Below are 57,671 nucleotides of genomic sequence, written 5' to 3' on the forward strand. Positions count from 1 at the left end.
TACACCACAGATGGTCGTTATCTTGCCAGCAAAACCAATCAATTCGGGCAAGTAGAACGCTACGATTATGATCTGGCCCGTGGTTTATTGAAGACGAAGACCTTTATAGATGGTACGACCGAAAGTTATGTGTACGATGATGTGGGTCGTCTAACCCGAACCAACAGCTTTGATGGAACGTCGATCTGGACTGAGTATAAAAACTGCGGTGCTACAGGACCCGAGCAATGCACTAATCTTGAAAAGTACCTAATCAAGACCACCAAACATGTGCCCGAAAGTTCTGGCGCTAATCAGATACTCTCGCCTGACATTAAGTATTATGATCAGTTGGGTCGTAATACGCATTCAATGCGTTATATCTACACGGACCCTAATGCCCAGACCTCACGTGTCCAAGTGACGAGTCTTGTAGAGTATGATCCCTATGGGCGTGTGAGATACACACATACTCCTTACTTCGGTGATGAATCCCTTGCTGACTACGATAAGAGCTGGACGAAGACCTCTTACGACGCCTTTGACCGTCCATTTAAGACCATAGACAACAACACCAAGAAAGTCACCGCGGTTAAATACATCAACCCATTCACCACCTTCTCATCCCTTGCTGCCTGTGACGCCTGTGCCCCCGACAGCAGTAAGGCCGAAGTGGTCAATGCCTTGAATCAACAAGTCATGGTGATCGACAGCAAAGGCTCACGTCTGCGTAAAACCTATGACGCAGCAGGTCACCTGCGCCGAACCATCGACTCGCTGAACTACAACATCACCATGGACTACGATCTTGCGGGCAACAAAATTGGCATGCATGATCCCGACATGGGCTACTGGAGCTACACCTACGACGGCTTTGGACGTTTAAGAACCCAGACCAATGCCAAAGGCAACCTCACCAGCTATGAATACGACGTCCTGAATCGTCTGATCCATCGAGTCGAACCAGATAAAGACAGCTACTGGGAGTATGACAACAGCAACGGTAGTGGTCGTAGCGGTAAACTAGTCAGCACCTATACACTGGCAAATGGCGCTAAAGACTATAGCGAAAGTTACGACTATGATGGTTTGGGACGTAAAACCGTCACCCACACCAGCAAACTGATCGACCCGAAAGGAACAGCGACTCAAACCTTCGACAGCAGCGTCAGTTACGACTGGCTCAGTCGTCCAGAAACGATCACCTATCCGAACGGACAAAGCTACGTCAATGTCTATGACTTCTATGGCAACCTCGTTCGTCTACGGACACTCGACAACAAAACCCTCTGGCAAGCCCTGTCGCGTGATCGCTGGAACCGAGTTGTCAAAGAACGGCTAGGTAACGGTCTCGTCACCACCCGTAGCTACAACTTCTCGCGTAGCACACTGAACAGCATCAACACCACATTACAAGTGGGTGCCAACACCAGCCTGATCCAGAACGACACCTATCAATTTGACGACTACGGCAACCTGTTCAACCGTACCGACCAAATGACTGGTTATAGCGAAGATGCCGAATACGACTCCTTAAACCGGATTCGCTATCTGACCCAGAAAAACGTCAATCTCAACCAGATCATCCAGAGCAACCAATACACCTACAACAGTGCGGGTAACCTCCTGCACAAAACAGGCGTCGGTGACTACACCTATGGAAGCCCAGGCAAAGCCGGCTGTACCGGGATCCACCAAGTCTGTCAAACCACAGGTGGCAACGGCATAGCCGACAACACCTTCACCTACGACGCCAATGGCAACATGCTAAATGGCAATGGCAAAAGCAGCGTCGTGTGGAACAGCTTTGACAAAGTCAGCAAAATCAAAACCACCGATGGCGTAGAAGAAAACTTCCTCTACGACACCGACCACGACCGCGTGCGCAAGACCCAATACAAATATGGCGTGAAGACTTCCGAAATCGTCTACATCAACCCGCGTCTAGACCTGGGTGGCACCTTCGAGCGCAGCTACGACTACAAGACCGATGGCGTCACCGTCAACAAGATCGAAGAACGTGCGCACCTGTATGCCGATGGACGACCCATAGGTCAGTTCGTCACAGTGAGAAATGCTCAAGATAGCGTCACCGACAACCATCTGGACTACTTCCTGACCGACCATCTGGGCTCGATCAAAATCGTCACTGATGAATCAGGAGCCGTGAAAGAACGAACCACGTTCGACGTGTGGGGTCAACGTGTCTCCATGGATGGCACAGCGGCAACACGCCATGGCTTCACGGGTCATGAAATGTTGGATGACGTGAATTTAGTGAACATGAATGGCCGGATTTATGATCCTGAGATAGGTCGATTCATGAGCGCGGATCCGACAGTAGATGGGGTTGATGATCTACAGGGTTATAACCGCTATAGTTATACGAGTAACAATCCTCTGAGCTATGTTGATTTAGATGGTTATCGCTGGAAGTTCCTAGGTAAGAAGTTGGGCGGGTTTATTGAGAAAATTGCACGACCTGCGGCAGCTGTTGTAGTTAGTATTGTCGTCTGTGGACCCGGTGCGCCGGCGTGCGTGGGTGCGGTCTCTGCGGCAACGAATTCCGCACTTTCCGGAGGTAGTCTTAGCGATGTACTCAATGCTGGAGTTCGTGGCGGGATCATCGGTGCAATCTCAGGTGGAATCTCAGGTGGCATTGGCGACAATATCGATCAAGCTACATCGCCGTTTTTAAATGCGGTTGCACATGGTGTAGCGAATGCGGTAATCAGCAAGGTTACAGGTGGTGATGCGGGTGCGGGCTTTATCAGTGGATTTGCAGGAGCCTATGCATCTAATATCGGCATTACCAGTAATGTTTATGGTGCAGCTTTTATTGGTGGGGCGACAAGCGCAGCAACAGGTGGTGACTTCTTTGAAGGAGCGACATTAGCAGCGATTAGTTTCCAAACTAATTGGGAAATGCATAGTGGACGAACCACAGGTGCAGCTATTGGAGCTGGAGTTGGTGCCGTTGCAGGAGCTGGTGTCGCTGTTGCCTGTGATGGCATGACAAGTATGTTATGTACACCGGGTAATCCAGCAATCGTCGCAGGTGGTACAGTTGTCGGTGGTTCTATAGGGTCGATACTTGGGGGCTGGTATGACGCTGTCCATGCAATATTAAGTACAAGCGGTGGACAGAGCAATAGTTTGAATATGTCAGGTCAGGGCTCAAGTACGGGTTCTCCAATACCAGACCCTGATGATGATTTTGATAATAGGCCAAATAAGGTTCGCATTGCGGGTCAGTCAGGAAAAGAAGCAGCCAAAGATGTGCCCTCTTGGGCGCGGGGAGAAGTTCCTAAAGTTGGAGAAAATGGGAATAAATTTGCTACTCGATTAATGAATGACAAGTATGGTAAAGGCGAGTGGGAGAAAGGGGTCGGGGAGTTTAATAAGATTAGAAAATACGGTGATCGTGGTTTTAAAGACCCTAATTAATTTTAAATTGGATATATAGCATGTCACAAAAGAAAGTTTATCTATTACAGCATTGGTATGATGAAGATGATCTTGAAACTTATAAGATCCTTGCTGTTTTTAGTTCAAAAGAGAAGGCAGATGAAGCCAGAGAGTATTTTGCCAAATTGTCTGGTTTTAGGGATTATCCAGAAGATTTTATAATAAATAGCTACGTTCTCGATGAACTAAAAGAGTGGACTGAAGGTTTTGTTTCTGAAAATGATTTAGATGATTTCTGGAAAGAATAGGCCGACAGCGACAGTGGCATGTTATATCAAGAAAGCACTATTCGGTATTTTCTGTGGGGGCATCGGCTATGCCCAATTTACTTAAGAGTCGAATGTTTTTAATTGATATTTATGACAAAGTTTGATTTTAATGATTAACAATTATAGAGGTACTTCTACGATGAAAAAATTAATCCTCATCTGTGCCCTCGCCATGAGCTCATGGGCAGTCGCAGCACCCGCCTCGATTCTGACCGTCCCGAGTGGCTGGCGTTTGCAGAACTATACAGGTGGTGCTCTCGTGGTCTGGTATACCACAGCAAGCACCTGTACCACCGGAAAGCTGACACTACCTGCAGGCAACGAATCACAGCGTAACCGATTCTGGGCACTGGTACTGGCTGCCAAAACAGCCTCACGTAAAGTCCTCGTTGAATACGACGACAGCACCTGCGTGATCAGCAGCTTTGGCCTACTTGAAGGCTGATCTACCCGTTACTGAACACTATAGGTACTTTGAATAGATGGTTAATCTCAAGCAAGTTCAACGTGGTTTTACGCTATTGGAGCTGATGATCGTACTGGTCATCATCGGCTTGCTTGCCGGGATTATTGGTCCCAATCTATTCAAGAATCTTGAGAAATCAGAAAAAACCACCGCACGCGCCCAGATAGACGCCTTCACCAAAGCCATAGACCAATATCGACTCGACACCGGCAGCTACCCAGACAAAAGCACAGGCTTAAAAGCCCTGTCTACTGCACCCGCAGGCGCCCAAAACTGGAATGGCCCTTATCTTAAAAAAGTCCCGTTAGACCCCTGGGGCAGTCCTTACCAATACCAGTATCCGGGAACGCACAACACAACGGAATACGATGTCTACTCATGGGGTAAAGATAAAGCGGCGGGTGGAAGCGATGATGGGGCAGATATTGGTAATTGGTAGATTGATTAGGCGCTCAAATGATGTGTCTAAGAGTTCCGGTAGATTTTAAAGATCATTTCTTAACTATCTTTAGATGAAAAATAAGAAAACTCTCCCCTCTATTTAGTGAAAATTCTGCATTTTGATTATTTCAAAATCCCTTTCGGTTAAGAAAATACAACCAAACGGTAATAAATATTAAATAAAGTTTATTTATTTCTCATAGAATATGTAGAATATATGTGTTTTTTGTTATATTCATGTGTGAAACGCGCCCTTGTTCTTCGCTTTAACGTCATACCCTTTCTGGCAGATGAAATTGAAAAATAAACTACTCTTAACTCTAAGTATTTTGGCTGTCATGCATGCAAGCCATGCCGCAGAAGTGGAAGCTGGTGGATTAACTGGTAAATTTTCGGTAAGTCCTTCAGGAGGCGCAGTTTATGATATTCCGCTTGCACTCCCCGCAGGTATTAACGGGGTGCAACCCAGTCTAAGCGTGACATATAACAGCCAAGGTGGCTATGGGCTATTAGGTCAGGGAGCCTCGCTTTCAGGTCTTTCCGTACTTCAGCGCTGTGGTCAAGTCAAAATCATTGATGGAACCAACCGCCCAATCGCCGGGGATGCCAATGATCGACTTTGTCTGGATGGCCAGCAACTGCTGCTGGTGAGCGGGGACTCATACTGGGCAGACAACGCGATCTACAGCACCGAAATCAAGAATTTTGCCCGTGTTCAAGCGGTCGTTGACCAAGGTAATAAATACTATCAAGTGATCGCCAAAGATGGACAGGTTTCCCGCTACGGAAGTCGAGACGACTCACGTGAACGTGCTGGCGACTCCTCCTTTGATCCCAATCTGATCATCGCCTGGTATATCGATACGGCCTATAAGCGTGAATATCCGGGTGTTGGCATTACATATGCCTACAGAATCGTCAATCCCAGTGACTTTGGGATTAACGATGGCAACATGATTTCAAAGAAGATGTTGGATGCCATTCGTTATGTTTATGGCAGTAACGATGCCACGGTTAAGGCTGTCATGAATTACATGCCAGTTAATTTATACAGTAAGCAATATGCTCCAGGTGGTCTCCATCTGCAAAACAATTACCTGCTTAAAGGGATCTCGGTTTGTGAATCCAGTGGCAATGCCCCTTGTGGAGAAACGAGTAGTGGAGCCGAACAAGGTAAATTGATATCCAAATACAAATTTGGATATCAGGATACGAATCAAGACAACGCGATGGCACGCTTGCCAAAATTAACCTCAGTGACCGCTTGTGGGATTAATGATCAGTGTTTAAAGCCTGTAACCTTTAACTATAACGCTGTGAATCTGCAGGTGGATAAGCGTGTGGTTCAGTTGTCTGGAGTTGCGGATGCTGATCGGGTTATTCATGGGGATTTTAATGGCGATGGACTGGCTGATTTAGTTATTACACCGGTGCTACCGGATCGACAAATATCCGCTCTTACAGATTTTCCTCAGACTGCCCCTCTAAATCTTTTTTTCTCTGACGGATATAATTTTAATAAAACTATTAAGCAGAGATCTACATACCCAAACGTATATAATTGTCGTTCTGAATTGGTAAATGGTACTTATTACATTCATTATGGAGTGAACGATCCAAAAGCATTTCCTTGTAATGCATATGAGAATTTAAGTAACTTTATTCCTATTCCTAACGCAAAAACCTCATTAGGTTATGCTGCGCTTTCCACAGCGCCTTATTCATCTCAAAACTCTATTATTACATTAATGTTTTCCGCAGCTTCATTTGTTCTGAACAGCGATGTTAATGGCAGTTTTAATCCTGATGAGGTAAGAACCCCTACTACGGGTTATGGTATATTTTTTGATACCTTATCTAATTTTCAAGCCGCACAAATTAATGATGATGGGATTCCTGACTTAGTTCAATTTTTAGGCAATAGTTTTGTTTATGTATTAGGGGGAAGTACGGCTTCAGACTACATTACAAATATGGGCTATGCTCCTAGTAGTATTCAGCTAGGAAGTAATTTTTCTTTACCTCAAGAAGAACATTTTTTTGCTGATGTAAATGGCGATGGTATAAGTGATGTTATTGTTTTAAATAGTTTCTTATCAAATATAAAAACGGCTTTCCTCAAAAACATAGGATATGATCATGAAGTCGTCTATGATTACAGCTCTGTAGCTCCTCCTCCAAATATTAATAACGGCGATTTCACGTTAACAGGTGACTTTAATGGAGACGGTCTTTTAGACATCGCCTCATACTATGCAAGTTCACGTCAACTGTTAGTCCATTTTTCGAAAGGCAACGGCTATTTCGAGTCCATTAAATTTAATATTACGAATCCAAACACAAAACTCAGTAGCCTATATACATGGGTTGCTGATTGGAATGGTGATGGTCGCGCTGATATCGTTAACTGGGATAAAGACGCTCAAGTCTTTCATGTCTTCTTAGGCTCAAGAGGCGCAGAGGGCAAAATCTTTGTGCCTTATGACCAAGGCGGTATTGACTACGTTGCATCAAGTTATGACCGCGTATTCCCAGATGACTACAATGGCGATGGTCGTACCGATGTCCTCGGACTCAATGGCTCCCAAGCCACCATCTGGAGCAACAACGGCACCAATGGTGAACTCAACCAGATCGATACCTTCTCCGGAACGATTAAAGTCCAGTTTAGCCGACTGACTGATAAATCCATCTATATCAAAGACACCAATGCTGCCGTACCCCAGCAGAATGACATCCAAGACGCGCGTCAAGTAGTCAAATCCGTACAAACCTCCAATGGAATCGGTGGCTACTCCGAACCAATGCTGTATTTCTACGGCGGTTTAAAAGTTGATCGTGACCGAGGCTCATTAGGATTCCGCTGGATCACCAGTACCGTCGTCAATGATGCCGCTCGAGATGAAACCGGTGGTGGACAGCGCTGGAGTAAAGAACTCTATACCGAATATTCCCAGCAGTTCCCCTTTGTCGGTTTGGTTGCCAACTCCAAAACATTTACCTGTAACCACACCACCGCAACAGCCACATGTTATGACCTGACTACGACGCAGAACAACTGGCAATACAAACCGTTCACCTTGAATAGTGCCGTTGGTGCCCGCACCAGCTACTTCCCCTATGTCAACGACAGCCACACCCAAACGTATCGTCTCGATCAAATGTATCAGGGTGGTGCGGTAGCCATGGTTGGTAAAACAGAAAGTGCCCCTTCTGCTCATCCAGAAATCGTCCCGATCAGCAACGCCGTCTTAAGCCTGCCTGCGATCTTAAGTGTATTGCTAGATGAGTAAGTCGCGCGATGAATAATATTTTAAAGACAGATCGACCAAGGAGTATCGCGATGAAGACATTGACGACAATCGGCATGCTCCTGTGCTATGCCCTCATCACGAATCAGTCAGCACAAGCGGGCGACAACCAGCCAGGCTACTTCGTAAGCACCCTGCGTGTGACGGTTCAACCCGACAGCCATAAGCAAGTCATGATCTTTAGTGCCGGTCCGCATAAAAGCAAACCCGCGTGTTCCAACGCGGATGGAGGCTGGGCTCTTGATCTCAGCACCCCTGAAGGTCAAGCCCTGATGAAACAACTGCTCAGTGCCTACACCGGACATAAAGCGGTTGTCATACAAGGCAGCAATGACTGCAGCGTAATGAATGATCGAGAAACCGCACAAACGATTACGACGTTATAAAGAGCAAGAACAGCATCATTTAGAAAACGTCCTTTATTGATTAAACAGAATTAAAGATTTGGGGTAAGAAATGCGATTGACCACTGGCGTGATAGGCGGCTTAAAACAGCTGACGATACTATGTCTCGTAACGGCTGGGCTTAATGTCAGCGCAGTCCATGCAGGCATTGTGCAGAGTAGTGATACCAGCTATCAGTACGATGATGAAGGCAATGTTCTGCGTCAGGACGTCATCATCACCGCCAATGAAGAAAACGCAGATGGCGCAACCACACAGCGTAAATATCGCAATCTCACTGTAAACAGTTACGACTACAAAGACCCCAAAAGCTGGATGCTCGGCCAACTGAAGTGTACGCAAACCCTCAAACAAATCGTCAACCCCACCTCAGAGCTCAGCAATGTCGGTGGTGGTTTAACTGATGTCGTCGACAATCACTCTACCACCTTCGTATATGTCGGCACCTATGCCGAGATATTACAATCAAATAAAAGTGGTGAACTTGCACCAACAGATCCAAACAACGTTCAGAGCTGTACCGCGCCAACCGATAATCTCATTACCACCAATTACTCTTACGATAGCTGGGGAAATTTGTCTAGCGTAGATAAAGCGGCCCCTGCTACAGCAACTGCAGCGGCAGTGAGTAGCCATGACGAGATGACTTACACCACAGATGGTCGTTATCTTGCCAGCAAAACCAATCAATTCGGGCAAGTAGAACGCTACGATTATGATCTGGCCCGTGGTTTATTGAAGACGAAGACCTTTATAGATGGTACGACCGAAAGTTATGTGTACGATGATGTGGGTCGTCTAACCCGAACCAACAGCTTTGATGGAACGTCGATCTGGACTGAGTATAAAAACTGTGTTTATGGTCCATATGATTGTACGAATGCGGAAAAGTACTATACAAAAACCACCAAGCATGTCCCTGAGAGCTCAAATAGTAATGAGATTCTCTCGCCTCAAATGAGCTACTACGATCTGCTGGGTCGCAATACGCATACTTTACGCTATATCTATACCGATCCCAATGCACAGACAGCACGCGCTCAAGTCACCAGCTATGTTGAATACGACGCCTATGGACGTGTAAAAATAAATCATACACCGTTCTTTGCTGCAGAGCCTGATGCGGATTACAACAAGAGCATGAGCATCGTATATTACGACGCCTTTGACCGTCCATTTAAGACCATAGACAACAACACCAGGAAAGTCACCGCGGTTAAATACATCAACCCATTCACCACCTTCTCATCCCTTGCTGCCTGTGACGCCTGTGCTCCCGACAGCAGTAAGGCCGAAGTGGTCAATGCCTTGAATCAACAAGTCATGGTGATCGACAGCAAAGGCTCACGTCTGCGTAAAACCTATGACGCAGCGGGTCGCCTGCGCCGAACCATCGACTCGCTGAACTACAACATCACCATGGACTACGATCTTGCAGGCAACAAAATTGGCATGCATGATCCCGACATGGGCTACTGGAGCTACACCTACGACGGCTTTGGACGTTTAAGAACCCAGACCAATGCCAAAGGCAACCTCACCAGCTATGAATACGACGTCCTGAATCGTCTGATCCATCGAGTCGAACCAGATAAAGACAGCTACTGGGACTATGACAACAGCAACGGCAGTGCCCGTAGCGGTAAACTAACCAGTACCTATACGAAGGTGGGTACCAGCAAAGACTACAGCGAAAGCTATGACTACGATAGCCTTGGACGTAAAACCGTCACCCACACCAGCAAACTGATCGACCCGAAAGGAACAGCGACTCAAACCTTCGACAGCAGCGTCAGTTACGACTGGCTCAGTCGTCCAGAAACGATCACCTATCCGAACGGACAAAGCTACGTCAATGTCTATGACTTCTATGGCAACCTCGTTCGTCTACGGACACTCGACAACAAAACCCTCTGGCAAGCCCTGTCGCGTGATCGTTGGAACCGGGTTGTCAAAGAGCGGCTAGGTAACGGTCTTGTCACCACCCGTAGCTACGACTTCTCGCGTAGCACACTGAACAGCATCAACACCACATTACAAGTAGGTGCCAACACCAGCCTGATCCAGAACGACACCTATCAATTTGACGACTACGGCAACCTGTTCAACCGTACCGACCAAATGACTGGTTATAGCGAAGATGCCGAATACGACTCCTTAAACCGGATTCGCTATCTGACCCAGAAAAACGTCAATCTCAACCAGATCATCCAGAGCAACCAATACACCTACAACAGTGCGGGTAACCTCCTGCACAAAACAGGCGTCGGTGACTACACCTATGGAAGCCCAGGCAAAGCCGGCTGTACCGGGATCCACCAAGTCTGTCAAACCACAGGTGGCAACGGCATAGCCGACAACACCTTCACCTACGACGCCAATGGCAACATGCTAAATGGCAATGGCAAAAGCAGCGTCGTGTGGAACAGCTTTGACAAAGTCAGCAAAATCAAAACCACCGATGGCGTAGAAGAAAACTTCCTCTACGACACCGACCACGACCGCGTGCGCAAGACCCAATACAAATATGGCGTGAAGACTTCCGAAATCGTCTACATCAACCCGCGTCTAGACCTGGGTGGCACCTTCGAGCGCAGCTACGACTACAAGACCGATGGCGTCACCGTCAACAAGATCGAAGAACGTGCGCACCTGTATGCCGATGGACGACCCATAGGTCAGTTCGTCACAGTGAGAAATGCTCAAGATAGCGTCACCGACAACCATCTGGACTACTTCCTGACCGACCATCTGGGCTCGATCAAAATCGTCACTGATGAATCAGGAGCCGTGAAAGAACGAACCACGTTCGACGTGTGGGGTCAACGTGTCTCCATGGATGGCACAGCGGCAACACGCCATGGCTTCACGGGTCATGAAATGTTGGATGACGTGAATTTAGTGAACATGAATGGCCGGATTTATGATCCTGAGATAGGTCGATTCATGAGCGCGGATCCGACAGTGGATGGGGTTGATGATCTACAGGGTTATAACCGCTATAGCTATGTGCATAATAATCCTCTGAGCTATTGGGATCCAGATGGGTTCATGCTTGAAGAAGGTCACATTCATCGCATGTGCGACATCGGATGTACTACGATGACTATTGATTTCAATGTCGATAATGGTCTTCCTGAACGGGTGACGGTAACAGCGGGCCGACCACCACATGATTCATCAAATTTACCTATTGCGAATTTGGGTGGGGCTCCTGGAGGTAATTCAGGTGGGTGGACTGGTCGCCCAAATGATAGGCCGCGTGGTGTTAATGATGGCGGTGGTGGCACCGGTAAAGGAACCAATACTGGAGGTAATCTCAGTAATAACACGACGCAGACGGTACCTGGTGTAACACCTACACCGACAATACCGACACCAACGACAGGTGGTGGCTCGCTTGCTGATACGATTAAAAGCTCGGCAACGAATGCTATCACGAATAACCCGATTTCCAGTATTTTAGTCAATACAGGTGAGGTAATTGGAGCGGGGACAGCTGCCGTAGTGACTGGAAATTTTGATATCGATTTCTTTGATAAGAGACGGGATATCTTAATTCAAGATCTGGGGGCTTTAACGGTGCAGAGGTTTGTGCCTAACTTAAGTGGTCTGGTGCATATTGTTTCCCAGAATGGGTCTCAGAATCAGCCATTAGCTGTAAGGCGTGAGCAAAAGGAAGGGGATGTTACCTTTCCGACCGAAAGGGCTGCTCGACGTGAAGCAATTCGTCAGAATGGTGGACAAGTTTCGGCTCCAAATAGTTATCAAAGGGTTGAAAATACTACTGATAGAGGTAAAAATAAAAATATTAGAGGACCGAATAACGAGCGTGCAGAGTTTCTAGAGTTTAAAGATTTGAATGGTAAGCCTGTTCAAGTTGATCATCATAAATGGGGACATCAATTTAGCGATAATGGTACTTACGAACAACCTCATTATCATGGACCAAAAGGAGAACATATTTCTTATGATTAATAATAGTAATGTCTGGCAGACTCTGTCGCAGATCATGCATCTATACTCAATACAGGTACGTATTATACTGATTGATGACACCGTTACTAACTGGAGTAGTTGGTTGACACTGCCTAGTAATAGTTATGCTGAAATTGCAAAATTTGGACCCTTCCGCTTAGTCGATGTTCTTTCCATAGAGATTAATCCTAATGAGACCAAGGAAATGGGTAGACTTTTACCAAATAAGAATATAGATCATTCTTTGGCAATTATTGATAAATTAGAGTTAGAAGGCATTGCATTTCGAATTGATGATGGCGTTTTAGTAATAGAATTTGGATAGATATTGAATAATATTATTTTTTAGGAAAACTTTATCAATGAAAACCCTAATCCTCATCTGTGCCCTCGCCATGAGCTCATGGGCAGTCGCCGCACCCGCCTCAATCCTGACCATCCCGAGTGGCTGGCGTTTGCAGAACTATACAGGTGGCGCTCTCGTGGTCTGGTATACCACAGCAAGCACCTGTGCCACCGGAAAACTGACACTACCCGCAGGCAACGAATCACAGCGTAACCGATTCTGGGCACTGGTACTGGCTGCCAAAACAGCCTCACGTAAAGTCCTCGTTGAATACGACGACAGCACCTGCGTGATCAGCAGCTTTGGCCTACTTGAAGGCTGATCTACCCGTTACTGAACACTATAGGTACTTTGAATAGATGGTTAATCTCAAGCAAGTTCAACGTGGTTTTACGCTATTGGAGCTGATGATCGTACTGGTCATCATCGGCTTGCTTGCCGGGATTATTGGTCCCAATCTATTCAAGAATCTTGAGAAATCAGAAAAAACCACCGCACGCGCCCAGATAGACGCCTTCACCAAAGCCATAGACCAATATCGACTCGACACAGGCAGTTACCCAGACAAAAGCACAGGCTTAAAAGCCCTGTCTACTGCACCCGCAGGCGCCCAAAACTGGAATGGCCCTTATCTTAAAAAAGTCCCGTTAGACCCCTGGGGCAGTCCTTACCAATACCAGTATCCGGGAACGCACAATACAACGGAATACGATGTCTACTCATGGGGCAAAGATAAAGCGGCGGGTGGAAGCGATGATGGGGCAGATATTGGCAATTGGTAGGTTTCGGACCTTATTCAAGACGATATTGAGCTGATCATCATGCCTAAATTTCATGCTCAAATCGTCACGCCAACCGGATTACGTGAAACCCGTACATTAGAAGCGGATAGTAGAGACACGATTCAGCAGCAATTGGTCGCTGAGGGCGTATTGGTGATCTCGATTAAGAATGCCGAGCCCTTAAATCAGTTTCAGCCCCGCCAACGTTTTGACACCGTCGTTTTTGTACATGAGCTGAAAACACTGCTGGAGTCGGGATTATCTTTAACTGAAAGTTTTGATGTTCTGCTGGATCACCGTCGTCAATCCATTGAGTTTGACACTCTAACCCGCATCCGACAGCATTTGAATGAAGGTCTGTCACTGTCACAAACCATGATGTTATATCCGCAGCATTTCCCTGCACTTCTGGTCGCGAGTATTGCTGCCAGTGAGCGCAATGGTACCTTGGTTGCTGCGCTCGTGAGTTATATTGCGTATGACGAGCGAATTTCTGCGCTGCGCAGTAAGATTTATAACGCATCTTTATATCCCATCTTGCTGGTTGGGATTGCGATGTTGGTCATGTTATTTTTGCTCATGTATCTCGTCCCCAGATTTGGTGCGATTTATGATGGGGTTGACATGAAGTTGCCATGGGCATCGCGCATCATGCTGGATCTCGGGTCTTGGCTTGGCCACTATCGTTGGCTGGTCTTGGCTGCGATTGCTGTTGGCATGGTATGGATTGTGCGCTTCATCATGCGCCATGGACCAGAAGAGAGTCTGATGTTGGTGCTTTCACGATTTGGACCATTACGACGTCGATTACATATTGTTTTTCTGTCTCGTTTTTATCGGGCATTAGGTTTACTACTGGAAGCTGGTGCTTCGGTGATGCAAGCCTTGGATATGGCAGGCAGTATGCTGGATAGCAATGGACGTCTACAATTACAAGAAGCTAAAAGCCGGATATTACAAGGACAAGGTTTAAGTGAGGCATTGCATCGCGCAGGGCTTACCACCGCGGTCTCCGCACGATTATTGGCCGCAGGGGATCAAAATGGTGAGGCGGTCAATATGTTGAGGCAATCAGCTGACTTCCATGACTTAGACCTGACACGGTTTATTGAACAGTTCTCGCGTCTGTTGGAACCCGTCCTCATGATGGCGATCGGTTTATTTATTGGGTTGATTGTCGTTTTACTGTATTTACCGATTTTTCAACTCGCGAGTGGATTGCAATGAGCTACTCAACACGTTGGTTTAGCACAGCCGATTTATTGGCAGTCGTGAGCAATTTCACGTTCATTGACCGTCAAACCGCTATCCATCAATTATGCGTCGCTGTACGTTTTGATGAGCAGGATTGGGTTATTTTTGGTCGGATACCCACAGAGCATGATTTGAGCTGGATCAGCTATCTGACGGATCAGCCTTTTCAAGTTGGTCAGGTCCAGCCTGAGGCAATGCTGAGTTTTATGGCTCTGCTGAATGGTCAACAAAATAATCTCCCCAATCAAAAGACCGGGCATTCGCAGAACCATATTTCCGAACAGTCCTTGGTTGAAGAAGATAGCCAGATTATTCGGGTGGTCAATACCGCCATTTTTGATGCCTACCATAAAGGTGCCAGCGATATTCATTTTGAAAACAATCCTGAAGGATTGGTGATCAAATGTCGTATTGACGGTGTCCTTGTGGAGACTGGGAAACTGTACGAACGTACTTCTGCAGAGCACGTGATTTCAAGACTGAAGGTATTGGCAGAGCTAGATATTGCCGAGCGCAGAATCCCTCAGGATGGTCGATTGAGTATTCAGATCCAAGGCCGTGACATAGATTTGCGTATTTCGATCATGCCTGGGCTACATGGTGAGGATGCTGTCCTGCGGATATTGGATAAACAATCCTTAACGCAAGGGGATGAGCCGCTATCTCTTGAGCTCCTTGGTTTTGATGTGGCGACAATGGTTGCGATTCGTAAACTTGCCAGACAGCCTTACGGTATGTTGCTGGTGACAGGGCCGACGGGTTCAGGAAAGACGACCACGCTGTATGCACTACTCAATGAACATCACACGGGGCAGCAAAAGATCATTACGATTGAGGATCCTGTTGAATATCAACTAAAAGGCACATTACAAATCCCTGTGAATGAGCGTAAGGGGTTAACGTTTGCACGAGGTTTACGCTCTATTTTACGTCATGACCCCGATACAATTTTGGTCGGTGAGATTCGAGATCGAGAAACTGCCGATATCGCGGTACAAGCAGCATTAACTGGCCATTTGGTCTATACCTCGGTCCATGCTAACCATTCTTTGGATGTGATCGGTCGTTTCAGGCATATGGAAATTGATCTTTTTGGTTTTGTCAGTAGTTTAAATGGCATCGTGGCTCAACGTTTGATCCGCTTGAATTGCACGCATTGTAGCGAACCTACCCAGCCTGATCGTGATCTCATACATTTTTCAGGGATAACCTTGGAGCAGGCTGAAGGATTCCATTTTCAAGAAGGGAAGGGCTGTGATGAGTGTCAGGGCACAGGGTATCGGGGGCGTCAGGCGATCGCTGAGGTATTGGTGATTAATGATGCGGTGCGTGAAATGCTGATTTTACAGGAGCCTATTAGTCGTATTCGAGAATACTTACTTCAAAGCGGTATGTTTTTCCTACGCCAGCAGGCTTTGGCTGTTGTAGCAGAGGGACGTTCTACACTACAAGAAATTAATAGAGTCACATTTGTTCAGCAGTAATTTTTTAATTTATATTAGGAGATTGAAAGTGTTAAAAAAATCTTTTTTATGAACGCAATGATGATTGATCTACTGCTTCAGCGGCGATGAAAGGGTATCGGTTTGAAGCGGATTTTGGGTATCGATGAGAGCCATAAATTTCCAATCACTGTAATGGGCGGCTTGTTCAAAGTCTTTCATTTCTGCAGCGAAATGTTTTTGTTTGACGGGTTTCTGATTGGAAGCGCTGAATACGCCTACAATTCTCCCATCTGCATCACGAAGGACTTGAAAAGGTTCTCCTGTCACAGGGTCTAAATCCAGTTTGCGGATATAGCGATGAAAGCGTAATGATCGTGGGTCATTTAATAAGTCTTTTAATTCATTAGGATAAATTTTTAGATTACCTTGGGAGTTTTGATAATACTGACCGAGAGCAATTTGGTAGGTATGTCCAATACGTAGTAGCTCCGCTTCTTTTGTCCTCTTTGCAACCATTGCATAATCTTCAGCCCAACGCCCCAAGCCTAGTGCCAATAATGTGATCGCTAACAGGAGCCATATATAGGCAAATCCCTGCTGCTTCCCAAGCTTGGTTACTACAAATTGAGGTCGCTTGAAATCACCATTGTGCATAAGGTATGCCATTGCGACCAACCCCTTGAGATGTAGATTTGACATCATAAATCCCGGGCTTACCTTCTTCATCTTGCATGATGATTTGCCAATTTGCATGATTAAGCGGTACTGCTGGTTTGATGGGTTTGACCGCTGCATTTGTTTGGGTTGCTGACGGTGACGGTATCATTGGATCTAGGGGGATGGATCTTAAGTAATGTGCCTCGATCAAGAGATCCAGTGTGGCTGGATATGTCCCTTTGTCGGCATGGTATTGATCGATCACACGACGAATAGTTGCCAAATTTTGGCGCAATACCGTTTCCTTGCCTACTTCAACTTGCTCAAGGTAGCGAGGGGTCACAATGGATAATAACAAAGCAATCACTGATAGAACAACGAGAAGCTCTACGATTGTAAAACCTGATTTAGTTCTCAATATTACCATTCCTTATATGCGATACCATTCGTACCGATCTGATTTGATAATGAGTAAATGTCGTAAATATCACCTGCTGGTTGGGAGGGATCAATTATTAAGTTCGCATTATATGATCGTTTTCCCCAAGTATCTTCAGGCTTAACAGTGTTATCAGGAAAAAAAGGATCTCGAGGAATGCGTCTTAAAAAGTGTATAGGTGGAGCTTTACTATTTGGCTCTGTGACAGCCAATAAGGTGGTTAATTGTAGTGGATAGCCATCAACAGATTGAAGAGAAGGGGGGATTTTTCCTTTTGCGCTTTCTTCTTTAAATTGATCGAGAGCTTGTCTGATCTCAAGGAGTGCATGGCGCAACTCTTGCTCTTTTTGCTGACGGGATAGCAAATCAGAAATGGGTAAAACGACTGATGCCAATAAAGCCAGTAATGATAGCGTGACGAGCAGTTCTACAAAAGTAAACCCGCGTTTAGCGGACCACGGTGATGGGCTTATGTTCATCTAAGCTAAATCCTTGAGGTTGCTGACCATCGCGTAATTGAATGCTACCTCGACTTAATATGAGTTCGGAGGAAGGGGCATCTTTAGCTACTTTAAAGGTGATCAATGCCGCAGTTCCCTGATGTACTGCTGTTTTCCCAAAAGTGAAACGAATCCCTTTTTCTATAGCCTGCTGGTCAAATTTATTGGACGGTGCAATCAAGACAGCGCGGACTAATTCTAATGATTTATCGTGTAGAAGGTCGAAGCTCATAGATTCATATGCTGGTCCTGTTTGTAGTAACGCTACCGTAAAATCCTGACCCGGCGTAACATGTGTTGGACCATTAAGCTGAATCTGCATCTGAGGGCTGCCAGAACCCCCTTGATTAAGACTAATATCGGCCATACCCATGGCTGGAGATGTTGTTTCGGCAGGGATAGCAGTCGGTGTTACATCTGTATCATGATCGGATGGTGTGGTATCGGCACTCTGTGGGGCTGCTTCCGTGGCCGTAGCAATGTTGGTTGTGTTATCTGGCTTAGCTCGATAATCCGATGATTCACTCAGTCGCAATGGATGTGTGGATACTTGTACACCAGTTCCTGATGAGAACTCTTGGACATGTGCCGCTGGTAGGGCAAAGGGTCTCACGATATGTGGTGTGATCAACAGAACAATTTCACTTTTGGTACTACTATCCGTTGTGTTTGAAAATAATCGTCCTAAAAACGGAATTTTTCCAAGTCCAGGCAAATGAGTTGCATTTGTTTGACTATCATCCCTGATTAATCCGGCCAACATTTGTGTTTCACCATCTTGCAGTTGCAGAGTCGTCGCGGCATTTCGTGTTCCGATCTGATAGGCCACGAGTCCAGTACTGGATCTGATTTCTTTGGCGATATTACTGACCTCAAGTTTAATACCAATAGTCACTTGCCGATCTTTGTTTACCTCGGGTTCGACATCCAGTTTTAAACCTACGTCTAGGTAATTAATCGATTCAGAAACTGAGCCGGAGGTTAGGTTAGATGTTGTCGTGATAACAGGTACTTTATCACCAATCAGAATATTGGCTTTTTCTTTACTTTTAACACGGATGCGGGGGTTAGCCAGTAAATTAGTTTCGGCACTGGTCTGCTTAAAGTTCAATGTTGCCAAGGGATCTGCAACAACTAAGCTTAAATTATCCCGAGTCATACTCTTAATTTGATTAATCGTGTATTGTCCTACCTGTCCAGCCCCAGTGAGTGCTCGGACACCAATTTGATTAGGGAAATCAATACCTAACCCTAGCAGCTTATCTCGATTAACTTCTAGAATTTCAACATCTAGAATGACTTCCGGCACTGGCAGGTCATAAGCCTGTAAAAGCAAATCGATGCTATCTAATACATCTTGCGTATCCCGAACAATCAACATTCTTAAACGTTCATCAAAAAACATAGCCTTAGGCGCATATAGAATTTTGATCATGTCTTGAGTTTTTTGTACATCAGCAGAAGCAAGATAGAAGGATCGGGTTAGGAGTTCATCATAGTTTTTATGTTTTTCAGAAGAGTCGCTATAAATTAAAAATGTATTTGCATTTAATATCTTATAACTAAGACCGGAAGTTTTCATGATGAATCGCAAAGCTTCTTGTACTGTCGTATCTTTAGCATGAATGGTTGTTTTAATGTCATCTGTACGGACATCTTTGTCCATTATAAAATTGATGCCCGAAGATTGCGCTAGTAACTCCAGAACTGCTTGTACGCTTGCTGATCTAAACTCAAGAGATACTCTTTTATTCAGTTTTGGAGTCACGGAAGGGTCATATGTCGATTGCCTATTTTGATCTCGCTCAATATCAAAACGCAATTTTCTAGCGACAGAATCATTGGGCGCTGTTCTCAATACTTCTTTAAGAATATGTAGCGCTTGATCTTTATGGCCTTGTTTCAGCTCTGATTTAGCAAGTTCTGTCAGTGAAGAAATTTGATCCATTTCTTCAATTTTTTTTAGTCCTTCTGCCGCAGCAGAATTCATATGATCCGTTCGTAATGCTTGTTGAAAAGCATCTTTAGCGCTGACGATGTCACCTTGTTGTTTTGCCTGATTTGCAGCCGTAATTCGCTCATTAGTGAAACGTTCTTTTTGATAGATATAAGACGTACGATCTTCCAAACTCTTTGCGTTTTGCAGTTTTTCTAATTGCTGCATTTTTTGTTCGGTGGTGATAGGTGCTGTGTTACACGCACTTAGGCTCAACATACTGAGTAAGATTAGACCGCGGGAGTTTAATATAAAAAAACGCATTAATAGCTTACTCATGATCTTTAGGTATCGAGATAATTTGGTGAGTTGGAACATACTGTATGCGGACTTGCTGGGCATCCATGCTTATTAATTGCCAAGACCCGTCATAGATACGCCCTGGTAGCATGGCGATGGGATCGTCGTCGATCTTTAAGAAGACTTGGGTTTGCCCCTTTTCCGTAATTTGCCCCAAATATGTAATTCGTGCTGGCGGTGAAGTGCGAGGTGGTGGACTCGGTGGCGGAGTATAGGGGGGGAGCGGTGTAGTAATGAGCTTGATCGGATGCCTTTTTATGACGGGTGGCTTTTTTAAGGGCGCCACATCATTTTTTGGAGAGATGGCTGGTAAATTCCAACTATTTAGATCGAAGTTACTGATAGGTGATTGTAGGTCATTCTTATTATCTTGCTGTGACATCGATAATTGTGGGATATCCATCGGTTCAAAGATTTGGGGTGTTGATTGCATAAGTGACCAAGTTCCAAAAACGATGACGATGCCCACCAATAAGAGAAGTCGGTTTTGCTCTAATTTCGACTTTTTTTTGAACCATGTAAAATCAATCATGTGCCAGTCTCCATGACAAATGTGACATCGATCATATTGGTCTGGCTATTTCTTTGAATCGCAATTTCATAGATGCGAACTGGTCGGAAATCATGTGGAATAGTCGGTTGTAGGTCATCCAGAAACTCTCGAGTAGCAAGCCACTCGCCACGAAAAACGCATCGATGACGAATCGCACCTTGATCATGGTTAGTTTGTTGATATTCGACAAGATGGAGATTACGCTGTGCGGCGAGTGCTAATAATGCTTCATAAGACAATGGGGGAAGATTATTTAGCTGACTCGATGGAAGAAATGTCTTTGGCTTTACGAGATCATAATGCACTTTAAAGTGCTCTAATCGGTTGATCTCATGTTCGATATCCATTTGCTCAAGATGATATTGAGGAATAACCCATAGCCAGATTCCAAGTATCCAGATAAGTGATGTAGTCAGAATAATATGCCATAGCGTCATTCTAGATAGAACACTATTCGTTTGCCATGAAATATACTGAAGCATTTTGCGATCGAGTTTGATTCGATTAAGCCGTATTGTCAGCCAGTTCATGCCGCACCCTGCTGAATGGTAAAGCGGACCTGCCCTTGCTCATCGACAGAAACTTGTTGTATGTGCAACATTAAGCCTTGTTGCTGGGCATTATTAATGAAAATACCAATAGCCAATGCGGATGGCGCTATCCCTTCAACTTGTAAAAGGTTTTTTTGATCAAGCTGGATGTGGTTGAATAAAACTTCTGGAGTGCGAGCTCTCAGTAGATTATCAAGTAAGTTCAATTGCACCACACTGTCTTTCTGTTGAGTACTGGGCGAGGGAATTACTTTGAGTTTATCTAGAGTAATTTGGATATTGCTTTGTTCCGCAATCAGTTGTGCTCTCAATTGTTGAGTTTTATATTGCGTCCAAATGTAGAATAATAAAGTTGAAATACAACAGCCTATTACTAGTAGAAACAAGATCTTAAAGGTGGTCGTTTTCGGAGGGCTTTGGAGCGCGACGAGTCGAATTTTTCTCATAATCGTTCTGACTCTTTACGCATAAAGTTCAATGAGTGCCTTGGATCATATTGATGCCATTCTGATGATTGATTTAAGCCAAAACTTCGATACATGGTTAAAGATGGTTGTCCGACATCAAAACTTAAAAAATTTTGTGCTGTGCTATCAAAGCCCTTGGGTAATGCAAAGATACCCGTTGGATAGCCTTGATCATGATTAATTCGGAAACATCGCTCATCTTCATAAAATAAAATAGGCTCGGTAGGCAACAATACTTTTAAATATTCCCAGACACACAATACTGAAGGCAACACATCGACAACATGTAGAGTTGATTTACACTTTTCAAGTGATTGATGAAGTGCTTTAGGCAAGGCAATAATGATGCATGGTTGATCAAAGATTATTTGATCAGAGATAAAATCAAATTGCTGTATGTCAAAACCAGGGTACTTTTGCTTGAATAATTGTGCAAATAGGAATTGTTGAATATTTTCATCCGGCCATTGTTGCTGGGGTGCTAAAAGTGCGAATCGTGTACTACTGCTGGCAAAAGTGAGCGAGATGGGTAATGTCGATAAATGATTGACGCGGAGATAGTCAATCAGTTGTTCTTCCCAATTTTGTTGGTTTAATCCAATTTCAAGTTCAAGCGCATTGATGACCTGCATATTTGCAATCATGAGTATGGCAATATCATCCGAACCACAATAAATATAGAGTTTTTTTTGCGCTGCGTAGCCTGTCTTGAGACAGGAAAGTGCTGTCCAAAATTTACGCAACATGATTATGTGTCCAAAAGCGTGGATGGGTAGTCATGAAACCGTTTAGTATTTTACTAGAATATAAGATGGCGTTTCTCGATCTCCCCAAGCGGTGCAATCGTTTCGACCGGAGACGGTCACTTGTTTTCCTTGCGCAGCAGCACTGAGCAATAAAGCATATTGGGCCCGACCTGCGGTTGTTGCTAATGATAAAGCCCACTCATTACCCGATTGACTGCACGCCGGCATATTGGTGTGTGTCTCTGTGGCGAATATGGCTATATTTGATTCATGGGCATAAACGACAGTCACTCGACCGCCGCCTTCACCTGCAAATACCCATGAGGAAAAGCCGAATGATAGGAAGACAAATGGTGTTGTTATCCATTTCCATCGATGGATATTCACGATGTGTCTTGAATTCATGCGCTTACCCTTCTTTCATCGCAAAGCTGATGATTTTACAGGTTGTATCATCATATTCGACATAGACTGATCGATTAGCGACCTTAGCGGCAAGAATGAGTGCCCAGAACCGATTCCGTTCGGACTCACTGTTGGCAGGCATCATCAATTGTCCATTAACACATGGAGTTGCTGCTGCTGTGTACCAGACAACGACATTACCTGCAGTATAGTTTTGCAGGCGCCAGCCAGTGGGAACTGCACTGAGACTGACTACTGCCGCATTTGCAAAAGAACAAAATGTGAATAAAGTAATAAATAATAATTTTTTCATGAAATAAGAAATTCCTGTATCGGTGGTAATTTAAAATAACTTGCACTCCCCATAGAGGGTACAAGTAAGCAACTGCTAAATTGCAATCACACGGCAAATATCAGCGAGTTAATGTTAAAAATCTTTAAAATAAAGATCATAAAATGCGAGTCAAAACACAGCTAGTCAGAACATTAATATAACAAAAATATCAAATAATCTGCACATTTTTTACATGCTAAATAAAATTTGTTTAAGAATTATTACCATTTAGTCATAATTTGTTTTTTAACCAAATTTTTAACGTTAATTTTATTCTAAAAGTTGAACTGGGGAGGTGAGACGTTATATTCAGCGATTCAGCATGTACCTACTATTATCGATCAAATGAAGCAGTTCAACCTTTTTCAGTATTCACCTGCTTATATTATTTTGCGTGCTGACTGGTCGTATGGCAGATTTGAGCAATTGCTGTTTGAACATGTGCAGGATGCTTGACTATGTGCAAAACTTTTTCCAGACTACGTGATTGGCTATAAACGGATTCTACTTTCCTACGGGTACTTGCCACGATGGGAAAATCTAATATCGATCTGATCGGCAAGCATTCATCAGAAAAAAAGGGCCTCTATCTAACGGATAGCCTCCTTTCCTAAAGCAACGATCGCTCACTAAATGTCGCGAATGAATGATTGATTAATGATCAGATATGCGCTATGTTGATTGAAAATCAATATCGTCTTACCAGAATAAATACTTCACCGTGATGCGATCCATGCAGATATTGATGCTTACCCACCCAGCAGTCCAGCACGGATGTTGCCCTGCCTATACCGATCAGCCATTCAGTCTCGATTTAGGTCGGTCATTGTTTTTGAAAGCGCACAATTAATGAAAAGAGCAGGTGACATTTAGGGGCTTTGAATCATGAAATATTTCACACCACCCAGCAGTTATTCCGAAACTGAAGCACAAGGTCCAGAAGTCTGCCGTAATGGCATAGCGATTCAACAGACATTTCACCATATTAAAAAACGACATAGTTTTCTGCGTAAGCGCTTGGTTTCGATACTGGAGTGGAGTCGTGTTGATAAAGGCATTTTTATTCTGGTGATGCTGACGCCTTATTTCCTGCAGTATTTCTTGTGGTCTGGCTATGTTGTGAATCATTCAGAGTTGCATGGCATTGTTAATATTTCCGTGCTTAACAGCTATTTATGGATACAGACTATTTTGGTCGTTATTGGATGCGGTATTTTAGGGTTCGGACTGGTGATGCGCCGCCGAAAGCCAGACGCGGTCTTTTTCCAATATCTTGTTTTGCAATTCTTTTCACTCTCCATGATTGCCATGTTCTACTACGTTGGTCCGTTATCGTTTAGTGCGGGGTTGTTTTTGCTCGGAGCGCCCGTCTGGGGACTGATTTTGCTGGATCGCAAGCCCGTCTGGTGGGCTACAGGGATTGCGGTCACTGCTCTGCTGGGTTTGGGATATGCTGCCGCCTACAATGTGTTTCCACATGCATCGTTGATGATTCCACCGACGGATCAGGCGGGGCGTGTGTTCTGGATGAATTCAACGGTGTACTTTAACGCGCTGTTCTTTATTTTGATCCTCGTGATGGCGGATCAAATGCTGGCGTGGTGGCATGCACGTGAAGACAATATCCGTGAGTTAAGCCGTACCGATGCACTTACAGGCGTTCACAATCGTCTTAGTATCTTAGATTTTCTGAATCATGAAGTGGCTCGAACTGTGCGCATGAACACTCCCTTGTCCGTGGTGATTTTAGATTTGGACCATTTTAAAAGGGTGAATGATGATTGGGGTCACCCTGTCGGTGATCTAGTTTTGCAAAGAACCGCTGAGGTTCTCCAACAGAATATTCGGGATATTGATGCACTAGGTCGCTATGGGGGGGAAGAGTTTATCATCGTCTTGCCCGGCGCAGATCATGGGGAGGCGCTGAACATTATTGAACGTTGCCGTATTGAGCTTGCACGGGCCGAAATACTGACAGAATCCAATCATTCCATTCGCGTCACCGCAAGTTTTGGCTTTGTGTGTGTGAGTGGACTACAGATCGAGCCGCATGTCCTGATCAAAACGGCGGATCAAGCACTCTACGCGGCGAAGAGTAATGGCCGAAATCGTGTTGAATCTATGGAGGTTTCTAGCCGTCGTGAAGAAGTGTTGGCCTAGTGGAGTCGCTCACTTTTTTTAACCATAATGCGTGAGGATGGCTGATGGATGACTTCATACACCATCCATCAGTCATCTGATCAATGAAACAATGCTTGAGGAACTGCATTATTGGTCAGTTGTTTGAGCAATGCCAATCCTTGATTGCGTAGTGCGCTGCTATCGACTTGTGCAGGATGGTAATCACGGCGATAGTACGCCAAATAATGTGGCAGCATCCCTCTAAAGAACCCATTCTTACCGAGGAGGGTAGTGAATGCTTTGCGCATGGCTGTCGTATTTTTAAGCTCATGGGTCGCAAGGAGTAATTCAACCGTATGTAGTCCCGTGAAGAAGGTAAATAAGACTGAGACGGTCGCCATTTCGCTCACCCGTAGCCAGTAGTTATTCACTTGCTCCTGATAGACATCGAACGCGACTGATTTGTGCTCACTTTCTTCAATGGCATGCCATAACCACAATGGACGCAGACCCTCATCCATCTTTTCCAGCAGCTCTGGCGAACTTAAAATCTTTTCTGCGAAGAGTGCGGTGAAATGCTCCAGCGCGCAGGTCTTTGCCAGCATACGCTCGGGAGACAGTCTTTTCTCTTGAAACGCGATGCCTTTCTTCACGAAGGCCATGACATCATCGATCGGCAATCCTTTGCGCGCCATAAATGCATTAAAAGCTTCATGTTCCTTGCCATGATTGGCTTCCTGACCGATAAAAGCACGCACGTCTTGCTGTAATTGCGGGTCACGAATGCCGTCTTGAAAACGCCGTACTGCACGGATAAACATCCGTTCACCTTCTGGGAAGGTGCAAGACAGGGCAGTCATCAGCATGGAAAGATAAGAATTTTGTTCGAACCAGAATTTTGGAATCGCATCGTCAAATTCAAAACCCATCCGCCGTACGGGGATGTCGGGTGTGCCGAGCGTTGTTTGAAGAGCTGTAGACATGATAAACCTCAGGTGATGTTGAGTTTAATGCAGTATTTTTCTATTAAATTTGTGATGAGTCCTGAATGCGCTTATCCAACAGTATACGCTTGGCAATATCAGGATTAATCACCTGTTCTGAACCGATATCAATCCCACTGGATGCGCCCGTGAGTAGGATACGTTTATCTTTCAAATCATGGGTTTTAGTCCGCTGCATGACGCCTCCCGATTCAAATTATGCTATATTGATTTTGAATCAACTTTACTGTAATACGCTATTGATTAAAAATCAACATTGATTTTTATTTCAGCAAAATGCTTTTTTTGACTCTGGACTTTTTATGCCTGCGATTGCGCCTGACCGCCGTGAATTACTCTTAGATGCTGCTCAAGCTTTATTTGCAGAGCGCCCGTTTGATGCGGTTTCCATCGCCGATATCACGCAACGTGCTGGTGTTGCATTTGGTCTGGTTGCTCATTATTTCGGATCAAAACGGGGGATTTATGTCGCCTCGATGCAAGCGATGGCGGATCAACTCCGTGCTGTGCGAGATAGGCCTCCTGAGCAAGATGATATGGCGATTGCCTTACAGGTTGGTATCCGTCGCCATATTGCCTATCTTGAAGAACATGCAGTTGGCTTTCGGGTCTTGATGCGGGGCGGGATTGGGGCGGATGAGGAAGTTAGGCAGATTGTCATGAAATTGCGCTGGGAAGGCGCAGAGCGGGTGATGATGGCTTTAAATGTTAATCATCCCATTGGCCCTGAGCTCTATAGCGCGATGTATGGTTGGGTTGGATTTCTCAATGAATCGATGCTGGCCTGGCTTGAACAAAAAGCTTTTCCACGTGAGCAGTTCGCAACCATGATTATTGTGATGCTGGCTGCGACCCTGCGGACGGTGATTACGATGAATCCGCACACAGGAATTGATCCGCGCTTGCTTGATCGATTGGAACTCGGATCTTAGGCCATATCATGCTATTTGGGGAGTAGTGAGCGGTTGCTTAACAAAATCATCCCAAGCAATGACAAAACAATAATTCTTTGTACATCGTATAAACAGTTATATTAATTGGGTTATAAATTTTTCTTTTTTTGATATAAATGATGGATACTCAAATGAAATCTAAACAAATTTTTGCGATCAGTTTGGCGTTTTCTGCAGCGGCGCTTTTAACAGCCTGTGCAGCAGATCCCTCACAACAACGTATGGGTGCAGCAGCGTTAGGCGGCGCGGCTGGTGCGACTATTGGTAATAATATGGGTGGTACGACAGGTTCTGCATTTGGAAGTGCTATTGGTGCAGGTCTCGGCAGCAAGGCAGCTGGTGCCAATAACCGTACTGCGGTTGGTGGTGCTGTCGGCAGTGGCTTAGGTGCGATAGTCGGTGAAAACATTCTGGGTGGCAGCTCAGGTGCGGCGATTGGCGCAGCAATTGGTGGTGGTGCCGGGACAGCGATTGCAGATAAGAAATAATGACAACAGCCCCTTTTGAATACGTACTTTCAAAAGGGGTATAGGCTCAGATACCATCTTATCCCCATCTGGGATACCTGCTGGTTAGGATACGGAATGAATAACAGCCGCAGCTGTTGGTGCATGATGAGCCAGATGTTCCATCACAAAGACCTGTAATTCCCCGACCAGAAAACCGAGTGTTGCACCGACGGTGATCAGTATCCATTCGTCTTGCTGAAACGCAGGATGCAGTAAGTTTTCAAACTCTTCTAGACTCAGTTCAGTCATTTTGCTGGCGAGTGTTCGTTCCAGATCCATGGCATCTTCAGCATATTGCTCAATATTTTTCAGTGTTTCAGGCAAGCGCTGAATAATTTCTTGCGCAACCAGTAGCTTCATTTCCTGATAGCGACCACTGCCAACGGCAAAAACGACAAACGGTTTGGCTATACCAGATTGCTCATCGACAACAAGCTGGACGTGTTTTTGCACCATGCTAAAGAGTCGATCAGAGAGGGGGCCGCGCAGAATTGAATCAATAATATTATGCGGTGTAACCACCTCTTTGGCGATGAGGCGTCCATATTCGGTCGAGACCTCATGACGACGTTTGAGAAATAAGCCTTGCCATTGAATAAGTCCACCTAGATATTTGGTTGGGTTCTTGGGATTAAAGACCATTTTCAGCGCCAACCAGTCTGTAAACCAACCTGTGAACAGACCGAAGATCGGCATCACCCAAGGGGAGTGCGTCAGTGCCCAAGTCACGGCTTGTACAATCCCGATGCCAAAACCAAAAAATGCCCCAGAATTGCGAATAAAACGAAATTCTCCACTGCCTGCTTCGAGAAAGATTCGGTTCAAGAGCTGTTTATCGCGTAGCAGGCTGGTGACGACCATGTCCTTCAAATCAAATACGGTGCCGAGATTAGATTTGATATCATTCATGATGTTACTGACGATGGAGGGTGCCTCATCTTGAATGCGATGAATGATTTTATTTTTAACCGACTCTGGGGCAATTTCCCATAGACCGGGCGAGTAGTGTGCTGCCACTTCACGCGTAATGTCTTCAATCGCCGCCAGTAAAGGCTTTTCAATCTCTTTGGCGATACGGTCAGGGTCGAGTTTATTAAAAATATCTTCAGGGCGAAGCAGCTTGGTCGTCATGGTATCGCAGGCGATACCCGCCATGATCGCAGCCTTGCGAGGCACTATGCCTTGCCATCCGAGATAGGGTTTGATGCCTAAGAACTCAATGGGCTTAAACATCATGTTAATCGCCACAATCTTGGTGCCATAACCAATGATGGCAGCAACAAAGGGCATTGAGGCGTAGAGCCACCAATTTTGTTGAACATCAACAACGATTTCTGACCATGTTTGCATTGTTATGATTTCCTTATATTTCTAAATTGTTTTGTGATGGTTATCTAAGATGACGTCGTTCTTTTTTCTTACCGATCATGTTGCCCGGTGCGCTGTATTCTTAGACTGCTTAAAGGGAGCTTGAGGTCAGCATACTTCACCAGTACAGGGAGAGGCGTTTGCGGTGGATAAAAACGCATGCCGAAACTGGCGAGAATGGGGGTGCTGACATCACGGTCGACCATCAAATAGGTGCGCAGCACCGTGTCAATTGGACTAGTCAAGGTCTGGTTGAGCTTAAGTGTGAGCGGGCCGTTATAAACAAAGCGAATTTGGGTGTCGACAGGAACTACAAGTGAAATCGGGAGTTTAAAATCTAAAGGGACTCTAGCCTTTAAAGGAAAAGTGGGTAGATACCAATGTCGCTGGGTGACCAATTCCGTTGTTCCGACAATATCCGCATAAGCATGAACATCGACATCCCCTTTATAATTAATGGTAAAGCGTAAAGGCACATGAGTATCTAAGGCGATATTGGCCTGATATATCCCATGCAATGGCAATTGTAGGTCTTGTTTAACAGGAACCTCGGCGTCAATTCTGCCTCTGAGTTTGATCGCAATGTCATTGGTCGCAGAGGCTGTTCCGGTGATACTTTTCGGTAGTTGTAAAAAACCGGGTTGGTCCGATAACGTCAGACCCGCAAGGATATGCGTATACAGCTGAAAGCCCAAGAATAATCCTATGACGATAATGGCTAAAGCAGCCCAACCGATGAGTACGATACGACCCATCATTGTGCTTGTCCTTGAGGCTGAGCCGATGCGTCTATATTTTGAGCGCTGTGATGGGGGGCGTTACCAAAATTGAGCTTCAGTGTGTTCAATGGCAGACGCAGATCAGCATGCGTCACGATGGCATCCAGAGGATCCGTGATCGACACATTGGCAAGCAGGGAGGATCTCACTGGAATCTTCATCGCACTATGCAGTGGGATCGTTGTTTTAATATCAGTCTTGAGCGGTACTGACAGGGCTTGCAAGAGTTTGACATCGGCTGGTGCGGTGAATTTTAAATGCACCATTTGATCGACCGGAACATCCAGATTAATCGGCACTTGCGCTTTGATCGGCACATCCCCGCGGATGGGCAGCTTTAGCGTACGTCCAAGTACCATCACATCCACTTTAGAGTCGACATGGACAATCTGATCTACAGGGACGACATCGTGAATCGGCACATTCATTTTGATGGGGACATCATTGTCTAGCGTTGCAATCACATGCAACGTATCGCGTATCGGAACCTGTACGGTCTGATCAATGGGAACTGTGGTTGTGATGCTACCATTTAGCATCACGTCCAAGTCTGTAAGAATATCGGCCTTCACAGGCACAGCGTTCGGGATCATCACTTGGGCGGCTTGATCGGTTAGGGTGAGCCTTGCGTCTGCATTATGAAGTACCCACCAGCCTGCATAGACTCCACTGAATATGGCGACTATCAGTAGTAGTCCTGCACTCACAATCATTATTCTTTTGACGTTCAATTTGCTTCCTCAAGCAGCAGGAAAATGATCTGATCTTTTGATATTCACAAAGATCAGATGTTCAAACAAAACATGTTCGTAGAGTGACGGGCTTCAACAGAAAATCTATAGCGTACCTGCAATCAGATAAGATTAATCACAGTCAGCTTGGGGAAGTGTTAGTTCTGGTCTATGGATAGCGCAGCGTCAATATGTGCGAACATCTGTTGATTGAGTATCCTTTTGCTTTTTCAAATTTTTGTTTATTACAGTTTTATTGAGTCATCACGACGCATCTTGGAAGAACATCGATTGACCATCTTTGGTCAATCGATGAGCATATATATACGATTTCTAATTTGAGTTCTAGCAAGGGGCTCTGTATACAGAGTGAATTGGCGACATATGTCATGCATTGGCGACTAAAGATCAGGTCAATGCGTGCGATGACTGCGTTCTTCGCTAATAAAGAACGCTATGATGAAAATCATCGTTATGATGTTGTTGCATATGAAAGGTAAATAATAAAAATGAAGTGGTATGGATGCGAGGAGAATGGTGATGTCGAGTTCTATGTCTCGTGATTATACTTTTCCCATTCAATGGTTAGAGTTAACGGAATCACTGGTGCGTGCTAAGCAAGGGGATATTGCGCAGATCTACAGCCGTTGTCATGTCAGTCCAGAGATATTACAGCACGCAGACGCATTGCTGAATCTGAATCAATTTTCTGAACTCATCCAAATCATTCAGGAGCATCTGAGTGTAGGCGAGCCGCGTGTTATCCAGATTTTACGTCATGTACCAGTGACGGTTCATGTCATGGGCATGGCAGCGATGACTGCGGATACGCTTGGCGAGGCAGTGGATGTGGGCTTACGCTATTTTCCGTTGATTTTGTCTGGTTTTGAATTACACCGTGAAAACATCGGGGATAAAACCCATATCCAAATCCGTCGCTATCATGACTTTGGTAGCCCTCATAATGAAATACTGACGGAATTAATCGCGGGCAGTTATAGCAAGATTGCATTCTTTACCCGAGGCTCTTGGTTATCAGAATCCGGTATAGGCAGGACTGGCATGGAGGTGCATTTTGCACATAGCAGTACTGAAGATATCGAAACTTTTCGTTCGGTACTGGGCATTTCTGCTCAGTTCGGCTGTGCCGAAAATCAACTGATTATCACCCGTGGAATCCTTGATCAGCCGTTATTAACGCGGAATCGTACGAGTCATCTGACGCTTGATGCGATGCTGGCCCAGCGACTGAAATATGCCTTACAGCAGCAATCCGTGACACTACAGGTCCGTCGTCTGATCAGCGAATTGCTATCGCAAGGCAAGCTGCCGGATGCCGTAGAAATTGCAAGGCTCGTCACCATGTCCACACGAACTTTAAGTCGCCGTTTGAATGCTGAAGGCAGTAATTTAAATGCACTGATTAAAGAGGCTCGGATAGAGCTGGCAGAGTTGCTCTTGATCAGTAGCAATTTACCCCTCAGCAAGATTGCCCAGAAGTTAGGGTATAGCGAAACGTCGGTTTTTTCTCGTGCCTTTAAGCGAGTGAAGGGCAAGGCACCCAGTGAGTTGCGTGGGCATCATGTCGAGTCGTCTGAGCATTAAGGCAGAAAAGAAAGACGTATTGATAGCATTGATGAAGAGAAGAAGTATTCCGAGAGCGGCATTGAATTGCATTGAGAAAGAAACAAAAGAACTTCCCCGACATGGATATGTAGGGGAGTAATAAAGGGTCATACTGAAATTAGTACACCAATTTATTGCATCTTTACTTCGTTTAAACTTAAGTGAGCTTGATGTGACCGCAGCATTAAATCACTCTCATCCTTAAGGTTAACCCCTGTAAGCTGCCGACTAAGCGCCTGCTCAATCAACCAGTTCAACTTAAATGCAGCTGCAGGATAATCTAACCCCTCAGGTCGCACATTCGAAATACAATTACGCTCCGCATCATGTTTGCCAACTTTGGGACCATAGGTCAAATACACCCCCAAACTGTCTGGAGAACTTAAGCCAGGACGCTCACCAATCAACATCACCACGAGACGAAGTCCTAACTGCTCCCCCACCTCATCCGCAAGTGCCACACGCGCTTGTGTCGCGACAACCACCGGCGCCAACGTCAGATGAGGTGCCAGCATCGGCTTTAACGCCTGTAAAAAGGGAACCACTTGACGCTGCACAGCCAGTGACGACAACCCATCACCTACCACAAAACCCACATCATAACCTGTCGATGTTGGCAGTAATGCCGAATCCACCGCTAATCGTCGCCCCAAATCAGGACGCACTAAGTATTGAGTCCGATCCGTCGCCTGACTACGCACAATCCGCGTATCCCAGCCCTCCTGCTTTAATTCCGTCGTTAATCGCTCGGTATCCAGCGGCGTATGAATCGCATCCCGTGCTTGCGCATGCGCTAATCCAAACTTAAGCACCTCCTCACTCGGCAAAGACTCCCCTGAGCGACCCAAAGCGATACGCGCTTGCGTATACTGCCGCCAGTCGCCCCAACTATCGTGCTGCGTGGGATCAACAGGGGAATCAACAGCATTGAGGATACGCTTAGCTGACATGACTGAGCCCCTCCATACGATCAAAGCCGCGTAATAAACGACTACTCTGTGTCGGTGGGATCAGATGACCTGTGCGATCCGTCATCCCCATCTTTTGCAGCCACGTTTCAAACTCTGGAGCCCGTTTCTTGCCTAAAGTCTCACGCACAAAGAGCTGATCATGGAAAGAGGTACTTTGGTAATTCAGCATGATGTCATCCGCGCCAGGCACCCCGATCATAAAGGTTAGACCTGCCGTAGCAAGGAGCACAATCAAGTTATCCATATCATCCTGATCGGCTTCAGCATGATTGGTATAACAAATATCACAACCCATCGGCAGCCCGAGTAACTTGCCGCAGAAATGATCTTCCAATCCTGCTCGAACAATCTGTTTGCCGTCATACAGATACTCCGGCCCGATAAAACCCACCACCGTATTCACCAGCAGCGGTTTATAGCGCCTTGCAACGGCGTAGGCACGTGCTTCACAGGTTTGTTGATCTACACCATGATGGCCATTGGCTGACAACGCACTGCCCTGACCCGTCTCAAAATACATCACATTCTGACCATGGCTTAATCCATGCGCATCACTCAACAACGCACCGCGCTTCAAGGACTGTGCCGCATCGTGTGCTTCATCCAAAATCGACAGCGACACCCCAAAAGAACGATTCACCGTCTCAGAACCACCGACCGATTGAAAGACCAAATCCACAGGAACGCCCTGTTCAATCAACTGAATGGTATTGGTCACATGAGTCAAAATACACGACTGGGTCGGGATCTCATGCTCAGTGATCAAAGCATCCAATAAATACGAGAGCTGTCCCAAAATCGGCATGCTATCTGAAGCGGGATTAATCCCAATCACCGCATCACCAGCGCCATACAACAAACCATCCAAGGTAGATGCCGCAATCCCCCGTAAATCATCGGTCGGATGATTGGGTTGCAAACGCACCGCGAGGGTATTGGGTAAACCTAAGGTATTACGAAACCGAGTAATGACTTGACACTTCGCCGCAACAGCAATCAGATCTTGATTGCGCATGATCTTACTGACCGCCGCAACCATTTCTGGCGTTAACCCATCCGCTAAGGCAGTCAAGGCTTGGGTATTGGCTTGATGGCTTAGTAACCAATCGCGAAAGCCCCCCACCGTCAAATGCGCAACAGGTGCAAAAGCCAGCGCGTCATGACTATCCATAATCAGACGCGTCACCTCATCAGACTCATAAGGAATCAAAGCAACATTGAGAAAGGTTTTAAGCGGTAAATCAGCCAGTACAAACTTCGCCGCCATCCGCTCCATCGAGGATCGCGCAGCAAGACCTGCCAATACATCGCCTGAACGGGGTGGACTGGCTTTAGCCATCACATCGCGTAAATCGGCAAAATGATAAACCTGACCGGCCAGTGTAGTTTGATAGCTTGTCATCGTGGATTCCTTACTCAACCACCCGACTATCCCAAGCCACGTTTATCCGCTTCGCTTTGGTCGCCCAAAAATAGGCATAAGCAATGGCCATCAAGATCATGAATAACACAAACAGCTTGAAGTTAAAATAGACCATCGCAATCAAACACACCGCGCCAAGCACCAATGCAATGATCGGAAAAACCGGATAAAACGGCGCACGATATGGACGGATCAGATCGGGTTCTGATTGACGTAGCTTTAAGAGAGACGCCATTGACACCATATACATCACAATGGCACCAAACACCGATAAAGTCACGATATTCGCCGTCAGGGTTTGTCCCGCGAACTGAATCGCACTATCACTAAAGATCGCCAAAATCCCAATCACACCGCCTGCAAGCAATGCCCATGATGGCGTCTTGAACTTAGGATGCAATGAAGCAAAAACTGAAGGGAGATAACCTGCGCGTGACAATGCGAAGATCTGCCGAGAATAACCCATAATGATCCCGTGGAAAGACGCCACTAACCCAAACAAGCCAATCCAGACCAATAAATGCAGCCAGCCACTGTTATCACCCACGACCAGCTTCATCGCCCGTGGCAATGGATCATTCACACTAGCAAACTGACGCCAATCGCCTACGCCACCCGCCATAACCATGACACCAAAGGCCAGAAAGAGTAAGGTTAGAATCCCAGCGATATACGCTTTAGGGATGGTTTTAGAAGGCTCCTTCGCCTCTTCAGCCGCCATAGCTGCACCTTCAATCGCGAGGAAAAACCAAATCGCAAAAGGGATAGAAGCAAAGATACCCGCCAAAGCCAGACTTGAAAAATGGTCTTCACCGGCCCAGCCATGAGCCACGAAATTAGTCATGGACCAACCTGGAGACACCACGCCCATAAACATCAGCAACTCACCGATCGCCAGTAACGTCACCACCAACTCAAACATCGCCGCGATACGCATACCAATCCAGTTCAAAAACGTGAACAAGAGATAAGCGCCTACTGCGACCGCTTTAAAATTGACTTCAGGAAATTGCACATTGATATACGAACCAATCGCCAGAGCAATAGCAGGGGGTGCAAAGACAAACTCAACCAAGGTTGCAAAACCTGCAAGAAAGCCCCCTTTCTCGCCAAAAGCACGGTGTGCATAGGCAAAGGGCCCCCCTGCATTGGGAATCGCGGTGGTCAGCTCGGTAAAACTAAAAATAAAGGTGGTATACATCGCAGCCACCAACAAGGTTGCGAGTAGAAAGCCCAGCGTTCCCGCTGAAGCCCAACCATAGCTCCAGCCGAAGTACTCTCCGGAAATAACCAAACCGACGGCGATGCCCCAGAGCTGTACAGGGCCTAAGACTTGTTTAAGATGTAGTGTGGACATGCAGTATCCCCTTGAATAAAAAACATTTGACGTCAAGTAATAACTCAACGGTTTCTTTCCTACTTGTTACGGTTATTTATCAGTGCGGAATTTGTTAATCAGTAGTACGAGTTTGATTCAACGATTGCTTTACTCATGTGAGAGCGATCTACATCTTCAAGATGTGTAGAAAGATGGCACTCATTTTTCGACAGCAATGATGTACTTAAATTCGGCTATTCTGGTTCGAACCAGAAAACCAATATAAGCATTTATTGTGCCAATGTGCGAAAATATAAAATATTTATATAAATAAATGATATACATAGTTTTTTTTGGGAGTTTGTGATCTGATAATTTGTTGATTCAAATAGAAGCGCCCTCAAAGTATCGCACCGGTCATGTTTATTTGAGCGTTTTGCACCAATTTAGAGCGCAATTGGTAAGCATTATGATCCTGACAAAAGCTTTGTCAGCTTGTAAAGGCTAAAGCTATTATTAATTATCGATAATTAAAATTTTTTTGAATGCCTTGTTGATCATCAAGAAGGCATTCATTCAATATGAAGGAAACAAATTAGCCTTGAAGTTTTGCAATTGATTTATCTAAAGCGCCAACTAGCCAATCAATATCATACTCTTGAAATGCAAAAGGTGGACGTAACTTCAATACGTTGCCGTAGGGACCTGCCACGGATGTTAATACATGATGCGTATTACGTAGCTCTTCAATTAAATCCAAAGCGAATGCCTTGTTAGGCTCTTTAGAGATGCGATCTTTGACGATCTCGAAACCGATGAATAAACCTGCACCACGTACATCCCCCACACACTCATATTTGTTCATGAGCTTTGTCAGTTCCGCTTGTAGCAAGGTACCGACTTTCTTGCTGTGTGCTTGTAGTTGCTCTTCTTGGATTACTTTAAATACTGCTTGAGCTGCTGCCATTGCTACGGGGTTACCGCCAAAAGTATTAAAATAAGGTGTTTGGTCACTAAATGCTGAAAGGACATCACTTTTTGCAAATAAGCCTGACACAGGAATTCCGTTACCCATGGGTTTGCCGGTCGTCACCACATCGGGAACTACGCCATGGCGTGCAAATCCCCAAAAGGCATCTCCAGTACGTCCAAAACCTGGTTGTACTTCATCAGCAATAAAAATACCGCCATTGGCATGGACGACATCCACGGCTTTTTTTAAGAAACCAATGGGGTTTGGCATAACGCCATCTGAGGAAAAAATAGAATCAGCTAAGAAACCAGCAAATTTAATGCCATGAACTTTCATATCATCAATTTGAGTCTGAATTTGTTGGGCAAACCATTCACCAAGATCAGGAGTATTCACGCGATAAGCATCTGGTGCAGGAACTAAACGCGTTGTATTCGCTAATGTTTGGCCAGTGCCCAACGCAGGCGAGCATCCTGAAGTTAAGTCGCTGGTGCCGTGGTACGCTTCTTGAGACACAATAATCCCTGTACCTCCGCTATATTGGCGTGCGATACGAATCGCCAAATCATTGGCTTCAGAGCCTGTACACATATACATTGCACGATTAATTTCTTGAGGAAACGTTGTAAGTAGTTGTTCCGTGTAGTCCAAAATTCCTTCGTGCAAATAACGCGTATGCGTATTAAGCATTTTCATTTGTGCATTGACAGCGTCGATTACCGCAGGATGGCAGTGCCCAATGCTAGCCACATTATTATAAACATCTAGGTACTTAGTGCCAAAAGCATCCCATAAATACTGCCCTTCACCCCGTACCAAGTGCACAGGGTTGCGATAAAACAAACGGTAAGATTCACCTAAGATTTTATTGCGTTTATCAGTAAGTTTTCGTGTATCCGTATCAAGTGCTTCAGCATGTTCTGAACGAAAACTGTTTGTATCCATAATTGTGGAACGAGTAACCATGGGGAGCCCCTAATGAATTTGAATCAGGATGAAGGCGTAATGCTGTATGGGACGCATAATAAATAGTTCTTTTATAAAATGCAATAAAATACACAAATACATTTTTATACACATTTTGATTCACTTTTCGGGATTTCAGGATTACTATCGAATCTTTATGGTATGAAGAGCACTCACATGCTTCAGCAAGAGCGTTTGCATCGGATTCAAGCCTTACTTAAACAGTTTCAGAGTGTTACAACTGATCGTATTGTCAACGAACTGGATATTTCACGTGAAACAGCTCGGCGGGATATTATTGAGTTAGAAATATTAGGCGCTGCACGGCGCGTACATGGCGGGATCGTTGCCGTAGATAGTAATGTGATTGAAGCGCCTTTACATATTCGCAATACACTGATGGCAAAAGAAAAGCGGCTTATTGCTCGTGCTGCAATTCAGTATCTACATGCTGGGCAAACAATATTCATAGATGCAGGCAGCACGACATCTATTTTGGCAGAAGAGTTACGCTCATTATCAGGTTTGACCATTATTACTAATAGTTTACAGGCTGTACTCAATCTAACGGTCGCTAGGGAGTCTGAGCCTCTCAATCATGAGGTCATTTTATTGGGCGGACGTGTGCAACAGCGACCTCATACACAAGGTGATTTGGTCATTCAGGAGATATCGCGATATCGTGCTGATGCCGCATTACTCTCCCCAGTTGGGATTGACCCTCTACAGGGCGCTACCAGTTTTTATAGTGAAGAAGCATATATCGCGCAGATGATGGTTCAGCAGAGTAAGCAACTCATGATTTTAGCGGATCATAGTAAGTTGAACGTGGTGAGTCGAGTTCAATATGCTAAAAGCCACGAAATAACAAGTCTGATTACAAATAGCAAAGCAGAGCAAGAAATTAATTTTGCAGACTATAAAAAGCATATGAAACAAATCGTTTTTGCATAGTGTCATTCAATTGTTAGATACAGAATGGTATATTTTTTGCTTTGAGCTTTTGCCAAACTTATTTTTTAGCTTTAAAGAAAACACAGCAAAAGTATCAGGATTTTGTATCAATATTGACCACCCTCTAAGCCGTTATTTTTTTCTAAAAAGCTAAAGTGTATCGTTACGTTTGGTCGAGATGATCATGAACTCAAGAATACAATCTATTATGATGGGTGACTTTCGACAGCAGTGCATGATCAAATGGGGAGTCCTGATATATGTCATCATGCAGTGATTCAAATCCTGATCTGTGATTTGCAGTTTGAGTTTTCCTCTTATCTTCTCGGATTTAAATAAGACTGAAAGCGGTATCGTCTGCTTTAGTGATTAAAGAATAATCATTTCTCTAAATAATGAATATAGCATAGTGCGGTTTTAGTGAGCGATAAGCATGTCTGAAGTAGCGGCAAACCACACACCAAAGTATTTGGTCGTGCGTGATTATTTAGCAACACGAATCGAAAAAGGAGAGTTCAAGTCCGGTGATAAGTTGCCGTCGGAGCGCGAACTGCAAGAATCATTTGACGTCGCGCGGGTGACGATTCGTGATGCTTTGCTGGCGCTTCAAACGGAGGGACTGATCTATCGCCTTGACCGTCGCGGCTGGTTTGTGACGCCAAAGCGTATCATCTACAACCCTCGGAGTACGGAAAGTTTTATGCAGTATGTGACTGCACAAGGACGCGTACCCAAAAGCGAGTTGATTTCTGCAGAATTAATTGAGGCTTCAGAGTGGGCGGCTGAGCGATTGAATATTGCAGTTGGCGGTCCTGTCTATTCGATTTGGCGGAAACGCTTTGTGGATGGGCGAATGGTGTTTATCGAGCATGTACGGGTTAATGCAGCGCTATTTCCTGACTTCTTAGATAAGCCACTCACAGACTCATTGACTGAAATTATGTACAAGCACTATGGTGTGGAATTAGTCCGAGTCAATATTAATCTGTATCCCGCTTCATTAGGGGCATTTCAAGCACGTCATTTGTTGGTCACGCCAGGAACACTCGGTTTATATATTGGTCGCAACAGCTATGATCAATTCGGGCGCGTGACTAACGTTGATCAAGAGTATTGGGTTCATGATGCATTAGAGATTTCATTGGAAGCCCACAAAGATGAGAGTGCTTTGATGAGTTCAATTTTTAAGACTAACGAATGATCAACCGCTTAATTTTTTATAAAAAAACCAGCTATCAAAAATAGCTGGTTTTTTTATTGAGTACAACACATAAGAAAGGCTCCATTTTTCCTTTTATGTCCAAAATTGGTGCGGAATGCACCAAAACAGCATTGCAATAATTGTGCAATGAAAAACTGTATGTTTCATAAAATAAAAGAGCATCACTAAATGCTGACTAATTAAAAAAGATAACCATTTAAATAATATGAATAAATAATTAATTCCAAAAATAAGAAATTTGGCACGGGGATTGCTTAATCAAGATAACTGGTTCGAACCAGATTCAAATTGAGTCGAACTTGAACAAAAGATAAATGACTGGGTCAAAATTGAGGGGTTGAGTATGAAATTCAAACATCTTTGTATCATGGCAAGCATGAGTGCCATTTTCTCTACACATCTTGCTCGAGCGGGGGAAATAACGGTTTATAGCTCACTTGAAGCTGATCAACTACCACCTTATGAGGCAAGTTTTAAAAAAGCTCACCCCGAGGTCAATATTAAGTGGGTACGTGATTCAACAGGGGTAATCACTGCAAGATTACTCGCAGAAAAAAGTAATCCTAAGGCGGATGTCATTGCTGGTGTGGCTCTTACTAGTTTAATGCTGATGGATCAACAGGATATGTTACAGCCCTATGCGCCTTTGGGCGTCGATAAGTTGACCAAAAAATATGTAAGTCCAAAGAAAGTACCCACTTGGGTTGGAATGGATGCATGGGAGTCAGCAGTATGTGTAAATACGATTGAGTTGAAGAAGCGTAGTTTACCGATACCTACATCATGGGCAGATCTGACTAAACCGATTTATAAAGGAACTATCGTGATGCCAGATCCATCGTCAAGTGGTACAGGTTACCTCGACGTTTCTGCATGGTTGCAAATGATGGGTGAGCAAAAAGGCTGGGCATATATGGATGCCTTGGATAAGAACATGGCTCAGTATATTCATTCAGGATCAAAGCCCTGCAAGATGGTTGCACAAGGTGAAGCTGTTATCGGTATTTCATTTGGATATCGTGCTGCACTGTTGAAACAGCAAGGTGCACCGATCGACATCGTTTTTCCTAAAGAAGGCTTGGGGTGGGATCTAGAGTCCTCAGCAATCGTGAAAGGGACAAAGAACTTAACGGATGCTCAGAAGTTTATGGACTGGGTCGCAAGTAAAGAAGCAAATGAGCAATATTCTCAACAATTTGCCGTGGTCGCTTATCCTGGCGTTGCCAAGCCCGTGAAGTTCCGACCCGCAAATATCAATACGCTCATGATTCCTAATAATTTTGATTGGGCATCTAAGAATCGTGAACGAATCCTTAGTGAATGGAACAAACGTTATTCCGGTAAGAGTGCGCCCAATTAATCAAACTCTACGTCATGTGTATTCGCTTGGGCATAGACAGATGCGCTATGCCCAATCATGAATCAGATTAAATTTATTAAATAGAGATAATGATTGTTTGGTTTATTTAGCCAAAGCAATCCTCTTCTCAGAGGAATGATTATGAATTCATCAGTCTCAAAAAACTTTGTTGAAAGTGATCGTCAAATCGCCGCAGACATCAGTCGTATTTCTTCAAAAAAGACTGCTTTAGAAATCAGAGGAGTACAGAAAAGGTTCAAGGACTTTGTTGCACTTCAGCATATTGATTTACATCTCTATGAGGGGGAGCTTTTGTGCTTTCTCGGCCCTTCGGGTTGTGGCAAAACAACACTATTAAGGTTGGTCGCTGGTCTGGATGAGGTGGATGAAGGTCAGATCATTAAAAACGGTCAAGATATTAGTAGGTTGAAAACTGAAAAACGACGTTGTGGGATTGTTTTTCAAAACTATGCATTATTTCCAAATTTATCTATTTCCGACAATATTGCTTATGGTCTGCAAGGGAAAAAGTGGACCAAACCTTTGCGTCAAGAACGGGTAAGTGAGTTACTGTCACTCATTGGACTTCAAGGTTCAGAACTCAAATATCCACTGCAGTTATCCGGTGGACAGCAGCAACGTGTTGCTTTGGCACGGGCCATTGCCCCTGAGCCGGATATTCTGTTGTTGGATGAACCACTCTCGGCTTTGGATGCACGGGTTCGTTTGCATCTTCGTCAAGAAATCCGAGCGCTGCAAAAACGTTTGAATATGCCAACGATTTTGGTCACCCATGATCAAGAGGAAGCGCTGACATTGGCTGATCGCATCGTTGTAATGAACCACGGTGTCATTGAGCAAGTGGATACGCCTGAAGTGATCTATAACAAACCTGCAAGCCAGTTCGTTGCAACTTTTGTTGGTCAAATGAATTTATTACCAGCCAAGATTCAAGCAGAAGATTGGCTGTACGTAGCAGATAAAGTCGATGTCCGTCTTAAGTTAAAGCATCAGTTTATTCCCAATACGGGCGTACTTGTGGGTTTTCGGCCAGAGTCTGCAAGAATCGTGAGTGATGATTCACTTGTTACTCAAGGGATTCGCCTATCGACCTATCTGATTGCGCGTGAGTTTTTAGGTGCAAAGACTCGTCTGCATCTTTCACTGGATCCATCGCATGCTGCAATTACAGATTTGGCTGAACGAACTATCCAAATTGATGTGGACCATGCTGCGACAGATTTTTTGAGTATTGATAGCCAAGTCATTATTGATATTGATGAAAAACAACTGCACGTGTTCGATCAAGATGGGAGAGCAATATGCTAAATAACAGTGTTGCTCATCCAGCCTCTCCTTTGCAATTAAAACGTCACTTCGGCTTATCATCTGGTGGGCTGGTTTTAATTTTCCAAGGCATTGTCTTACTGTTTTTGATCATTTGCCCTGTTTTCTTGATGGTTTATAAATCATTTTTTGATTCAAATGATCAATTTGTTGGCCTTGCAAATTACGTGTCCTTTTTTTCGAATCCTGTATTGACGGGTTCGATTTTTAACTCGTTGGCCATTGCATTGACTGCAACATCCATGACTTTGATTCTTGCGAGTGTGTATGCATATGCCATCACATGTAGTCATATGCCTTTTAAGCGGTTGTTTAAAGTCATCGCTTTATTGCCAATTTTAGCCCCATCTTTATTGCCAGCCATTGCCCTTGTTTATTTGTTTGGTCATCAAGGGATTTTCAAAGCAGTTTTAGGCAGTCATGAGATTTATGGTCCGATAGGCATCTTAATGGGCTATTGTTTTTGGCTGTTTCCTGCCGCGCTCATGATTATGACTTCTGCATTTCGTGGCTTGGACGCACGATTATTTGAGGCAAGTCGTAGTCTCGGTGCGGGGACTTTCAGAACCTATTTTCATGTGATGATCCCAGCCTTACGGGTTGGTTTGATCAGTACCGTGCTGGTTGCGTTTACCAGCGTGATGACAGATTTTGGTATTCCGAAGGTTATTGGTGGTTCCTTTAATATGATGGCACTCGATGTGTACAAGCAGATCATCGGGCAGCAGAATTTTAGTATGGGTGCAGTCGTTTCTTTGGTATTGCTGATTCCTGCTTTATTATCCTTTACGGTTGATCGTCTTCAGCGTAAATCACAAGCACGACTACAAAACCAAGAAATACGCCCCTATCAGGGCAAGAAGAAAACGTTACCGACGGCTTTGCTATTTATATTCTGCTTTGCTATAGCGGCATTTCTGATCGCTGTTACCGCAACAGCAGTACTGGCTTCTTTCGTTCAATACTGGCCATATAATCTGACTTTAGGATTATCTCACTATAGTTTTGAGATGGTGGATGGCGGTTGGCACTCTTACTTAAATTCACTGATCATGGCGGGTTCAGTTGCGATTATTGGAACTGTCTTTATTTTTATTGCAGCCTTTACGAGTCAGAGATTAAAAGGATTTGAGTTCATCAAAGGATTGATACAGGGATTTGCCTTATTACCTATGGCGATTCCTGGGCTAGTTTTAGGTTTGTCTTATATTTTCTTCTTCAACAACCCACATAACCCATTACATTTCTTGTATGGCACCATGTATATCTTGGTGATCTCTACGATCGTGCATTATTACACGGTACCGCATTTAACTGCCGTAGCTGCCATCAAACAGATTCCCGCCCAACTGGATAATGCGGCGAGAAGTTTAGGAATCTCCGTACCAAAGACATTATGGCGTGTCTATATTCCAGTGTGTTTACCCGCAATTTTGGATATTTCCGTTTATTTGTTTGTCACTGCGATGACGACCGTATCTGCAGCGATTTTCCTCTATACCCCTGACACTTCTCTTGCTTCAGTAGCCATTTTGAACATGGATGATGCGGGTGATACGGCCGCGGCCGCGGCAATGGGCGTATTGATCTTGGCAACTTCGACGACTGTAAAAGTGGTGCACTGGCTACTGACAAGAACGCTGTTACGGAAAACACAAAGCTGGCGACAAATGGATGGATAGTGGCCTAGCACGTCTCCTGTTGTAACAAAGTTCCACCCTGTAATTGATTTAGTTTTTTCGATTTATCGGAAGAAGTCGTTTTTTACGCCTTAAAGAAAGTGTTTGGTCTCAAACACTGACGTAAATCGTTGGTGTGCGATTGTAAGTTTGTAGTGTGTTGCTTCGTTTGTTTTTGGACTGAAATGAGTTGATTCATCTATTTATATTGTTTTTAAAAGGGGAAAAGTGATGAGAAATATTTTTAATTTAAACGGGGTAGCTGCAGTGGTGCTTTTGAGCATGGCTGCATCTAGTGCTCAAGCCGGGATTGTTTCCACTGAAGGACCTGATCTCATCGTAAGAACAGATGGGGGATTCGGGGTAAAAACTGCGGATAATCAATTTAGCTTTAATGTCGAGGGGCGTATGAATTTAGATACGTCTTACTCGAGTGGTGTACTCAATAATGCAACCAATGATAAATCGCGGACGGATACATACGTACGTCGTGGTTATTTTGGTGTGACAGGAACGGCTTATAAAGATTGGTACTTTGAAGCGATCATGAATGGTACTGCTGATCAAGGCGGTACTTCTAACTTTGAATGGAATACTTTATTTGTGAAGTATACCGGCTGGGATGCTGCCAACATCACCCTAGGGCGAGATGTTCGTCCATTCGGTTTAGAGCAATCCACCAGTTCCGGTGCCATCTCTACGATTGAACGTGCAGCACTTTATGAGCTAACCCGAGCTGGTGATACCGAAACAAGCCAACAGTTCGCATTGGGGAAAGGGTATAAAAACATGAGCTGGGGTGTTTCCCTGTATGATAATGGTGACACGACCACATCAAAAAATACCCGTTATGGCTATGATGGACGTTTTACCTATGCCCCGATTGCTGAAAAAAATGAAGCACTACATTTGGGTATTTCTTTAGATGATGCCAATATCGATCAAGGTAAGTACTCTGCAAAAAGTACACTTGGTGCGAAAAAATCTGATGGAATTGTTTTTGCCACGGGCAACTTTGACTCGGATCGCACAGGTCTACTAGAAGCAGCCTATATGAAGGGTCCATTCTCTGTACAAGCTGAATATCTTTATCGTGATTTGAAAAGTGCAGATGCTAAAACCGTCGATGCAAAAGTGTCATCTTATTACATCATGGGGACCTATACGCTCACTGGAGAGTCGCGTGTTTATAAAGCCAGTGCAGGTAAGTTTGCCAATATTAATCCGACCAGTAAAACTGGTGCGTGGGAACTTGTGGGGCGGTATCAGCATGTAAAAGCAGATCAAGGTAGTACTAAAGATGCGGATGTGTATCTTCTCGGTTTAAACTGGTATGCCAATAAAAACGTGAAGCTCATGTTTAACTTACAGAATATTACCACATCGAATGTCGCTGCAGAAAATCGTGACGACAGTGGTAAATCTGCAGCGATGCGCCTGCAATATAATTTTTAAAAATAGACTGGTGTTGTCATGGCATGCCTCTTTGTGTGAAGGGGCGTGCAATTTTCATTATTTTACCCTGATGCCATTTATATATCCTATTTATCACTGTCTTAAAAAATGCAATGATCTGATCAGGGAACAGGTTTTGTGTGTCCAATACTTAAAACGACTTTTGTACAGCAGATCCCTATTGCGATATCAGCAGGGTTAGTCATGACGGGTACATATGCTCTCATCTTATATAACCATATTTTGTCCATCATGTCGCTATGCGGTCGCATTTCATCAGTTAAGCATTCCAAACGGCGTGATTAAGGGTATTGTTCTTTTGAAAGAAAAATAAGTATTGGAGTATGGATTGCTGATTTTTATTTTACTTTTAGGCTTTCAATCGTTGTAACACGCTCATTATAAATAAATTCTATTTTAAATAATTGACTCAATTCTTTGTTTTTCATTTCCATGTGAATATTTTTCATAAAATTAATTTTCTTGACCGCAATTGGCATTTAATTTGCATTTTTAACAAAGCTGGTTCGAACCAGTTATTGTTTCATGGATGTTTTTTTGCGTTCTAACTACGATGGATTTTAAACCTTTGATAATGCGTAATTTAATGCAATTAAAGAGCAATAAGATTCATTAGATTTGTATGGTATTTAAGGAATCAATTTTGACGGCGGCCTTGCTCAATTATAGAGCCTGTCCAGAACTGCAATTTGCACTCATTTAGGTAGGTCAGAACTATGGATTTTAATCGTCGTAAATTTCTATCAGGGGCTGCTTCTGTTGCTGCAGTCGCTTCATTGCCGTTGTCTATTAAAAATGCATTGGCGATCAGCCCTTCAGGTTCTTCGTTGTCTGCTGTAAAACATGTCGTGATTTTCATGCAAGAGAATAGATCTTTTGATCATTATTTTGGAAATATGAAAGGCGTTCGGGGTTATGGCGACAAGGCCCCATTTGTACAAGTTAACGGACAACCCGTATTTAACCAAGCAGGAACACTCCCTTTTCGCTTGGATACGGGTGCAACCAAAGCGCAGTGCAGCTATGGCTTAGACCATTCTTGGGCTGGGGGACATTCGGCATGGAATGGTGGCAAATACAATAATTGGGTTGCCGCAAAGGGGAAAAATACGATGGGCTATTTTACTCGTAGCGAAATCCCTTTCCATTATGCTCTTGCAGATGCATTTACGGTTTGTGATCAATATTTTTGTTCAGTGATGGGTGCGACCAATCCTAACCGATTATATGCAATAACAGGGACCATTGATCCTCAAGGGCTTGGTGGTGGACCGATCATCGATAATACAGAGCCAGCGGCAGGGTTTAAGTGGACAACATATCCAGAGCGTTTACAAGCAGCGGGGGTTAGTTGGAAAATTTATCAAAAGACCAGTGATAACTATGATGATAATGCACTTGCATGGTTTACCTCGTTTAAAAATGCAACTCCAGGAACACCCCTATATGATCGTGCAATGAAATCAGTGCCAACGATCACGAACAATACGGTTGACGATGTTATTGCTGCAGTAAAAACGGATGTTTTGAATGGATCTCTCCCGCAAGTCTCTTGGGTTTTAGCACCGGAAATTGCCTCTGAACATCCAGATCATGCACCTGCTGCAGGTGCGGATATGATGAGTAAATTACTCAGCGCTTTGACTGCAGATCCCAATGTTTGGGCTTCTACAGTATTTATAATTAATTACGATGAAAATGATGGCTATTTTGATCATGCATTACCACCTTCACCTCCCGCTGGAACACCTGATGAGTTTGTGAATGGTACGCCCATTGGACTTGGTGCTCGCGTCCCGATGATTGTTGCATCACCATGGAGTACGGGAGGGAATGTCTGTTCGCAGGTTTTTGATCATACGTCGGTGTTACGCTTCTTAGAGGTCTGGACTGGTGTACAAGAACCCAATATCTCTGCATGGCGTAGAAAAATATGTGGAGACTTAACATCGACGTTAGATTTTACGTCCACATCTTTAACCGTCCCTGCGATGCCTAATACGGCAGCGGCTCTAGTTGCAGCAAATAGTCAGTGCTCAAGTAGCTTACCCTATCCCTCAGCCCCGACTGTCCAAGCCATGCCTATACCTGAAAGTGGGAGTAAACCGGCAAGAGCATTACCTTATCAGCCCAATGCAACATCTTATATTGAAAAAAGTACGGGCCGGTTTTGGATAGAAATGAGTAATACGGGGTCACAAGCCGTACATTATGCAATCGCCCCAAATAACTACCGAACAGATGCGCCTTATCACTATGATGTATCACCAAATGTTCCGGTCAAAGATTATTTCAGTGTGCAATCATATGGGGCAGGTAAATATGACTTGTCTACTTATGCCCCAAATGGTTTTTTACGTCGTTTTGTTGGGGATATTAATGCTGCGGGTGCGATTTTCGAAATAACGTCCTCTTATAACTTCTCGCTCTTGGGTCAGGCGCAATTGATTTTGACGATGGTCAACAACGGCACAGTCCCCATTGTCGTAACGGTTAAATCGAATGCCTATCGATTTGATGGCCCCTGGACTTATACCGTTGCGCCTGGTGGCACAGTATCAGACTTTTGGAATACGGAATGGTATACCCATAATTGGTATGATTTTACCGCGACCATAGATATTGATAGCTTGTTTTTAAGGCGCTTTGCAGGACATATTGAGTTAAATGCGCCGAGTGTGACGGGATAGAGATATTTTCCGGGTTGAAATCACACCCACATAATGTGGGTGTGTTCAGTATTCATTACTCCACAGTCACACTCTTCGCCAAATTGCGTGGCTGATCCACATCGGTACCGCGTAGCACGGCAACGTGATAAGACAGCAGTTGCATCGGAATGCTATAAACAATCGGTGCCACTAAGCCTGAAATCTTCGGTACATAGAGCACATGTACACGCTCTTCGGCTTTGATTTCGCTATCGACATCTGCAAAGACAAACAACTCGCCACCACGTGCCTGCACTTCCTGCATGTTGGATTTAAGTTTGTCCAAGAGGTCGTCTTGCGCGGCGAGCACCACGACAGGCATGTCTTTATCGACCAGCGCGAGTGGACCATGTTTGAGTTCGCCTGCGGCATAGCCTTCAGCGTGAATATAGGAGATTTCTTTTAGCTTCAGTGCGCCTTCCAAAGCGATCGGATACTCAATACCGCGACCCAAGAACAGCGCATGGCGACGTTCTACAAAGGCATGGGACATTTTCTCAATCAATGGATCAAGAGCCAAGGCCTCATTGACCGCGTTCGGGACATGCCACAGTTGTTCAATGATGCTTGCTGACTCAGCTGGGGTGAGACGATTTTGTTCTTGCCCCACTTTTAGTACGAGTAGCATCAGGGCTGCAAGCTGAGTTGTAAATGCTTTAGTGGATGCCACACCAATCTCGACACCCGCTTGCGTGAGCAAATGCAGATCGGTTTCACGAATCAGTGATGAGGTTTTGACATTACACAGTGCGAGATATAACAGATTATCATCAAGCGTGGACTGTGCTTTTACATCACGTAGTGCCGCGAGGGTATCAGCGGTCTCACCCGATTGTGAAATACACACCAATAGCGTATTAGGCAGGACGACAGGCTCGCGATAGCGGAACTCGCTGGCGATTTCTACTTGGCAAGGCAGCTTTAGGAGCTTCTCAAACCAATAGCGCGCGACCATTCCTGCATGGAAACTGGTGCCACACGCAATAATCTGAATCTGTTTGACATGTGCCAAGCGATGCGCTTGTTCACCCAAAAAGTCCTTATGTAAGCTGTCGCCAGTAATGCCTGCTGCTAAAGTACGGGTGAGAGCATCGGTTTGCTCATGGATTTCTTTGAGCATGTAATGCTTATAGCCGCCTTTATCACTGGCGCTGTCGCTGGCATCGATTTCATGCGAAGTCCGGTTGGTCAGGACACCATTCTGATAAATCTCAATGCTGTCGCGGGTCAGGCGCACCACATCTTTTTCTTCAAGATAGATAAAACGATTGGTGACCGGCAAGAGTGCCATTTGGTCTGAGGCGACAAAGTTCTCGCCAATACCGAGACCCACAACCAGTGGCGAACCGGCACGCACTGCAATCAATTCATTGGCATTTTGACTGCTGACCACACCCAGTGCATAAGCACCATGCAATAGAGGGATTACGGATTGGACAGCGGCAAGCAGTGTTGAATGCGTATGCATCGCACGATGAATCAAGTGAGCAACCACTTCCGTGTCGGTCTGCGAGGTAAAGACGAAACCTTCAGCTTGGAGCTCAGCTTTCAAAACGGCGTAATTTTCAATAATGCCGTTATGCACAACAGCAATCGTGCCTGATGTATGCGGATGGGCATTGATGACAGACGGCTCGCCATGTGTGGCCCAGCGGGTATGTGCGATACCCAGTGCACCGTGTAATTGTTTGCCAATAACAGCATTCTCAAGTACGGCAACTTTACCCACCTGGCGTTCACGGATGATGTCGCCGTGATCAATCAAAGCTACACCAGCGGAGTCGTAACCGCGATATTCGAGTCGTTTTAGCCCTTCAACCAAAATAGGGGCCACGTTACGTTCCGCGATTCCGCCGACGATTCCACACATAGATGTTTTCCTACAAAAACAATCGCGGCGGGAGATGATCCGAGCACGCGATTATTCATAAAATGAATTCAACAGTTATTAGCTGATAAGGTTAAATCATAAGCAATTTGCAATCAATTCATATTTGCAATATTTTGTTACATCTTCTTCTTGGGTCGTTCATAACCTTCGATCACACGTTGTAAACCGCGTGCAACAGCCAGTGCACCTGCAGGAACATCCTTAGTGACGACTGAACCTGCGCCGACCGTGGCGTTGTCTCCGATATTGACGGGTGCGACCAGCGAGCTGTTGGAGCCAATGAATGCCTGTGAACCGATAACGGTCTGATGCTTGTTGGCACCGTCGTAATTACAGGTGATGGTGCCCGCACCGATGTTGCTGCCTGAGCCGATGAGTGCATCACCGATATAAGCCAGATGATTGGCTTTACTGCCCCGACCAACGCGGCTATTTTTGACTTCCACAAAGTTACCAATATGCGTGTCATCAGCCAGTTCGGTGCCCGGACGTAATCGCGAGAAGGGCCCAATCGCAGCATTGGCACCAACGGTGACGTCGTCAAGTACGCTATAGGGCAAAATTTTGGTGCCCGCACCGACTTTGGCGTTTTTAAGATGAGACCCTGCGCCAACTTGTACGCCATCACCGAGGTAGCAGTCGCCTTCAATAATGACATTGATATCAATCTGCACATCTTGCCCGATAGACAGATGACCACGCAGGTCGAAGCGAGCGGGATCAAGCAAAGTCACGCCTGACTTCATCAATTGTTGGGCCTGATGAAGTTGCCACTGACGTTCAAGACCTGCCAGTTGTAGGCGGTCATTGATGCCTTCGACTTCAAAGGCATATTCCGGTTGAATACTGCCGATCTCTATACCATCTTTGGAGGCTAGTGCAACGATGTCAGTGAGATAGTATTCCCCTTGTGCATTGTCATTTGATAATTGCGGCAACCAACGATGCAGCAGAGCATTATCGACGGCATAAATGCCTGTGTTGACTTCGGTAATGGCCTTTTCTTTCTCGTTCGCATCTTTTTGTTCCACGATGCGGGTGATCAGATTTTTGCGATCGCGGACGATACGACCGTAGCCGGTTGGGTTGTCTAAATTCAGCGTGATCATCGCGATTCCACCTGCAGCTGCCTCAAGCAGGCGGTGCAGTGTTTCGGCACGAACCAAGGGGACGTCGCCATAGAGAATCAGGCTTTTTCCCGTTTCTGGCAGGACGGGTAAGGTCACTTGAACGGCATGTCCAGTCCCTTTTTGCTCGGCTTGTTCAACCCATTCAATGGCTTGTTCAGCGGATTCATTTTTAAATGCGGCTTTGACAGTTTCGCCGCCATGACCATAAACTGTAATGATTCGGTCCGCTTCGATCCGTGTGGCCTGAGCGAGGACGTGTGCAAGCAAAGGTTTCCCGGCGAGTGGTTGTAATACTTTAGGCAGACGCGAGTTCATCCGCGTTCCTTTGCCTGCTGCCAGAATGATTACACTTAATGTCATGTCGCCGATCTCCATTTTGTATCGTACTATTTTTACTCAGTTATTTATTGATGCTCTATAGGCCAACGTTAGGCTATATGTAAAGCCAGCCAGGCCCAAACGGCAAACATTGCCATTAACCCTGCCAAGATATCATCAAACATGATACCAAACCCGCCATGCACGTTGCGATCAAAGTAACGAATCGGCCAAGGTTTCCAGATATCAAACAGCCTAAAGAAAACAAAAGCGAGGGCCACATTGAGTAATGTGACTTGGGCAAAGAAAATGAGTGGGATAATGGCCATCGATTGACCGACAAATTCATCCCAAACAATGCGCCCATCATCATGCACGCCCATCAGTTGTGCGGTTTTTCCACAAATAGGGATGCCGATAATTGCGGCAAGGGTGATCACTACGATGGACCAATAGGTGCCTAATAAGACCCATAGCGGGACGAAAATCAGGACTGCAATTGAGCCTGCGGTGCCAGGTGCTTTGGGAGATAAACCTGAGCCTAGACCGACTCCTAAAAAATAAGTCAGCTTTTCTAATACACTCATGTTTTTAAATAAGACGGCTGCAGAACCCGTGCTGATATTTTTTTTATTCGGTTGCTGGCTGGGTGAGTGATCACTATTCAAAATGTCTAAATCCCTGTTGAGTCAGAATAAATGGCTTTTGCTGATACAAAACGGTCAGGTTATTGTGTGGATGTTCATTTTTATTGTGATCACGGGCGTTGATCTGACCGATGACGTTGAGCGGTGGGCTACTGTCACCCCATACGCTTTGCAGGATAGCAAACTTTGATGGAGAAATGGTGAAGCAGAGCTCGTAATCATCGCCCCCGCTTAAGGCAAGTGCCGCACGTTGTTCAGGATTTAATGCCGCCAAGGTGGGGGACAGTGGCAGGTCTTCCAGATGAATCTGACCCCAAACCCCGCTTTCCTTCAGTATGTGACCTAAGTCTTGTGCCAAACCATCGGAAATGTCGAGCATTGCCGAAGCATATCCACGTAAAGCGAGGCCTAAAGCAAGGCGTGGGGTTGGGCGATCAAGGCGGGATTTTAGCTCAGGATCAAGAGCGGGGTTGTTCAGATGCTGTAAGGCATAGGCGGCATCACCCAGCGTGCCGGAAACCACAATGAGGTCTCCAATTTGTGCGCCACTGCGTAAGATGGCCTGACCCGTTGGCACCCAACCTAAAGCGGTCACAGTGAGGCTCAAAGTCTGTCCACGCGTGGTATCACCACCAATCAGTTTGACCTGAGCGGCATCACAAAGGGCAAATAAGCCATCGGCTAGGGGCTCTAGAAAGTCAGGATTGGCTTCCGGCAGGGTCAACGCAAGGAGAATACTGTGCGGTTTCGCGCCCATTGCAGCGAGATCGGATAAGTTGACCGCAGCGGCTTTCCAGCCGATCGAATAGGGATCGGTATCAATCGGAAAGTGACGTCCTGAGATTAGAGTATCGGTGCTGATGACCAGCTCATGGTGTGCAGGAGGCGTCAGTATTGCCGCGTCATCACCGATACCCAGTCGAATGCCCGATGAGGCAGGACTGTTTTCAGGTCGTTGAAAATATCGGTGTATGAGCGAGAACTCATCCATGATCAGTGATCAGAGGGAGTCAAGATCGGTGGTGTCACTATCAGTTCGCGGTTGTGTCGCAGCTTTGCGCGCTGCGCGCCCCGCAGCAAACTCTTCAGGACGAAGCTGGCGTGCCAGTTTGTCGAGGACGCCATTGATATATTTATGACTGTCGGTGGCGCCGAAATGTTTGGCGAGCTCTACCCCTTCATCGATCACGACAGCGTAGGGAATCTCAAGACGCTCGCGCATTTCATACACGCCAAGCAGCAGAATCGCACGCTCAACGACATTCAATGCATCCAATTCGCGGTCAATCGCTGGATCAAGAATTTCGTCCAGAGATTCATTTTGCTGAATCGTTTGGCTGAGTAGTTCGTGATAATAAAAAATATCCGTCTTGTTCATGTGATTTTCGGAGCGCGTGCGTGCCTCAATCTCATGTGCCGGATTATTGGTCAGGAGCCACTCATAGAGTCCTTGCATCGCAAAGCGACGCGCTTTACGCTTGGCAGCAAAGGTGGTGGGATAGCCTTTGATGAGGCTTTCGCGGTTAATCGTCATGAGATCAAATCGCCTTAAGCAGGTTAACCATCTCGATGGCAGTCAATGCAGCATCCGAACCTTTGTTGCCTGCCTTGGTGCCGGCACGTTCAATGGATTGTTCAATGCTGTCGGTGGTTAATACACCGAAGATCACTGGTAAATTATATTCCAGACCAATCACGCCCAAACCTTTTGCACATTCACCCGCAACAAACTCAAAGTGCGGTGTACCGCCACGAATGACTGCACCGAGCACGATGATGGCATCGTACTTGCCGCTTGCTGCCAGTTTTTTTGCGACTAACGGTAATTCCCATGCACCAGGTGCACGAATGATGGTGACGTTTTTGTCATCGACACCATGACGCTTCAGGGTATCAAGTGCGCCATCAAGCAAGGATTCAACGATAAAGCTGTTAAAGCGGCCGACGAGTACCGCATATTTGCCTTCATTACCTTGGTGCAGTTGGCCTTCAATGACTTGGATGGTCATGGTGTAATTCCTTAAATCTAATGAGAATAATAAATCAATAAAAAATGGGGTCTTTAAAAAATATTAAACGTTTACGGGATTGGATGCCACATAATCAACGATTTCAAGCCCAAAACCCGACAAGCCGTTAAAGCGCAGTGGAGAGCTGAGCAAACGCATTTGCTGTACACCGAGATCACGGAGAATTTGAGCACCAACGCCAATCGAACGGTAATGCGCAGATGAACTGGCAGGCGTAGGCTGCTGGAGAGCATCGAGTGCTGCGCCAAAGTCGACTTGCTCGCCTTGGCTGATCCAGACCAAGACACCACGTTCGCTGGCTGAGATGGTTTTGAGCGCGGCATCCAGTGTCCAGTTCGGTTTACCTTGGCAATGCACTTGAAACAAATCACGCAGTGGATTGAGCGCATGCACACGCACGGTGGTAACGCCTTCGGTGGGCACACCCCGCACTAAGGCGACATGGGTATCTGGGCTGCCCTGTTCTTTGTAGCGATGCAGGGTGAATTCACCATAAGCAGTGTGGATTTTTTGTGTTTCGACGCGTTCAACAGTTTGCTCATTGAGCATGCGATATTGAATCAGGTCGGCAATCGTGCCCATCTTGATGCCATGTTTCGCCGCAAAAATTTCTAAATCGGGACGGCGTGCCATCTCGCCATCTTCATTGATGATTTCACAGATGACCGATGCTGGTTCAAGGCCGGCTAAACGCGATAAGTCGCAACCGGCTTCTGTGTGACCTGCCCGGTGGAGTACGCCGCCCGGCTGCGCCATCAAAGGGAAAATGTGGCCTGGCTGCACGATATCCGCAGGTTTTGCCATCGGTGCAACAGCAGCTTGAACGGTACGAGCACGTTCTGCCGCAGAAATGCCAGTGGTAACGCCATTAGCCGCTTCAATGGATAGGGTGAAATTGGTGCCATGGGCTGCGCCATTCCTTTCAACCATGAGCGGTAAATTCAGTTGGGCACAGCGCTCACGGGACAGGGTTAAACACACCAATCCACGCGCATGAGTAATCATGAAGTTGATATCTTCAGGACGTACATGCGTTGCCGCCATGACCAAATCACCTTCGTTTTCACGATCTTCGTCATCCATCAAGATGACCATGCGACCGGCACGGATATCCGCAATCAGCTCTTCTACGGTATTGAGCTTGATCGTGCTACTTTGAGCTGGGTTTGAGGCATTAGATGTCATGAAAAAGACCTTACAACGAGAGAGGGCATTTAAGGACCGCTATTCTAGCCGATTTTGCAAGGCTTGGATTGATTTTGTGAGTCATTCATTGTAAGAGTGCTTCGTGCGCGGTTGTGTAATGATTATTTTTACCATGTGGTTGGCTTGTTTTGTGCAAGGGTATGGTGAGTAAGGTGGTATCCCTGCATGGGTCGGGTCGTGAATGGATCAGCGTTATCGTATCTCAATGGCCTGTTTTTAATGTTAAAGACAAAGAATTTTCATCGGATTGAGATATATTTAGCTTAGATTGACATCAATGCTGTGGTATCGCTTGCGATGTTATTTATTCATGTTTGGAGAGTGCTGTGAATAAAATGAGGGTAGTGCTTTTGAGCATGATAACTTTACCGGTCTTGGCTTGGGCTGGGCTGGGCGGGCCTGTTGATCCGCTCCAACAAAATACCTTGAATCCCCTGATTGTGACCCAGCGCGCAACGTCAATTGCCAAGAGCTATAGCGTACATGATTTGCAAGATAATATCGGCGGGCAGATTAAAGAATATACCAATGCCCAAGGGGTCGTTTTTGCAGTCACGTGGCGTGGGCCTTTTAAACCTGATTTACGTCAGCTTTTGGGTGATTATTTTAGTGATTATGTGGCCGCTAATGACACGACCCAAACATCAAGCACGCCGGCAAAAGTCGTGGTGGTCTCGGAGGGGCGTTTGCGAAATTTCCACGGAAAAGCGTATGTTCCCGCGCTGTTGCCATCCGATATTGCATTGCGTGATATTCAATAATCGAGAATAGGGTTGTGATTATGTTGAATCAGATGATTTTAGCCGTATTTCTCGGTTTGAGTATGATGAGCTTGGCGGGGTGCGGTGGCGGAGGAGGTGGCTCTGCAGCACCAGCTCCCACATCTGCGCCAACACCTCCAGCGGCTGCTAACAATGTGGTTCCGATTTCAATCGGCGCAGGTGCCTCACCGCGTTATATTAATAGTCTCTATGTCTCGGTTAAGATCTGTGCCCCAGGCACACAAAATTGTACATCGATTGATCGCGTACTTTTAGATACGGGTTCAACGGGTCTGCGTATTGCTGCGTCTGCACTGCCTGCTAGTTTTGAGCTACCGAATAAAGTTGATGCTAATAATCAGCGTTATGCACAGTGCTTTCAATTTGTCGGGGGCAATACTTGGGGTGGACTTAAAACGGCAGATCTCTATATGGGGGGGGAGGTTGCCCAGAAACTTGATCTACAAGTGGTTGATGATTCATCTTTTGCCAGCCAACCTGCTGCTTGCTCGAATAGTAGCGCATCGTCAGGAAATTTTTTGAGTGATGGGGTGAATGGTATTCTTGGGATATCCAGTGCGGTATCGGATTGTGGTGTAGACTGCAGTGGGCAGGTTGCCAATCCGGTCTACTATGTCTGTACAAATACTCAGTCATGTACTTCAATCACGATGCCCGTCGCTAATCAATTAAAAAATCCGATTACACTCTTTGCGAACGATAATAATGGTTCTGCAATTACATTGCCTGCTGTACCTGTTCAAGGCGCTGTCTCAGTGACTGGTTCTCTCATTTTTGGTATCGGTACACAGAATAATAATGGCTTAGGCAATGCCACTGTATTACAAGTAAATCCAGGCGATTTCACGTTTAGAGCGGATTATAATAATGCCACTTATGTGGATAGTTATATGGACAGTGGCACGAATTTGTATGTTATCCCAAATGTTAATAATACGATTCCCACATGCAGCGACTCTGATAAGAAAGCCAAGAATCTTTTTTGCCCGACCACGTCTCTGGATCGGAGTGCGACGATATTTGGCCAAAATAATCTCTCTAAAGTGGTACCGTTTAGCGTTGGGAATGCATCATCATTATTTGC

50 protein-coding genes and 1 pseudogene (2 of these 51 cut by a window edge) are annotated in these 57,671 nt (G+C 45.3%); 25 read left to right on the forward strand and 26 right to left on the reverse strand.

The features are described 5' to 3' along the window. From HYN46_RS00280 to HYN46_RS00335, 12 genes are all read left to right on the forward strand, one after another. Nucleotides 1–3,426, forward strand: the 3' portion of a protein-coding gene (locus tag HYN46_RS00280) for an RHS repeat domain-containing protein (RefSeq protein ID WP_114897581.1). 597 nt of this gene lie to the left of the window's left edge; 3,426 of the gene's 4,023 nt are visible here — the last part of the coding sequence; its start codon lies beyond the left edge, outside the window; the stop codon is at nucleotides 3,424–3,426. Between the two features lie 20 nt (nucleotides 3,427–3,446). Continuing rightward, nucleotides 3,447–3,695: a DUF7336 domain-containing protein gene (locus HYN46_RS00285; protein ID WP_114897582.1), complete on the forward strand. Its 249-nt coding sequence runs from the start codon at nucleotides 3,447–3,449 to the stop codon at nucleotides 3,693–3,695. A gap of 160 nt (nucleotides 3,696–3,855) precedes the next feature. Then, a complete protein-coding gene (locus HYN46_RS00290) occupies nucleotides 3,856–4,161 on the forward strand; it encodes a hypothetical protein (protein ID WP_114897583.1) in 306 nt (101 codons plus the stop codon). Nucleotides 4,162–4,198: 37 nt separating this feature from the next. Beyond that, entirely contained in the window at nucleotides 4,199–4,621 is a 423-nt protein-coding gene (gspG, locus tag HYN46_RS00295; RefSeq protein ID WP_114897584.1) for a type II secretion system major pseudopilin GspG, read from the forward strand. 298 nt (nucleotides 4,622–4,919) lie between these two features. Continuing rightward, nucleotides 4,920–7,916, forward strand: coding sequence for an FG-GAP-like repeat-containing protein (locus tag HYN46_RS00300; RefSeq protein WP_162818034.1), 2,997 nt, complete (start codon nucleotides 4,920–4,922; stop codon nucleotides 7,914–7,916). A 50-nt stretch (nucleotides 7,917–7,966) separates the two neighbouring features. Beyond that, nucleotides 7,967–8,320 carry a hypothetical protein gene (locus HYN46_RS00305; RefSeq protein ID WP_114897580.1) on the forward strand — a complete coding sequence of 118 codons (354 nt, stop codon included), beginning with the start codon at nucleotides 7,967–7,969 and terminating at the stop codon, nucleotides 8,318–8,320. Between the two features lie 70 nt (nucleotides 8,321–8,390). Beyond that, nucleotides 8,391–12,317, forward strand: coding sequence for an RHS repeat domain-containing protein (locus HYN46_RS00310; RefSeq protein ID WP_114897586.1), 3,927 nt, complete (start codon nucleotides 8,391–8,393; stop codon nucleotides 12,315–12,317). A gap of 34 nt (nucleotides 12,318–12,351) precedes the next feature. Continuing rightward, nucleotides 12,352–12,642: a DUF6678 family protein gene (locus tag HYN46_RS00315; RefSeq protein WP_322887824.1), complete on the forward strand. Its 291-nt coding sequence runs from the start codon at nucleotides 12,352–12,354 to the stop codon at nucleotides 12,640–12,642. 37 nt (nucleotides 12,643–12,679) lie between these two features. Then, nucleotides 12,680–12,985 carry a hypothetical protein gene (locus HYN46_RS00320; RefSeq protein ID WP_114897588.1) on the forward strand — a complete coding sequence of 102 codons (306 nt, stop codon included), beginning with the start codon at nucleotides 12,680–12,682 and terminating at the stop codon, nucleotides 12,983–12,985. A 37-nt stretch (nucleotides 12,986–13,022) separates the two neighbouring features. Continuing rightward, nucleotides 13,023–13,445: a type II secretion system major pseudopilin GspG gene (gspG, locus tag HYN46_RS00325; RefSeq protein ID WP_114897584.1), complete on the forward strand. Its 423-nt coding sequence runs from the start codon at nucleotides 13,023–13,025 to the stop codon at nucleotides 13,443–13,445. Nucleotides 13,446–13,484: 39 nt separating this feature from the next. Beyond that, nucleotides 13,485–14,672: a type II secretion system F family protein gene (locus tag HYN46_RS00330; protein WP_114897589.1), complete on the forward strand. Its 1,188-nt coding sequence runs from the start codon at nucleotides 13,485–13,487 to the stop codon at nucleotides 14,670–14,672. Continuing rightward, a complete protein-coding gene (locus HYN46_RS00335) occupies nucleotides 14,669–16,183 on the forward strand; it encodes a GspE/PulE family protein (RefSeq protein WP_114897590.1) in 1,515 nt (504 codons plus the stop codon). Before HYN46_RS00330 ends, HYN46_RS00335 begins: the two co-directional genes overlap by 4 nt. A gap of 69 nt (nucleotides 16,184–16,252) precedes the next feature. On the opposite strand, the gene HYN46_RS00340 is transcribed toward HYN46_RS00335, so the two are convergent. The 10 genes from HYN46_RS00340 to HYN46_RS00385 form a co-directional block, all read right to left on the reverse strand. Further along, nucleotides 16,253–16,810 (reverse strand): type II secretion system protein, encoded by a 558-nt coding sequence (locus HYN46_RS00340; protein WP_162818036.1) that lies wholly within the window; start codon nucleotides 16,808–16,810, stop codon nucleotides 16,253–16,255. Then, complete coding sequence (locus HYN46_RS00345) at nucleotides 16,785–17,219, reverse strand: type II secretion system protein (protein WP_210009267.1); 435 nt, start codon at nucleotides 17,217–17,219, stop codon at nucleotides 16,785–16,787. Before HYN46_RS00345 ends, HYN46_RS00340 begins: the two co-directional genes overlap by 26 nt. Nucleotides 17,220–17,221: 2 nt before the next feature. Beyond that, nucleotides 17,222–17,719 (reverse strand): prepilin-type N-terminal cleavage/methylation domain-containing protein, encoded by a 498-nt coding sequence (locus HYN46_RS00350; RefSeq protein ID WP_114897593.1) that lies wholly within the window; start codon nucleotides 17,717–17,719, stop codon nucleotides 17,222–17,224. Next, on the reverse strand, nucleotides 17,688–19,904 hold the full coding sequence (locus HYN46_RS00355; protein ID WP_228254847.1) for a hypothetical protein: 2,217 nt from the start codon (nucleotides 19,902–19,904) through the stop codon (nucleotides 17,688–17,690). The genes HYN46_RS00350 and HYN46_RS00355 overlap by 32 nt, the downstream gene beginning before the upstream one ends. Before the next feature lie 103 nt (nucleotides 19,905–20,007). Further along, the gene (locus tag HYN46_RS00360; protein ID WP_114897595.1) at nucleotides 20,008–20,568 is read right to left on the reverse strand and encodes a hypothetical protein; all 561 of its coding nucleotides are present in this window, start codon (nucleotides 20,566–20,568) and stop codon (nucleotides 20,008–20,010) included. Beyond that, nucleotides 20,565–21,071 carry a hypothetical protein gene (locus HYN46_RS00365; RefSeq protein ID WP_162818037.1) on the reverse strand — a complete coding sequence of 169 codons (507 nt, stop codon included), beginning with the start codon at nucleotides 21,069–21,071 and terminating at the stop codon, nucleotides 20,565–20,567. The genes HYN46_RS00360 and HYN46_RS00365 overlap by 4 nt, the downstream gene beginning before the upstream one ends. Before the next feature lie 44 nt (nucleotides 21,072–21,115). Continuing rightward, complete coding sequence (locus HYN46_RS00370; protein WP_162818038.1) at nucleotides 21,116–21,451, reverse strand: hypothetical protein; 336 nt, start codon at nucleotides 21,449–21,451, stop codon at nucleotides 21,116–21,118. A 131-nt stretch (nucleotides 21,452–21,582) separates the two neighbouring features. After that, nucleotides 21,583–22,353: a hypothetical protein gene (locus tag HYN46_RS00375; protein ID WP_114897598.1), complete on the reverse strand. Its 771-nt coding sequence runs from the start codon at nucleotides 22,351–22,353 to the stop codon at nucleotides 21,583–21,585. Nucleotides 22,354–22,395: 42 nt separating this feature from the next. Further along, nucleotides 22,396–22,758, reverse strand: a complete 363-nt coding sequence (locus tag HYN46_RS00380) for a hypothetical protein (protein WP_114897599.1) — start codon at nucleotides 22,756–22,758, stop codon at nucleotides 22,396–22,398. Between the two features lie 4 nt (nucleotides 22,759–22,762). Then, nucleotides 22,763–23,071: a hypothetical protein gene (locus tag HYN46_RS00385; RefSeq protein ID WP_114897600.1), complete on the reverse strand. Its 309-nt coding sequence runs from the start codon at nucleotides 23,069–23,071 to the stop codon at nucleotides 22,763–22,765. A 906-nt stretch (nucleotides 23,072–23,977) separates the two neighbouring features. On the opposite strand from HYN46_RS00385, the gene HYN46_RS00390 reads away from it, so the two are divergent. Next, nucleotides 23,978–25,252: a GGDEF domain-containing protein gene (locus HYN46_RS00390; protein ID WP_114897601.1), complete on the forward strand. Its 1,275-nt coding sequence runs from the start codon at nucleotides 23,978–23,980 to the stop codon at nucleotides 25,250–25,252. 80 nt (nucleotides 25,253–25,332) lie between these two features. Here the strand turns inward: HYN46_RS00390 and HYN46_RS00395 are convergent, their stop codons facing one another. Beyond that, a complete protein-coding gene (locus HYN46_RS00395) occupies nucleotides 25,333–26,196 on the reverse strand; it encodes a metal-dependent hydrolase (protein WP_114897602.1) in 864 nt (287 codons plus the stop codon). A 43-nt stretch (nucleotides 26,197–26,239) separates the two neighbouring features. Beyond that, nucleotides 26,240–26,395 carry a hypothetical protein gene (locus HYN46_RS17205; RefSeq protein ID WP_162818039.1) on the reverse strand — a complete coding sequence of 52 codons (156 nt, stop codon included), beginning with the start codon at nucleotides 26,393–26,395 and terminating at the stop codon, nucleotides 26,240–26,242. Between the two features lie 124 nt (nucleotides 26,396–26,519). Between HYN46_RS17205 and HYN46_RS00400 the strand changes: the two genes are divergently transcribed. Together HYN46_RS00400 and HYN46_RS00405 are read left to right on the forward strand one after the other, a co-directional pair. Then, a complete protein-coding gene (locus tag HYN46_RS00400; RefSeq protein WP_114897603.1) occupies nucleotides 26,520–27,149 on the forward strand; it encodes a TetR/AcrR family transcriptional regulator in 630 nt (209 codons plus the stop codon). A 152-nt stretch (nucleotides 27,150–27,301) separates the two neighbouring features. Continuing rightward, entirely contained in the window at nucleotides 27,302–27,658 is a 357-nt protein-coding gene (locus tag HYN46_RS00405) for a DNA transfer protein p32 (RefSeq protein WP_114900487.1), read from the forward strand. 84 nt (nucleotides 27,659–27,742) lie between these two features. Here HYN46_RS00405 and HYN46_RS00410 read toward each other — a convergent pair whose 3' ends face one another. From HYN46_RS00410 to HYN46_RS00420, 3 genes are all read right to left on the reverse strand, one after another. Beyond that, entirely contained in the window at nucleotides 27,743–29,029 is a 1,287-nt protein-coding gene (locus tag HYN46_RS00410) for a DUF445 domain-containing protein (protein ID WP_114897604.1), read from the reverse strand. Nucleotides 29,030–29,097: 68 nt separating this feature from the next. Then, nucleotides 29,098–29,805 (reverse strand): hypothetical protein, encoded by a 708-nt coding sequence (locus HYN46_RS00415; RefSeq protein WP_114897605.1) that lies wholly within the window; start codon nucleotides 29,803–29,805, stop codon nucleotides 29,098–29,100. Then, complete coding sequence (locus HYN46_RS00420) at nucleotides 29,802–30,533, reverse strand: hypothetical protein (RefSeq protein WP_162818040.1); 732 nt, start codon at nucleotides 30,531–30,533, stop codon at nucleotides 29,802–29,804. Before HYN46_RS00420 ends, HYN46_RS00415 begins: the two co-directional genes overlap by 4 nt. A gap of 564 nt (nucleotides 30,534–31,097) precedes the next feature. Between HYN46_RS00420 and HYN46_RS00425 the strand changes: the two genes are divergently transcribed. Next, the gene (locus HYN46_RS00425) at nucleotides 31,098–32,162 is read left to right on the forward strand and encodes a helix-turn-helix domain-containing protein (protein WP_162818041.1); all 1,065 of its coding nucleotides are present in this window, start codon (nucleotides 31,098–31,100) and stop codon (nucleotides 32,160–32,162) included. A 152-nt stretch (nucleotides 32,163–32,314) separates the two neighbouring features. Here HYN46_RS00425 and eutC read toward each other — a convergent pair whose 3' ends face one another. From eutC to HYN46_RS00445, 4 genes are all read right to left on the reverse strand, one after another. Then, nucleotides 32,315–33,133 (reverse strand): ethanolamine ammonia-lyase subunit EutC, encoded by an 819-nt coding sequence (eutC, locus tag HYN46_RS00430; RefSeq protein ID WP_114897608.1) that lies wholly within the window; start codon nucleotides 33,131–33,133, stop codon nucleotides 32,315–32,317. Then, entirely contained in the window at nucleotides 33,123–34,556 is a 1,434-nt protein-coding gene (locus tag HYN46_RS00435; RefSeq protein WP_114897609.1) for an ethanolamine ammonia-lyase subunit EutB, read from the reverse strand. The genes eutC and HYN46_RS00435 overlap by 11 nt, the downstream gene beginning before the upstream one ends. A gap of 10 nt (nucleotides 34,557–34,566) precedes the next feature. Next, entirely contained in the window at nucleotides 34,567–35,934 is a 1,368-nt protein-coding gene (gene eat / locus HYN46_RS00440) for an ethanolamine permease (protein ID WP_114897610.1), read from the reverse strand. A 556-nt stretch (nucleotides 35,935–36,490) separates the two neighbouring features. Continuing rightward, complete coding sequence (locus HYN46_RS00445; protein ID WP_114897611.1) at nucleotides 36,491–37,834, reverse strand: aspartate aminotransferase family protein; 1,344 nt, start codon at nucleotides 37,832–37,834, stop codon at nucleotides 36,491–36,493. A 177-nt stretch (nucleotides 37,835–38,011) separates the two neighbouring features. On the opposite strand from HYN46_RS00445, the gene HYN46_RS00450 reads away from it, so the two are divergent. The 7 genes from HYN46_RS00450 (at nucleotide 38,012) to HYN46_RS00480 (ending at nucleotide 48,562) form a co-directional block, all read left to right on the forward strand. Then, nucleotides 38,012–38,788, forward strand: coding sequence for a DeoR/GlpR family DNA-binding transcription regulator (locus HYN46_RS00450; RefSeq protein ID WP_114897612.1), 777 nt, complete (start codon nucleotides 38,012–38,014; stop codon nucleotides 38,786–38,788). Nucleotides 38,789–39,221: 433 nt separating this feature from the next. Beyond that, nucleotides 39,222–39,989, forward strand: a complete 768-nt coding sequence (locus tag HYN46_RS00455; protein WP_114897613.1) for a UTRA domain-containing protein — start codon at nucleotides 39,222–39,224, stop codon at nucleotides 39,987–39,989. A gap of 364 nt (nucleotides 39,990–40,353) precedes the next feature. Next, nucleotides 40,354–41,370 carry a putative 2-aminoethylphosphonate ABC transporter substrate-binding protein gene (locus HYN46_RS00460; RefSeq protein WP_114897614.1) on the forward strand — a complete coding sequence of 339 codons (1,017 nt, stop codon included), beginning with the start codon at nucleotides 40,354–40,356 and terminating at the stop codon, nucleotides 41,368–41,370. Between the two features lie 141 nt (nucleotides 41,371–41,511). Then, nucleotides 41,512–42,699, forward strand: coding sequence for an ABC transporter ATP-binding protein (locus HYN46_RS00465; protein ID WP_228254848.1), 1,188 nt, complete (start codon nucleotides 41,512–41,514; stop codon nucleotides 42,697–42,699). Next, nucleotides 42,693–44,399, forward strand: coding sequence for a putative 2-aminoethylphosphonate ABC transporter permease subunit (locus tag HYN46_RS00470; RefSeq protein ID WP_114897615.1), 1,707 nt, complete (start codon nucleotides 42,693–42,695; stop codon nucleotides 44,397–44,399). Before HYN46_RS00465 ends, HYN46_RS00470 begins: the two co-directional genes overlap by 7 nt. 228 nt (nucleotides 44,400–44,627) lie before the next feature. Further along, entirely contained in the window at nucleotides 44,628–45,851 is a 1,224-nt protein-coding gene (locus tag HYN46_RS00475; RefSeq protein ID WP_114897616.1) for an OprO/OprP family phosphate-selective porin, read from the forward strand. A 737-nt stretch (nucleotides 45,852–46,588) separates the two neighbouring features. Continuing rightward, nucleotides 46,589–48,562 carry a phosphocholine-specific phospholipase C gene (locus tag HYN46_RS00480; RefSeq protein ID WP_114897617.1) on the forward strand — a complete coding sequence of 658 codons (1,974 nt, stop codon included), beginning with the start codon at nucleotides 46,589–46,591 and terminating at the stop codon, nucleotides 48,560–48,562. Nucleotides 48,563–48,617: 55 nt separating this feature from the next. Here the strand turns inward: HYN46_RS00480 and glmS are convergent, their stop codons facing one another. From glmS to ribBA, 7 genes and pseudogenes are all read right to left on the reverse strand, one after another. Next, nucleotides 48,618–50,453, reverse strand: a complete 1,836-nt coding sequence (glmS, locus tag HYN46_RS00485) for a glutamine--fructose-6-phosphate transaminase (isomerizing) (RefSeq protein ID WP_114897618.1) — start codon at nucleotides 50,451–50,453, stop codon at nucleotides 48,618–48,620. A gap of 137 nt (nucleotides 50,454–50,590) precedes the next feature. Further along, the gene (gene glmU, locus HYN46_RS00490; RefSeq protein WP_114897619.1) at nucleotides 50,591–51,964 is read right to left on the reverse strand and encodes a bifunctional UDP-N-acetylglucosamine diphosphorylase/glucosamine-1-phosphate N-acetyltransferase GlmU; all 1,374 of its coding nucleotides are present in this window, start codon (nucleotides 51,962–51,964) and stop codon (nucleotides 50,591–50,593) included. A gap of 68 nt (nucleotides 51,965–52,032) precedes the next feature. After that, nucleotides 52,033–52,509: a phosphatidylglycerophosphatase A family protein gene (locus HYN46_RS00495; protein WP_114900489.1), complete on the reverse strand. Its 477-nt coding sequence runs from the start codon at nucleotides 52,507–52,509 to the stop codon at nucleotides 52,033–52,035. A gap of 73 nt (nucleotides 52,510–52,582) precedes the next feature. After that, nucleotides 52,583–53,560 (reverse strand): thiamine-phosphate kinase, encoded by a 978-nt coding sequence (gene thiL, locus HYN46_RS00500; RefSeq protein ID WP_114897620.1) that lies wholly within the window; start codon nucleotides 53,558–53,560, stop codon nucleotides 52,583–52,585. A gap of 90 nt (nucleotides 53,561–53,650) precedes the next feature. After that, nucleotides 53,651–54,103 (reverse strand): annotated as a pseudogene (gene nusB, locus HYN46_RS00505) (transcription antitermination factor NusB); the annotation flags it as partial. Nucleotides 54,104–54,107: 4 nt separating this feature from the next. Next, a complete protein-coding gene (gene ribH, locus HYN46_RS00510; RefSeq protein WP_114897622.1) occupies nucleotides 54,108–54,578 on the reverse strand; it encodes a 6,7-dimethyl-8-ribityllumazine synthase in 471 nt (156 codons plus the stop codon). Nucleotides 54,579–54,641: 63 nt separating this feature from the next. Then, a complete protein-coding gene (gene ribBA / locus HYN46_RS00515) occupies nucleotides 54,642–55,745 on the reverse strand; it encodes a bifunctional 3,4-dihydroxy-2-butanone-4-phosphate synthase/GTP cyclohydrolase II (protein WP_114900490.1) in 1,104 nt (367 codons plus the stop codon). Nucleotides 55,746–56,161: 416 nt separating this feature from the next. Here ribBA and HYN46_RS00520 point away from each other — a divergent pair, with 416 nt between their 5' ends. Continuing rightward, the gene (locus HYN46_RS00520) at nucleotides 56,162–56,566 is read left to right on the forward strand and encodes a DUF2844 domain-containing protein (protein WP_162818043.1); all 405 of its coding nucleotides are present in this window, start codon (nucleotides 56,162–56,164) and stop codon (nucleotides 56,564–56,566) included. Nucleotides 56,567–56,586: 20 nt separating this feature from the next. Continuing rightward, on the forward strand, nucleotides 56,587–57,671 hold the 5' portion of the coding sequence (locus HYN46_RS00525; RefSeq protein ID WP_114897624.1) for a DUF3443 family protein. Its footprint extends 178 nt past the window's final position; the window shows 1,085 of its 1,263 coding nt (coding positions 1–1,085); it begins with the start codon at nucleotides 56,587–56,589; the stop codon falls past the right edge of the window.

Source organism: Aquirhabdus parva, from assembly GCF_003351745.1.
Taxonomy (GTDB): Bacteria; Pseudomonadota; Gammaproteobacteria; order Pseudomonadales; family Moraxellaceae; genus Aquirhabdus; species Aquirhabdus parva.

Coding starts and splice junctions, on each gene's coding strand:
- HYN46_RS00450 (WP_114897612.1), top strand. CDS start 38,012: ATGCTTCAGCAAGAGCGTTTGCATCGGATTCAAGCCTTACTTAAACAG.
- HYN46_RS00495 (WP_114900489.1), bottom strand. CDS start 52,509: ATGAGTGTATTAGAAAAGCTGACTTATTTTTTAGGAGTCGGTCTAGGC.
- HYN46_RS00290 (WP_114897583.1), top strand. CDS start 3,856: ATGAAAAAATTAATCCTCATCTGTGCCCTCGCCATGAGCTCATGGGCA.
- glmU (WP_114897619.1), bottom strand. CDS start 51,964: ATGACATTAAGTGTAATCATTCTGGCAGCAGGCAAAGGAACGCGGATG.
- HYN46_RS00460 (WP_114897614.1), top strand. CDS start 40,354: ATGAAATTCAAACATCTTTGTATCATGGCAAGCATGAGTGCCATTTTC.
- HYN46_RS00335 (WP_114897590.1), top strand. CDS start 14,669: ATGAGCTACTCAACACGTTGGTTTAGCACAGCCGATTTATTGGCAGTC.
- HYN46_RS00350 (WP_114897593.1), bottom strand. CDS start 17,719: ATGAACATAAGCCCATCACCGTGGTCCGCTAAACGCGGGTTTACTTTT.
- HYN46_RS00445 (WP_114897611.1), bottom strand. CDS start 37,834: ATGGTTACTCGTTCCACAATTATGGATACAAACAGTTTTCGTTCAGAA.
- HYN46_RS00305 (WP_114897580.1), top strand. CDS start 7,967: ATGAAGACATTGACGACAATCGGCATGCTCCTGTGCTATGCCCTCATC.
- HYN46_RS00340 (WP_162818036.1), bottom strand. CDS start 16,810: ATGGCATACCTTATGCACAATGGTGATTTCAAGCGACCTCAATTTGTA.
- glmS (WP_114897618.1), bottom strand. CDS start 50,453: ATGTGTGGAATCGTCGGCGGAATCGCGGAACGTAACGTGGCCCCTATT.
- HYN46_RS00365 (WP_162818037.1), bottom strand. CDS start 21,071: ATGCTTCAGTATATTTCATGGCAAACGAATAGTGTTCTATCTAGAATG.
- HYN46_RS00405 (WP_114900487.1), top strand. CDS start 27,302: ATGAAATCTAAACAAATTTTTGCGATCAGTTTGGCGTTTTCTGCAGCG.
- HYN46_RS00480 (WP_114897617.1), top strand. CDS start 46,589: ATGGATTTTAATCGTCGTAAATTTCTATCAGGGGCTGCTTCTGTTGCT.
- HYN46_RS00360 (WP_114897595.1), bottom strand. CDS start 20,568: ATGATTGATTTTACATGGTTCAAAAAAAAGTCGAAATTAGAGCAAAAC.
- HYN46_RS00475 (WP_114897616.1), top strand. CDS start 44,628: ATGAGAAATATTTTTAATTTAAACGGGGTAGCTGCAGTGGTGCTTTTG.
- HYN46_RS00375 (WP_114897598.1), bottom strand. CDS start 22,353: ATGTTGCGTAAATTTTGGACAGCACTTTCCTGTCTCAAGACAGGCTAC.
- HYN46_RS00315 (WP_322887824.1), top strand. CDS start 12,352: ATGCATCTATACTCAATACAGGTACGTATTATACTGATTGATGACACC.
- thiL (WP_114897620.1), bottom strand. CDS start 53,560: ATGGATGAGTTCTCGCTCATACACCGATATTTTCAACGACCTGAAAAC.
- HYN46_RS00465 (WP_228254848.1), top strand. CDS start 41,512: ATGAATTCATCAGTCTCAAAAAACTTTGTTGAAAGTGATCGTCAAATC.
- HYN46_RS00400 (WP_114897603.1), top strand. CDS start 26,520: ATGCCTGCGATTGCGCCTGACCGCCGTGAATTACTCTTAGATGCTGCT.
- HYN46_RS00380 (WP_114897599.1), bottom strand. CDS start 22,758: ATGAATTCAAGACACATCGTGAATATCCATCGATGGAAATGGATAACA.
- eutC (WP_114897608.1), bottom strand. CDS start 33,133: ATGTCAGCTAAGCGTATCCTCAATGCTGTTGATTCCCCTGTTGATCCC.
- HYN46_RS00395 (WP_114897602.1), bottom strand. CDS start 26,196: ATGTCTACAGCTCTTCAAACAACGCTCGGCACACCCGACATCCCCGTA.
- HYN46_RS00310 (WP_114897586.1), top strand. CDS start 8,391: ATGCGATTGACCACTGGCGTGATAGGCGGCTTAAAACAGCTGACGATA.
- HYN46_RS00410 (WP_114897604.1), bottom strand. CDS start 29,029: ATGCAAACATGGTCAGAAATCGTTGTTGATGTTCAACAAAATTGGTGG.
- ribH (WP_114897622.1), bottom strand. CDS start 54,578: ATGACCATCCAAGTCATTGAAGGCCAACTGCACCAAGGTAATGAAGGC.
- HYN46_RS00285 (WP_114897582.1), top strand. CDS start 3,447: ATGTCACAAAAGAAAGTTTATCTATTACAGCATTGGTATGATGAAGAT.
- HYN46_RS17205 (WP_162818039.1), bottom strand. CDS start 26,395: ATGCAGCGGACTAAAACCCATGATTTGAAAGATAAACGTATCCTACTC.
- HYN46_RS00520 (WP_162818043.1), top strand. CDS start 56,162: ATGATAACTTTACCGGTCTTGGCTTGGGCTGGGCTGGGCGGGCCTGTT.
- gspG (WP_114897584.1), top strand. CDS start 13,023: ATGGTTAATCTCAAGCAAGTTCAACGTGGTTTTACGCTATTGGAGCTG.
- HYN46_RS00455 (WP_114897613.1), top strand. CDS start 39,222: ATGTCTGAAGTAGCGGCAAACCACACACCAAAGTATTTGGTCGTGCGT.
- HYN46_RS00415 (WP_114897605.1), bottom strand. CDS start 29,805: ATGATGGGTCGTATCGTACTCATCGGTTGGGCTGCTTTAGCCATTATC.
- gspG (WP_114897584.1), top strand. CDS start 4,199: ATGGTTAATCTCAAGCAAGTTCAACGTGGTTTTACGCTATTGGAGCTG.
- HYN46_RS00320 (WP_114897588.1), top strand. CDS start 12,680: ATGAAAACCCTAATCCTCATCTGTGCCCTCGCCATGAGCTCATGGGCA.
- HYN46_RS00425 (WP_162818041.1), top strand. CDS start 31,098: ATGTCGAGTTCTATGTCTCGTGATTATACTTTTCCCATTCAATGGTTA.
- HYN46_RS00390 (WP_114897601.1), top strand. CDS start 23,978: ATGAAATATTTCACACCACCCAGCAGTTATTCCGAAACTGAAGCACAA.
- eat (WP_114897610.1), bottom strand. CDS start 35,934: ATGTCCACACTACATCTTAAACAAGTCTTAGGCCCTGTACAGCTCTGG.
- HYN46_RS00330 (WP_114897589.1), top strand. CDS start 13,485: ATGCCTAAATTTCATGCTCAAATCGTCACGCCAACCGGATTACGTGAA.
- HYN46_RS00435 (WP_114897609.1), bottom strand. CDS start 34,556: ATGACAAGCTATCAAACTACACTGGCCGGTCAGGTTTATCATTTTGCC.
- HYN46_RS00385 (WP_114897600.1), bottom strand. CDS start 23,071: ATGAAAAAATTATTATTTATTACTTTATTCACATTTTGTTCTTTTGCA.
- HYN46_RS00355 (WP_228254847.1), bottom strand. CDS start 19,904: ATGCAGCAATTAGAAAAACTGCAAAACGCAAAGAGTTTGGAAGATCGT.
- HYN46_RS00470 (WP_114897615.1), top strand. CDS start 42,693: ATGCTAAATAACAGTGTTGCTCATCCAGCCTCTCCTTTGCAATTAAAA.